Here is a 57,671-nt window from a genome sequence, read left to right as displayed (position 1 = left end):
TGGTCTACCTCAATGACGCCTGTATTGCCCTCCAGAAGTCTTCGGGTGACGTCCGTAATATCCGTGCGGTTGATCTCGGATTCAGCCCGAGAGGCCACAACCTTAAATTGATTATTGTAAAATAAGACCTCATGCTGATGGACTGGCTTGCCTCTAATAATTCCACTAAGCATGTCGGCATCAATCGTGCGCACCATGAAGCCACCCGTCTCGGCTCCAGGAATTCTGCAGACCATGTACTGAACAGGCTGATGATCCTCCGTTACAAAAGGACTTACTGCACAGCCGTTCTGCAGCCACTGAATCTGCCGCACCGCACCTGTCATCTCGGGATTGTTCTGTCCAACAATGACACGATACTGCTCGTCCAGCACGTAGAAGATCCCTGTCTCACGTTTCCATCCCTCGGAATATTGACGATCTCCCTGGTTCAGCACATCTACACCCAGACTTGCCGACAGCTCCTTCAATTCACTCTCCCAAGCGGCATATCGCTCGGTTATATTGGCGGACAGCTCTTGTACTTCATACTGAAGTCGCTCGCTTTGTATGTCCGTCAAGTGATTGCTGAATTGCCGCATGACCAGCCATTGGAGCACAACAGCCAGGATGACCGTTACACACAGTACGATCAGATACGTAATCGCCTTCTGCCAGCCCGGCTTTAATAAAATCCATTGCTTCATGCTCCCTTGTCCTCTCCATTTTGTTCGAGTCGGATCAGAACCGCTTGAATCAAGCATTCCAATTCGTAGCTGACGAGTGGCAGTCGCGCGCATAGCAGCCGGGGAGTTCTGCGCTGGAGCGCGGCAAAGCGTGCAGCCGTCTCTGTCTCCCCATCCGTCAGTAAGATCAGTTCACAGGTTTTCCCAATATAAGTTCGATCCAGCTCCTCTTCGCTGAACTCACGCAGATCAATGATGTAGATCTCATGGCGATCATCCATATGCTGAAGGGTGCTGGAGACGGTCAGTGTCATACTCGCATGTCGGGCAGCGTGGTATTGGTGCAGCAGGAGCATGCCCTTCTCCCACAGCTTCTGCTCCGCAGAATCGAATCGTTCACAGAACTGACGGAGCGCCCGTTCTGTATTGGCGTCTTTCAAAAATGCCAAAACGCTGATATTATACATGTAGTACCTCATTCCTTGCTTTGTGATTGGAGTTGCGTAATTCTTATGACACCCCAAAACATTCTGTTCGTGGACGACAGCCCCATGGTTCTGTCCCTTCTCGAACGGACGTTGATGCAAGAAGCATTCATCATGCATACCGCGAATACACCTAAGGAAGCACTACAGGTGCTGAAGGAACAACCGATAGACGTAGTAGTATCCGATCTGCTTATGCCAGGTCTGGACGGGCTTAAATTTCTTCGTATGATTAAGGAAGATTATCCACATATCGTACGGATTATTTTGTCAGGTCACTTACATACGCAGTCCATTTTGGCAGCGATTAATCAAGTTGGCGTGTTCCGTTTTTTGACCAAGCCGCTAGAGCTGGATGACGATACTCTCAAGAAGATACTGGATGAAGCGCTGAGTCAGGCTCGCCTTAATCGCAGCAACATGTATGCGGATCAGAACCTCGCTTCCAATTTATCGGTATTTCTGGACAGCATTCTTAATGCACCTTATCGGCCTTATGTGCTGCTGAATGATCGGCATACCGTAATGGCTGCGCACGCAGCACTCGCAGATCTGTATCCTGTAGGCAGCTCACTTCGTGATCCTGACCGTGAGGGGCTACAGCTAAGCTCTCATTCACTCTTCATACCACATGACGAACTGGAATCGTCCGATCCAGACCTTTACACCGTAGATACTCTGAATGTAGGACATCTTTCCCTACGCCTTATCCGCCTTAGCGAGATCGCTTGAGCTACGGCTGCCGCCTCTTAATACGGCGGCACCCCCTATTACAGTCAGGCAGACGTACATCCACAGCATGCCTGCTGTCAATAATGGATGACGAACATAACGCTTAACATTCCCCCACGTATACAGCACTGGACGGAAGAAGTACCAGCGTTCCAGTGCCTTTCGCCATCCGCCCTCCTCCGATGACATCGTCCGATCCATCACCGAGAAATAATAGGCCTTTTTGCGTAATACATCCTTCAGATATACCTGCTTCTCGTCATGATAGATTCGTGTAAATACTGCACGGCGGATGACTCCACCGGCCTCCAGATAACGCAGTGTCGGCTGGATCTCCTCGAAAGCAATCTGCTCCGCATTGAACCCTCCTGTCGATTCATAGGAGCTCATCCGCCAGAAGCGTGCCGCCTCTATGGAGCGTTTTCCCAAGGTCTCTCCTGCATTATTAATTACATTGCGCTCAAATACCTTTACCTTCGAGAAGAAGTTGTCTGCCTCGGTGTATGCCTCCTCAGGAATGACCAGTGCTCCGGTATCCTGGTGATCGTCAAAATACTCCACGCCCTGCTGGATCAAATTCTCCGCTAAAATCATATCCGAATCGAGTACAAGAATATAGTCAGCACCCAATTGCCGAGCCTCCTCGACCGCCCTCACTCGTGCGACTCCGCGCTCTCCATGAGGAAGCTCTAATACCGTAACAGGCACTGAGCTCCCCGCAGCCAGCGTGTGAATGACCTCCACCGTTCGATCTTCTGAGCCGTCATCGGCAATCACGATGTGCAGATCCTTGTAATTTTGCCCCATACAGCTTCGCAGGCATGGTTCTATGTTCCGTTCATTGTTGTACGTGGAGAAGAGAATGACCGCTTTGTCCACTCTGTTCCGCCTCCTCTATCCATTGTTCCAGCAGCTTGTCCAATGCGACTGCCGTATGATCAAAATGAAATTTCAAAGCATACTGGTACGCCCGCTCACGAATGGCCAAATATTCCTCTCCACCCTTCGCCGCTCGTTCCATTTGCTCAGATAGTCCGCGCACATCACCATGGAAGCATAGATATCCGCTCTTTCCGAAATCCGTAGCATCTACCAGCCCAGGCGAATTGCTCACAATGCTTGGAGTTCCGACAGCTGCCGCCTCGGTAATGGTCAGCCCCCAGCCCTCACGCAAGGATGGAAATACCAGCGCATGGGCACGACTCATCAGCTCCAGCTTAAGCTCGGCAGACACGAATCCGAAGAAGGTAACGTCGGCCTGCGGCTGCCCCTGCTCATCCGGCACTCCATAAGTCAATCCATATTGCTTCATAATCGGTACTAACTGTTCCTCTACATAGGCTTTGTTAGTTTTGCCGACAATCCAGAGTACAGCATTCGGATAGTTCTTCTTAAGTCTGCCAAAGGCTTCAACGGCCAGGTCAATTCCTTTATACTTCACAAATCGTCCAGCATACATAAAGGTGGGATTCGGCTCCTTGGTCAGAAATTGGTCACGTCTCCAGTGTTCAAATTCAATCCCCTCCGGCAACAGGTGTACCTGATCCGGGTGGAACCCCAGCTTCAGCAGGTCATACCGCGTAGAGGGAGAGACTGTAAGTGTGCGATCCTTCCGGGCCAGCTTAAGCATCAAGGGCTCCAAGAGATAACCAACCACATTTAACGGGAATTTGGCATTCTCGAACCAGATTTCTCTCGTTAGCTGATGGATAAAGAAGATACGCTTGGAGGACTCCACCCAGAATCGGGTAAAGAATTGGTGAGTATTCGCCTGATTCACGACATAATCAATCGCTGTGCGATGACGACGATAATAGCGCATGGCATGAACAATGACGCTCGCTATATTTCCTTTGCGAATATAGGTTACGCCGTCGATGGTTTCTTCCTCAGGCACCCCCTCGTATTGGGGCGAAAAATGGATAAAGCGAACACGAGCTTGCCGTGAACGTTTGAGCATTTCATGCGTGAATATTTCCGCTCCCCCGCTTTTAGGTGAACGAATATCACGCCAGGATAATAATAGAACGACGGTGGTGTCGTCCTGCTCACGTATTGTACTCATGAAGCGCCCCCCTGATCTTGATTTTGGATAAATAGAAATAGGCATCCACCACGAAGTAGAGGGCCATGGCGCCATAGACCACCAATTGCGACAGCAAGAAATCCAAAGGCTCTCTGTGAACCATATGAAAAGCACTCAGTAGCACGGCAACTCCTGCTACTAAGCCAATCATAAATTTGCGTCTACCCAGCAATACATGCATGTGGACGAAGAACAATACGATGGAGAACAGCCAATACACCCACCCACCCCATGGAATAAATACCTCCGCTGCTTGATACGAAGGTCCGAATAATAACGGTATGGACCACGGGAAGACATAGGTTGTGCCTACAAATACACAAATAGCTGCTGCAACCATTAAACCTGCATAAATGGCTAATAGCTTGGCAACAGCTTGACGGTCATGCCCCTGCGCGCCAAGCTTCGGAATAAATGCTGCGATCAGACTGTACGAGACGTAATACACCAATTGGCTATACTTGAGCGCTATCGCATAATTGCTGGCCTGCTCAGGAAAGAAATGCTGCACGTACAGCATGTCGATGGAAATACAAAACAAGATAAACAGATTGGTCATGAGGCTATCCGTGAAATCCTGACCTAGCGCTCTCCACAGCCCGGCAGAGATACGGCCCCCGTTGTTACCGCTGAAGGATACCCCTCTAGACGAGACGAACCATCCGTGAAGCAGTGACAATAGCATCCCCCCACAGCTCGCTAGCAGCAGCGCTTCCAGCTTCAGCCCCAATGCAACCAGCACAAAAAACAGGCTTAGCTTGCCGAATACCTCAATATAGTAATTCACATTAAGAGACAGCATACGTTCCCTGCCCTGCAGGCTTCCCCGACAGGAGCTGACCAGAATATGAAGCCCCACCAAGTTATACAGCATGAACATCGGAAGGGACTCGACGCCTAATACCGAACGCAGCACTGGATGAATCAGCACTAGCAGAGCCATGGACAGCACCGTGAGCAGCAAAGGAGCCTTTAGTAACAGTGTCCCTAGCGGCAGATGACGCGGCGACTCGTCCGGGCCTCCTTTGGATACCAGCTTGGCGATCATCAGTTGTAGCGATAATCCCAGAACAGACAGCAGCGCAAACAGCGCTAACAGTGCATTCGCCTGGCCATAAGCTTGTCCGGTAAGGTACCAGCTCGCAGCAATGTGGAAGAAGAAATTGAAGCCGTTCAGCAATACATTGAAAATAGGAAACATTAATGGACGCAATCGCTTGTGTAACGTGGTCATCTCACCCGCCGATCGAGACGCCAGATATCAATCATCGAGCGCAGGAAACGAAGCGAATCCTTCAGCACGTCGATGTGCGATCCGTCCCGGTCAATACACTTCACAGGTAATTGCAATACACGCAGCTGCAGGCGCTTGGCAATATACATCATTTGCAGATCCAGTGCGAGCCCTAGATGCTCTTTCAGATACGGGAACATCCGCTTTACAGCCACGGAGCTCATGACTTTGAGTCCTGTCTGGGAATCAATCACGCCTGCTGGCAGAAACGGTCGGGAGATCGTACGTTTGCCAAAGCTGACCACGGAGCGCAATAAGGAGCGATTCTCGGCTGTCATATCCTTGGTTCCAATCACAACATCGTAGTAGCCCTGTCTAACCACGTTGATGATTCTGGCGATGTCCTCAATAAAGAAGGAATCATCTGCATCCACGAAGACGTAGTAATCCGCACCGATCGAGCGCATTCCTTCCAGATAAGTACCTGCCTTGCGCGTATTGCGATCCAATTCCCGGGTCTGAAGCAGTGGACTGAAGTTCGGGTTGATCCGGTTGACGGACAAGTCCGTAGATGATTTTAGCGCTCGGATCAACGTATTGGTCTCATCGTGGCTGCCATCATCAATGAGATAAATAGAGCCTTCCACAATCTGACTGCGGATAAAAGCCTGCAATCGCTCGGCAAAGGTCTTAACATGCACAAAACGTTGCTCCTCGTTATACACCGACAGAATGAAGGCAATGTGCTGTCCCTTTCCTGAATACTCCGGGTAGAGCAGGCTTTGGATCTCGGACAGCATCTTCTCGTTGTCGTTAGGTTGCCAGAATAACAAGCGCAAACGACCGAATCCGGTAATCTGAACCATGTGCTGGTCACTGAACGTAACTGTTACATCCGTTACGATTAACAGTGGCATTTCTGGAAATCTACTGCGAATCTCATTCGAGACCCGCACAGCTTCCTCGGGCTCTCTGTAGTCGATCAGACAGCAGGATGCCTTCTCATACGCCGAAGCTTCATCTGGGCTCTCGCATTTAACATATTCATAGAAATAAACTACGTTGGGATAATCAATAGCCCTGTTGTTATCGCTAAAAATGGCTATAGGTCCCTGCACACATAACCTCTCCTTTTTCCTCCGAATTACTATATTGTTGATTGTTCGTCAAAGGTAGTGTTCATGCTCATATCGTTGGCAATTGAATTGCCATGATAAGACAGAATTCTACCACTCCTTCTAGTAGCTCATACCTACTCCATAGCTATGACTACCCTTCTCTTGAACTAGGCCCTTAGTGCAATATTAAGCAGGTGCCTAGCTTCATTTTACAATTCGACTTTTAAAAATGTTTGTGTGAAGTCATGAAGCTTCCTTGCCATAACTTCATATTTTCTTAACAAAGTAGCTGATATGGCTTGTACTATGTGGGGAGTAGAAAAATACAAAGTATTTCACATTTCAGAAAGGAAGAATGTTCGCAATCAGTTCAAAAAAACTATTATTTGGGAGGTTCTCGGTTATCATCATAGTTCTAAAGAACTAAAAAAGGAGGGATTAATGATTCCCACGGTTATGTACGCGTAATATTTTTTTGTTGGATGTTGTAGCATGGAGAGGAATTATGATGCGAAGGATTGTGAAAACAAGGGATGAATCAGCTTGAATAGCCTGAATGGACTTCTTGTATGTATCTGCTAATAAAAAAGAAACCACAAAACGGTGGTATGATATGCTCCCTGTCAAGTAGACAGTCTAAAAAACAAAAACATCTGTATGTAGTCCCCCTCGGTGAAGGGGGATTATTCTTCGTTAAGCTGCTCGTCGATATTCGTTTGGGGACAAGCCATTTAGTCGTTCTGTGTACCGATCATTATTGTAATAACGGATATAAGTTCTCACACTGCGCAGGAGATCATCATAGGTATCGTACTTCTCTAGGTAAAAGCGTTCTGCTTTAAAGGTACCCCAGAATCGTTCAATGGGTTGGTTATCCAGACACCGACTTACACGAGACATGCTTTGGGTAAACTTATATTTCTTTTGAATCTGCTTGTATGTAAGCGAGGTATACTGAAAGCCTCGGTCACTGTGCAACAGCGGCATGACTCCCGGGTTTCTTTCGTAAGCTTTCTTTACCGTATTCACGACAAGCTCATTGTTGTTGGAAGGGCTTAATACCCACGAAACAATAGAGTTGTCATATCCGTCGATCATGGCACTCAGGTAGGCCTTGCGACCATTCCCGTACCTCAGCTCAGTTACATCGGTGCACCACTTTTGATTTGGAGCATCCGCTTGGAAGTCCCGGTTCATGACATTCTCTGCGAGATGAAGTTCTGGAGCTTTCACGTAGTTTGGTCGCTTTTTGCGAATGACTGACCTTAATCCAAATGCACGCATGATGCGGTAATATCGTTTACGGTTGTAGCTTCTTTTCAGCTTACGGTTCAATTGCGTACGCATCTGGCGGTAGCCGAGAATTCTCTTTCGTTTGACATAATGCTGTTTGATTTCCTTAGCCAGTGCAAGATTTTCGAGTTCCCTGGTGGATGGCGTCCATGTTAGCCACTTGTAATAGGCAGATCGAGCGATTCCTGCCAGCTCACAGAGCTTGCTGATCGCATATCCTTTGTCGGCATGTAATTCCTTAATGGCTTGGTAGGCGTCTACATGCCGAATAAAGGTTAGTGCGTGTTTCTTCGCCGGATCTCTGCCAGCTTTTTTGAGAGTGCATTCTCCATTTCCAAGTACTCATTACGCGCTTCGAGTTCCTTAATCCGAAGCTTTAAGCGTTCCTGCTCATTTAGCTCCTCTGGCAGCTTCTTCCGGCCCCGGAGGTACTGTAAAGCCTCCTGGCCACTTGCCTTATATTTACGAACCCATGCGTATACCTGCTGGTAAGAGACACCGTATTTGTCGATGGCTTTCTGATAATCGAGATCGTGAGCGATGGTGTATTGTGCAATTTCAATCCGTTCTTCGTAAGTCGTTTTCCGTCCTTTGTTCATGTAGGGTTGTCCTTCTCCTCTACGAGTTGGTTTCCTTGGTATCTCTCCAGTATACTTGGAAACCCAACGCTGTAACACACTTCTACTCGAAATGTGATACTTTTTCACCACTGCTCGTACGGAGTATTCGCCAGAAAGTACATCCTGGATAGCTGATCGTTTTAGCTGTTTGGAGTAAACCTTCCATCCTTTGGATTTTCTTAATCCTTCTTCTCCATCTGCTTGATATTTTCTGACCCAATCGGTCACCGTATCTGGAGAGATTCCCAGTTGCTTCGCCTCATGGTTTGGGTTTGATTCATATCGTAAACAACGCCGCACAGCCTGAATCTTTAATTCGTACGAAATCGGACTTTTCTTGGACATTACAAAAACCCCCATCATAGTAGAAGTTTTGTTTTTTTCTACTGTCTACAATGATGGGAGCATATCAGTAGCTCGCATTGTGGATTAATTATACTTAATCAATATAAGTATCCTTCACTACGGTTTTCCAGTTAATCTTCTCCCCGCGTAGCACTTGATCCATAATACTATTGAACGCGCCTTATGCTCCAACCATGCCCTCCTTGCAATCAAATGCCGATCCGACGGCGGGCCCGGTTCAGGCTCTTCGCCAAGTTCCGGCTCATCGTCGAACGGCCGATAGGTTGTCCGATCGCTGCCGTCAGCCCACGCCTTCTCGCCTAGCAGGTGGAACTCGCTCTCCAGCACCCTATCACTAATCTACAGTATTTTGCATTTAATGAAAAAAGCTTATTCCTAACTCTTATTTGAGCTGAAATAAGCTTTTCATGTGTAGTTTCTCAAATCAATCTGACTTTAAGCCTAAAATGTATTCAACTCTCGCTTTTGTTGTATACGTCGTCTCTATAATCTTCAATTCACTACTCGTGAGTAATTTCTTACAATATTGAACATCTTCTAACAATTGTTTTACTTCGTTTTCATCAATAGTATCCTCAAATTTTGAATTTTCAAGATAACTATCTAAATTAGAACAAATAAAATCAGCGATTTCATTGTATTTTGCGCTCTCAATTGCGATTGAAACAAAATATAAAGTTTTAGTAAATAAACTATCATTTACTATCCTCCAATCTTCTTCCAAAGTTTTCGCTGAAACTTGCGCTACATTTAAGCCCTCCTCTCCAATGTATTCCTCAAAATCTAAAACAATAGAATTTTTTATTGAGTCGTAACTTATCAACTTCATACCATCATTCCTCATCTCATACTAAAAAAAATATTTAAATAATAACGTATGGATTTATTTAATTTTTTAATTGGAGAACATATTAATTATCTTCAGAGGATATTTTAGAACTCTTTTGCTCGGAGCGAACCTTCACACTATCGTCGATTAGCTAGTTGAACTAGTACAAAAAGTTTTTAAGTACCCGATATCTGCTACAATAGAGACAATCAATTCACACTTAAACGTAGTTGAAGACTAATGAGGTGAGTACGCTGGAACCAAAATTTATTCATCCATGGGATGTTAATGAAGCCCAATCCATTGAGATCCAACAGGAGCTCGCAAAGAAAGTCATTCAAACAGATCAATTGTCTGGAATTTATTACATAGCTGGCGTTGATGTTGCCTATCACAAATCAAGTGATCAATTAGTAGCTGCCGTTGTCATCCTAGAAAAGGATTCTCTAGAATGCATAGAGACATCTGTTATTGAAGATACCGCCCAATTCCCGTATATTCCAGGATTATTTTCTTTCCGAGAACTGCCTCCAATCATCAAGGCATTTGAAAAAATACAACACACGCCACAACTGATTGTGTGCGATGGACAGGGTGTTGCCCATCCCAGAAGGTGCGGACTTGCTTCTCACCTAGGTGTACTATTTGATGTGCCAACGATTGGCTGTGGAAAAACCAGGTTATGGGGTGAATATTCAGAACCGGACATATGGCGCGGAAGCACTGCTCCATTAATTGACGATGATGAGGTCATCGGGAATGTATTAAGGACGCAGGATAAGGTTAATCCTGTTTTTATATCCGTCGGCCATCGTATATCCTTGGATACTGCCTGCCAATGGATACTGGACCTTGCACCCAAATATCGCTTACCAGAAACGACGCGTCAGGCAGATCAACTGGTTAAGAAACATTGTAGCGCTATCTAGGTGAGATGCACAATTCACTTACAATATGATATTGTTATGCGAAAATGCTATTTAAAAAAACAAGGGCGGAATTCCGCCCTTGATATTGTATACTGTTCTTACTATATGATTACATAATCCATATAATCAGTGGGCAAGGCATTTTTGTGCTAGTAATGCTTCATTTAACGAATAATATGCAGACGAACAGAACCAATTCAGAACTACATATTTCAAGTTTTAATTTCATAGATTCTCTTGCTTAGAATAATACTCTCTGAATTTCAACAAAACATCATAATTTGAATCAGGGGATTTAGGGTCAAGTTCTCGTTTTTCAATTAACTTACCATTCTGGTCCCATTCAGTATAGTCCAGTTCAATCCCCCATTCGAAATGAGCAATAGATTTTATTGAGCCATTTGAATGCCAACAAGTTCTACAACCATGTATCCGTCCTCTCTTTAATTCATATTCTGATTGAATTTCCCCATCAGAATACCATTCTTTTCGAATACCATGTGGAAGCCCATTTTTATAATTAGTTTTCCTTTTTATAACTCCATTAGGGTGATTTGAATATCCAATACCTGTGAATAGTTCGTCATCATAAATTCTTAAATCATCATCATAATCCAGCATCTCTTCATCTACGATTTTTTCCATATTTCAAAACCTCCGGAATAAAATTGGTTCCTTGTGTCAAGTATTCACAATGCGGACACCTTGGAACAGGAGTCCCTCGTAGCTTTTGAGAACCGTTAGACTTCACCACATATATCATAAAATCTGAAAGTTTTGAACCTTCTCTAGATAATAAGGCCTCGTTTAGTGCGAGAATTTCGGCATGAGACCCAGCACCTTTAGATTTTTTATATCCATTTAGTATATTTTTAGGCATTTTTACTAGTCTCTTTTTAATCACTTTTGCAAGTTCATTAGGGATACTTCCATCCATAGTGTTTCTAGCAAAATAAATCTTCCCAGTCTTTTTATCAAGCACACCAGCTAAACATGGTCCCATTTCATCATTTGTTACTCCTATAGATTTTAGACGCTTATATTCATCACCAACAGCACCTCTTAAATTAATACGTTGATGTAGTTCTTTAGAGCTTAACTTACCATATTTAGCCCTCAACTCTTCTAAACGACTTTTTTTACGATTACTAGGTACTTTAAGATAACCTTTGAGCTTCTGGCCCATCTTACTACCAGCATCACTGAGCTTGTCCACTACCTTCTCAAAGCCCTCGTTTGCCTTCGTAACTCCCTTTTTCACCCAATCTGGAGTCACTTTATTACCGACTTTGCCCACAAAGCCAGTGAACTTTTGACCTACCTTGCTGTCCAGCACGCCCAAGGTCAGCATCCCGATGCCCGCATCCTTGGCTACAGTACTCCAATTAATCTTCTCCCCACGGAGCACCTGATCCATAATACTCGTGAAGGCACCTTCCGCCCCAGCAGCGCCCATCTTACGAGCAAATGCCGTTCCGACGGCGGCTCCCGGTCCGAAGATCGCACCACTTACCGCTCCGATGAAGCTGTCCTTTAGCCCGGTCAACGCATAGTCACTCATGTCGCTAACCTCGCCCCGGGCTATATCCGATACGGCCATCATCCCGACACCCATCGAGCCCCCAATCAACGCACCACTGGCTACCGCTCCGATCAGAATCGGGCCTGCTCCCAGTGTCGCAACAGTCAGAGCCGCTACAGCTGCGACAGCCACGACGACTGCTAGGCCGACCAATACATTCTTCACCAGCTTACCCCAGTTGAATGGCGGGTCCGGTTCAGGCTCTTCGCCAAGCTCCGGCTCGTCGTCGAACGGCGGATAGGTTGTCCGGTCGCTGCCGTCAGCCCACACCTTCTCGCCTAGCAGATGGTACTCGCTCTCCACCACCAGCCCTGCTTCGCTCTCGCCGCGGTAGGCCAAGATCTGGCTTTCACTGCCCAGAATGATCTGCTGCGGGGTATAGAGCTCCAGCTCCAGCTCCGCGGTCATCGTCAGCTTGCCGGGACTGGTAATCTCAATCCCCGTCTCGTCGTTCAGACTGACGAGCATCGCTCCCTCGGGGTCCTTTTGCAGGTTCACATGGCTCGGCGCCAGCTTCAGCTCACTACCATGCTCGGTCCCGAAGTATCTCGTATTGGTGTCGCTTGTCTTGGCAGATTCACCGCCATTCTTGCGTACCGTCCCCACAATCAGCGCACCGGAGCCCGTTGCATCCGGGTAGTACAGACTTGCCTTCGTTCCGACCTGTGGCAGACAGTACATCGCGCTCCCCGTCGGCGGAGCGAACGGATACCAATGCGGCTGCCCGCTTGCAGCGGTTCTTTCGCTCCCTACTAAAAATGTAGGTTCTCCGCTTTCGGTAAGAGTCAACATAATCGTAGACATTTGATTTCTGAGTACCAAAAAAGCTTAACCCTATTCTCTCTAGAACTGGGATAAGCTTTTTTGGATTATAATTCGTTGTTTATATCTCTATAAACACTATTTGTAATACTTAATACATCTTTCTTGGAAAGGGATTCTATCATCGAACAACAATTCTTCTTGCAGTAGTTTTTTAATATCTTCTAATTTTGCAACGAAAAGTACAAAATAGTCGCCTGAATTGGGATATGAAAATAGTCCATACCCCTTTGGTAATAATATTTTATTTACTTCCATAATCTTTTCAGGCAAATACTCATAATTAAACACTTCTAATTTCTCGAGTTCTTCTTGTGTTGCTAATTCAATTTGATGGGAAAATTCATAATCCAGAATAAAATTTACAATTTCCTGGTAATGCTCACCTTTATAATCAACGTACAAAAATTTTTTCGTCTTCAATCCATACTTTAATAAGTCCTCATGTAAATCGTAACTGCCTTGCTCCTTAAGAAATGATTCCAAATCCTTGTCATCAGAGAAAATGAGCTGCGCAATCCCTTGATCTGCCATACTGGCCCTCCCTTTTATTGAAACAACTCCCCATGCTTGTTAGGAATATATTCAGGGTAGTTTTTACGATAAAATTGGTCGATCAGTTGAAGCGCTGGGTCCCATTTAGGATAAGGCTCTCGATCTCCAAATACCATTTTAGCTTCTGGAGTATTCATTAGTAAATTGTCGAACTTATTAGGTACTGGTAATCCTTGTTTTCTCCTAACATACACTAGGAAGAAGATTTCAAAAGGATAAAATCCGTATCTAAAATCACCAAATTCGCCTAGCTGTCCAATTTCAGAAGCCAAAACAGAATGAAACTGGGACATTTCCAAAATTAATTTTTCTATTTCCTCTAGATTATCAGTCGACCAACGTTCCAATACTTCATCATAGATGTTCAGGTCTTCTGGGATTGAGCCGAATCGTAGATCCGCTTCTTTTAGCTTCTTTCTAACCGTTAAATACAATTTTTTATTTGTTCCCATGATTGTTTTATTTTTATACTGCAAGTACAGCTCTAACAAAAACCATATATGCCTGTTTTCTTCATTGGCATCTATTAAATATCCACCGAAATGATGAGACATAAAATCATATAATATATCTTCTTCTTTCTCCCAACCGTACATTGTAAAATGAACCAGTGTAATCACGACTTCTCTAAACGAGTATCCCAATATCATCTCAGGATACCTAATCGTATAGAGCTTCTGCACCATGCATTGATAAAATACGACCTTCTGCATCTGCTTTAATTCTTCTGTATTGCTTTTATTCATAATCAATACATCATTTTTCCATAGTGATAAATAATACGAGAAAATTTTATTTAGATTTATTAATAGTATGTGGTCTTTTTCTGTGTCATTTTGATCAACAATTTTCTCAATCTTGCTTCTACTTATATTATATTTTTCTTTAACATCTTCAAGTCTAATCCCTTCCACAAAGTTATTTCTGTATCTTTTAAATGCCATTTCAAATTTTTTGGGATTTATCATCATAACCTCCTTAGGAATTAATCTATTTCCTTACTCCAATCTTTTACCTTCAAATCATCAACGCCGAATCCTACATCTGTTATCTTAATATCTGTTTCAACTCTAATGAATTCTAATTTTAGACCTGGATTCTCCTCCATTAATTCCTCTAATTTGTCCCCAAAACCATCATACCTAGAATCCTGGCTGTTAATCATTCCTTCGAAATACTTATCTCCGCCTTTTTTCTGTTTATCCGAGTAACTAAAACTTGCAGAATCTGATGCTTTGGACTCAATAATCGTTAACTTTGGCGGCGGCCCTTTCGATAGGAATGCGGCATCTATACCGTTTCTCCCCGTTTGAAACAGATCAGAAACGTCTTTACCTAATCCACTATCTTTAGCTACAATTTTTGTCACTTCTTCCCCAAAATCGCCTTTATCATGAGAGAAATATTTAGAATTATCGATTTTTCTTTCATACTCCTTTGCAAGACTTGCCTTCGTTCCAACCTGCGGCAGACAGTACATCGCACTTCCCGTCGGCGGGGCGAATGGATACCAATGCGGCTCAGCCAAGCCGTCATCCTTATCAATCTCCAGGCGCAGCTGGACCTCTTCTCCGCGGACAGCCAGCACCTCACCCTCCAGCGAGATACCCCGCAAGAGCGGTTTGCGCAGCGTTTCCCGTCGAATCCCGTCTGGCCGGGCCAGCACGTAATGGAAATGCAGCTCACCCTGCTCCAGCTCAGCCCGCAGCTCACGAATGACGAACGGCTTTTCCAGCTTTGTCTTTTACTATCCATGGCTCACTAGGGTCTATGGAATGAAAAAAGTCGACATTATTAAAATGCCGACTTGACTTAAAGTACTTAAAATCCTACAGTACAGAATCTCTATTTAAAGGACTGTAATTAACGTAACCCGCTTCAAACAACTTATCTGCCACGATATAAATATCGTCTTCTTTTTTCGCAATCTCTAATTCTTTTAGAGTCACACCAATAAGTAAATTTAACATCCCATACCCGGACAATACAGGAATTATTTCCGGCAGATCTATTGGAGGTACAACAATGAATCCCCCCAGATCTGTCCCTGGAATCTTTCCCTCTTGATATTCTAAATATTGGCCCTGAAAAATATGAATTTTTGTTTCTTCAACAAACTTCGTCCAACTTATTAGTTCTCGAATAAGTGTTGTATCTGTACTTTCTGCCATCACCAATAGTTCATAACCATAACCAGATGTTGAACCATTTTCCAATTCAAGTTGGCTCCCAGAAAGCTCAGGATTCGTAAATCCTGACGTAATATACACGTCCAACCCTTCAAAAGCAGCTTCATACTTTAAGACCAACAAATCACTTTGCTCGCTTCTCCAAACCAATTTCGGTTCAATAAACCCAAACAAACTACCATAAATTAACTCAATTCGATCAGCCAAAGGAAAAGCAGCGTCTGTTGGCGGCATAAGTATTCTTTTAATTATATTCTCTACTTGCGGAGGCAGGACTTGTCCTTCAGAAGTAGAAATGCTCAGCTTAGACAGAGGTATTGCCTGTTCAGCAAGTTTAGTTATTTCTTCTTCATTGACCTTAACACATAATTCAGGGGTAACCTCTTCAAATGAATTTAATGACTCAATATCAACTATTCCAACATTAGATGAAGAAAGGCCTAATATATTCGCTAATGGAGCGTCATTTTTACCCGCTAGAATGACTAATTCGCAACCTTTTTGAAATATGAATCCAATCGTAGCGACATATTTACATAAGTACTCAAAATAAGGTGATCTCTCAAGAATAGTTTCTATAGCTTCTACTCTATTAAACATTGCACTCTGCACCTCCTGTTACCAAAGATCAAATCCCCTCGGCTTAAATATCCATTGACCTTCCTTATCCAGATAACCCCATTCCCCATTGTAATTCACATATGCCAGGCCATCGCGAAAGGACTTAGCCGTCAAAAACACATTTTTAATAACGTACTTCCCCTTTTGATTAATAAAACCTGTTCTGTCTTTATTCACTACATCTGCTAAACCACCATAAAATGGTTCAACACTTTGAAATTTGGGCTTGATCACTACCTCACCTAAAGAATTTAGGTACCCCCATTTTCCACCACTCTTTAATCTAAACCCTGCGAATCCCTCACTAAATTCTTTCAACTGATAGTATTTAGGTTCAATAACAAATGCACCAGTTGAATCGATAAATCCATAATGTTTCCCATCTAATGTAGCTATGGCAAAGCCTTCTGAAAAACCTTCCCCTGAAAAAAAGATGGGATCAATTGCTACGTTACCATTCTCACTGATGTAACCATCTTTTCCATCTTTACTGACAACAGCGAAACTTTCTGAGAATTCACCGATATAATCCCATTCAGGATGCAGAATGTATTCATTGCTATAATTAATCAATCCCATTTTCCGATCTACTTCAACAATGATCGTTTGGTTCTCATTAATCCCATGAATTTTTTTAAATAGCTTAGAAGTAATAACTTCTCCATTTTTATCAATACAATAATCAATCCCATTAATGGTGATTTGGGCCAAACCAAATTTAAAGTTACCATAATAATCAGCATTAACTTCTATAACCATTTTGTTATCTTTATTTATATATCCTTTTTTACCTTTGAAGGTGCTGACCCATGCTAGTTCATCACTAAATTCATTTGCATCTCTGTACATTGGTTCAATAACATAGTTACCTAGTCTATCTATAAAACCATATTTGTCGTCTTGTTTCATCAGATACACACGTACCACACCCTTTACACTAATTAAAAGGTCCGCTTTTTGTATACCAATCCTTCGGCCACTTTGTTGTATTTTGTGACAGAGGATTATAGACCACATCAATATTTTTACTAGGAATCGATACTCTTACATAACCAGGTGGGTCATCAAGCATATCTGTTATAACTTTTTCACCTTGGCAGTTTTCAACCCTATAATATTCAAAAGTCTTCACTTTAGGATCGTTAACTTGTGGTGTCTGTGGGATAATATTCAGCGGGCTATCTTCAACTGCATTATCAAGCGAACCTTCATTTATGGACTTTATATGACCTCTTTCATTACCTTTACCAACTTTTGCGCGCCTATATCCTGATCCACGCTTACCAGAACTGCCCACTGTCCAACTCATACTAACGGTTTTACCTGAATCATCCAGCAAAACTGTTGTTGAAGGCTTTCCATTTGAGTCCAAAACGTCAATTTTGTATTTCGCATTCCCTTTCGTAATTTTTTCTATAGAGTATAGTCCATTTTTCATACCTTCTTTTAGTTCTTTTACCATTACACGAGATAAATTTTGTCCTTTTAGTAAGATCGCCAAGTCTGCAAATTCCTCTTCAGTTATGATTCTACTGCCTGTCTTAGCTGGAACAGAGGAATTTTTAATAGTGGTATTTGGTACGTTCGGAATGTTATTGCTAATATTAGGTGAAGTAGTATTACCCGCAAAAGCATAGTTGTTCTTGGGGCCAAAAATATTCTCTGCTGCATTCTGCACCTGCTGTCTTAACTTTTCATTGGCAAGTTTATTCTGTTGCTCAATCGAATCCGCAAGTTTCTTCGCCTTCTGGTTCAAATCCTTCGCTTTATCAGCGACATTCTGACCAAGATCCTTCATCTTCTTCCCAAGCACACTGCCTGCCTCGCTGAGCTTCTCCAGCGCCTTTTGGTACCCTGCTGCCGCTTTATCCATACCTTTCGAGATCCCGGACTTAATGGAAGCTGGGCTGATCTTATTGCCAATCTTCCCAATAAAGCCACCTAGCTGCTTGGCATACTTATTGTCCAGCGCACCCAAAGTCAGCATGCCAATCCCGGCATCCATCGCTACAGTCTTCCAGTTAATCTTCTCCCCACTCAGCAGTTGGTCCATAATGCTCGTGAAGGCGCCTTCCGCCCCAGCAGCACCCATCTTGCGAGCAAATGCCGTTCCGACGGCGGCTCCGGGTCCGAAGATCGCACCACTCACGGCCCCGATGAAGCTGTCCTTTAGCCCGGTCAACGCATAGTCACTCATGTCGCTAACCTCGCCCCGGGCTATATCCGATACGGCCATCATCCCAACACCCATCGCGCCCCCAATCAACGCACCACTGGCTACGGCTCCGATCAGAATCGGGCCTGCTCCCAGTGTAGCAACAGTCAGAGCCGCTACAGCTGCGACAGCCACGACGACTGCTAGACCGACCAATACATTCTTCACCAGCTTACCCCAGTTGAATGGCGGGTCCGGTTCAGGCTCTTCGCCAAGCTCCGGCTCGTCGTCGAACGGCGGATAGGTTGTTCGGTCGCTGCCGTCAGCCCACACCTTCTCGCCTAGCAGGTGGTACTCGCTCTCCACCACCAGCCCTGCTTCGCTCTCGCCGCGGTAGGCCAAGATCTGGCTTTCACTGCCCAGAATGATCTGCTGCGGCGTATAGAGTTCCAGCTCCAGCTCTGCGGTCATCGTTAGCTTGCCGGGACTGGTAATCTCAATTCCCGTCTCGTCGTTCAGACTGACGAGCATTGCGCCCTCGGGGTCCTTTTGCAGGTTCACATGGCTCGGCGCCAGCTTCAGCTCACTACCATGCTCGGTCCCGAAGTATCTCGTATTGGTGTCGCTTGTCTTGGCAGATTCACCGCCATTCTTGCGTACCGTCCCCACAATCAGCGCACCGGAGCCCGTTGCATCCGGGTAGTACAGACTTGCCTTCGTTCCGACCTGTGGCAGACAGTACATCGCACTCCCCGTCGGCGGAGCGAACGGATACCAATGCGGCTCCGCCAAGCCATCATCCTTATCAATCTCCAGGCGCAGCTGGACCTCTTCACCGCGAACAGCCAGCACCTCGCCCTCCAGCGAGATGCCCCGCAAGAGCGGATTCCTCAGCGTCTCCCGGCGGATTCCATCTGGTCGGGCCAGCACGTAATGGAAATGCAGCTCGCCCTGCTCCAGCTCAGCCCGCAGCTCACGAATGACAAACGGCTGCTGCCGGAACTTAACCTGCTCTCCCAGCGCATACCGCTGCGAGGTGGTGATCTCGTATTCAAAGAAATCCGTATCATGCAGCCCGGAGGACAGGCCACCTGCCAGGTGATAGGCTTTGAGATTCTTGCGAGCCGTGTAGGACACGTCCTGCGGCAGCTCGCGAGACGTTCCCTCTGGCATACCGAAGTGCAGCTTGGGACTTGCTGCTTCCAATATATCACAGACGACGACCGCCTGTAAGCGGCTCGCCAGACGCTGCAGCAGCTCCCAATCCGTCTCCTCATATTGCAGAATCGGCTCCCCGACTGCCTCGCCGCCTCCAGTGTGATAGATCATATCACTACCCGGATAGGCCTGCAGCACTTTCCCAATCAGCGCGCTATACGTCTGCTGCTCCTCTGGAAAAGTCCGCTTGCGCTTCTCGACATCCAGCGCATACGAAGCACTCACGCCCTCGATGGTCAGCGTATAGATTCCCTGACTGTGCGTGACCTCAACCCGTTGCACTAGGCCTTTGAACAAGCTCAGCTCCTGTTCTCCCTGCTGTGCATAGACATACAACGTATCGTCGGCAGCCGCCTGCAGTACTGCGGATACTTGCTCGCTGTCCGGGCTTGTCCCTGTTAGGCGTATGCGCCCATGCTCCCCGGTCTTCCACTGGATATGTAATTGCTCTAGATGCTGTAAGGGATACGGCGACTGTACCCGGATGTGCTCATATCCTATCATGGTGCTCCACCTCCGTTCCCCTACTCATCTTCTTGTCCAGTCGTCATGAATCCGACGTAGCCCATATACATGCACTGCTGGTAGGATTCACTGGTCAGCGCCGGCTTCCCCTCTACTCGCGTTGTTTCCTTCGTCTTATTCCATTTCTCCGGAAAGATCGGCTTGCACGGCTTGCCGGATATTTGCTGTCCATCTTCCGACACGAGATAGATCGTCTCCGTGCTTGGATTGTCCGGGTTCTGACAGATCCCGAAGTAGGAGATATTGTCGGGACCATAGTCATCCTCATTCATCATGGGTCGATCCTTCACAAAGGCCCCGTGACTTACAGGCAGGTTCAGCTTACGCTTGTGACTTCCATACTCACACGCCATACAGGCTCCGCGAACAATGTAATATTGGCTTTCCCCCATCCGATTCATGCTCCTTTCTAAGACCTCTCGGCCAGCTTTAGCTAGAGCGTTCACATGCTGTCATCATGAATATCCCGATTAATAGTTCTTTGATCGAATTTGATTTGATGTCTAATGCTCTCAAGAGGGTAGTCGTAGCGGAGAGCGGGGAAGACCTAGAGAAACGAAGTGCCTGCCTTTAAGCTTGCTGTTCATCCCTTGTTATCTGTTCAAAGAACAGCAAGCTTAACAGCAGTCGACAGGGCTCCCCGCTTGCAGCGGCTCTATACTCACATTTGGTCTGGTCAAGTACTAGCGCCATCTACGTTCAGCAAAAGCAGTCCCCAATCCGTCTTTTGCTTCCTATGCACGCCTTAAGCCAGTATCCTCACCGCATACATCCTGCTATGCCTCAAGTGACTCCACTTGTAAGGGCGTAAGAGTAAGCCCGGTAAAATCCCGCCGCAGCATACTCTCCGCCACATCCAGACGCACGATAAGTCGCTGCTGGCGTCCTTCCTGGATGCGAAAGATAGGATAGTCTCGAACCGCTTCCTCTTGCAACACAATTTGCCGCAGTACCGTTTGGTCCATGTTCCACTCACTGGATGAGTGCAGAGCATCCACGTAGGGCAGGAAAGGCACGACGTAATTCTTCATCACTTGCTGCTCCATATCGATCAGCGCAACAGGCTTGAACACGGTGTCTCGACCATAGGCCTGCAGCATGCGCATCAGACGCTCAGACATCAGCGGCAAGGCACTTTCCAGCAGATCAAGAAAAGTACTGTTCTTGCCTGACTTCATCTTCAGCATGAGCGGTCTTGATCCCAAGTGAGCAGGCTCAAGCTGCGACAGATTCCACAGATCTACCTTGTCCGTGATGTTCTCCAGTACTGGAACATCGGTATAGCGTGGGTCCTGCTTCAGGAGGAAATAATCCATGTGCCTCGCTCCTCCTTGTCAGCATCTGCCCTCTCCGCTTGACTGATGCTCCTCTTGCCGTCCACTGTCTTCACTGATTGCTTCTCACCTTGCTCCGTTCCTTCTGGATCAAGCTCGTCTTCCAGCACCCAGCGGCATAGCGGCTCGCTTTCATCCCGGTATTCACCCGCAAAGATCGTGAAGCCTGGCTCCTTGTCCAACTTCTGCAAAGCCTCACTGTGAACCAGAAGCGGAGCCATGCTCTGCAGGAAGGACACGGCTAGATGGTGATATTTCACCGCCTCAATCTGACCGATCTGCTCCAGGTCCATGACAGTCATCCGGCGGGCATAGCCCTTGATCGTCTGCTCCCAGCGCTCCATTCGGTGCAGCAGTGGCTGGAACACAAAGTCTGCGGACCACGAGGTCGAACACTCTACTCGATCCAGCAGCCAGTGCCCATCATAGGCATCCAGACGATATACTCCTTCTCCGCCCATTAGACGGGTGCGCAGCCAAGAAATATAGAGATAGCGAATTCTCCCCTTACGCCCTTCCTGCTGCAAAGCAGTGGCTTGCTCACAGACCGCTGCCACAGCAGCCAGCAATGATGCCTCAATCTCCTCTTGCTGTGCAAAAAAGTTCTCTTCAATTTGGGGTATGTCATCCACCCAGCGCTCCAGCACATGCTCCTGCAGGAATGCCTCCAGTACTGTCTCCCGATCCATCGTCTTCATTCGATATACACCTTACCTCCGCTCAACTTCACGTCATCCATAATGTTCAGCTCTGCGCCGCCCTGCTTGAACTGGATGCCACTCATCCCTTCCATGTAGATCTTGGTGCCACTCGTCAGCTCGATGTCTTCCTCAGCCTTGAGAACGATCTTCTTATCACTAATAATCTCTATCCCGCCCTCGTCCGTCAGACGCATCAGCAGCTTGTCATTACTAATGACCTCCACGGCACCAGGCGTGAAAACGAGTTGTTTTCCGTATTTTGTACTGATACTCTTCACGGAAGGATCGCCCCGTTTGACCGGATCGGAGGAAGAGAGGTCCACCGAGCTGGCCACGAAGGCGTGCTGCTCTACCTCATCCGGGAAGTACAGCCGCACCTGGTCGCCAATCTCGGGCATGACGTACCAGCCACTTCCGTCCGGGGAGGAATAGACCGTTGAATAAGGGAACCACATCGCTCCTGCTGCCGAGGAACCCTGATCAATATCCAGGCTAATTTGCACCTGATCCTTGGCCACTTGCTTGACCTTACCGAACAGGGATACCCCGGACAGCCCAAAGGCATAGCTTGTGCGACACTTCAGCCCCTCTGCATCCCGCAGCACATAACGGCTGACCACCAGTTGGCCCTCCAAATGAGTGCGAACCTCGGCCACATAGAGCTGACGCTGACGAAATACGACCGCGCTCCCCAGCTCCAGTACAGCATGGCTCATCACTTCATAGCTCAGGGCATTGTTCTCCTGATACCCGTTCACACCGTTGCTCGACAGTATTTTATATTGCTCCAGATTTTTCTGAATCCGGTAATTGTGTTCGTCTAGCTGAACTGGCGCTCCGAGATCAGGAATCCCGATAACATATTTCAGGCCTGGCTGCATGGAGATGGGAAGCAGAGGCGCATGCAGACGAGAGGCTACTCGTTTGATAAATGCCCAGTCTGTCTCCAGATATTGCACGACCAGTTCACCGACCGCCGCTCCGCCCGAAGCCGTATCTACGACCTCGGCTCCGTCGTAGGCCGATGTGATATGCGTGAAGAGTTGGCTATACGACTGCCCCGTGTTCTGAAATGAACGACGACGCTTCTCGATGTCCATACGGAAGGTGGCGCTGACGGCTTCGATGCTCAGTTCCCGTACCCCGTTCACCACTCGCACGGAAATGTCCGTAACCATCCCCTGAAATAAAGGAACGTTGGTATCTTCATCCTTCAGGCGCACCTCGATCCGTTCATCTTCATCTGCTCGTTCCACATACTGATCCAGATTCTTCTCGGATATGACGCCACGAATGCGCAAGGTCGCATGCTCCCCTGGTTGCTTGTTCAGCTCCAGATCCAGCACATGCTCGAACGCATAGGGCTGTACCAGCAGATCGGCGCTCGTATAAATGGTCTGCGTTTTACTCATAATTCCCCTCCTTTGCCTGGCTATTGTTCCTGCTATCCATCCCATCCTTCGTTACGTTGTTGGCCTTATGTATGTCCTTGCTGTCGCGATTTCTCCCGTTCCCGGCTCCGTCCTCGGTCTCATCCCCGGCTTCTTCCGAATCCGATGTCCGTATGGAGCGTACGATCTGCACAGCAATCTCTCGCCAATCCTTATGCTGACGATATGAACAATTGAAGCTGCCCATCAGCGTCTCCCCGGATAGCTCCAGATAGAACATTAACTGATAAAGTGCCTCGTCCATACCGGGGCTTTTGAAATCGAAATAACCGATTTTTTTGCCACGCACATCCTCCACTTTCTGCTCGTAGAAGACATTGGCCGGACTCATTTTCCGCAGCATATTCTTCATTCCACTCGTCAGCTTCTCGACCCACTCATTTTGCAGCTGCTGATCCACACGATTGAAGGTAAGATTGACAGTGCCCGTCGGATTCGTCAGAACGATCTCGGGACGTTGCTCGTATGGATATTTCAGCTTTTGCATGGATAGCGGCATCGGCTGAAAGCTGTCGGGAACCAGCACCCACAAGGCCTCGTCGAAGAATGCCCGTTCCGCGAACTTGTATTCCTCATTTCCGATTCGTATGGTCCCTTGCTCAATGCTTCTCGGTTCTGTCTGCTTCTCCAGCTCCTGCATCATGGCCAAAATCTCTTCATCCTTGAATTTCACGGTCGTCTCCTCCTCTAACTTCATCTGCTTGAACTAGAGTGTGCTAGGTCCGCTCCGAGCAAAAGAGTCCTTACGATCGCTGTTAAGTCCGATTTCCGTATTGGAAGAGATGTAAAGGTTGGAAATCAGGCTTAAAGGCGAACGCTTCGCTTCTCTAGGACTTCTTTTGCTCTCCGCTTTCGCTATTTGTACAGGTTTGCTAGCCCATGTAGTCGACTGAGGCGTTTGCGTAAAGGCCCTAGACTAATCCACAATCATCCGATTGCCCCCACTTTGCCCGGACCAACGCACCTGACCTCGCCCGCCTCGGGATACCTCCTGTAAAATCAATACCAGCTGCCGATGCATCTCCCCGTTCGTATAATCCCGGTATTCCCCGCCACGACTGCCGAGATAGTGGAGCAATGCCTCTCGCTGTACCCGCTCACTATTCAGGCAGAGCAGCGCGAAGGAGGTATCCAGCGCTTCAGCCGATCGACAACGCAGCAGTTCCGTGGCGAAGCAACTCGTTATCTCCGGTCGTAAGGTGGGCTGCTCCCAGGCAGCATAAGGAGCGCGGATTGCACTCCAGGTGTTGAATTCAGTCGCCATGTCTGCGAAGTCCTGGTAATCCGAGCGTAGTGCGGCCCCTTCCTTTAGCTTGAACCGTCCTAGCTCTATCTCATTGGCAATTGATGTGGTACCAGGCTCTGACGTTAGATTACGCGGGAAATTCACATTTTCCAGCTCCCTGACCGGGTCCCGGCTCTGACTTCTGCCACTCTCTCCGTCTGCTTCCTCCGCACCTTTCGTCAGTATAATCTCGGCCTCACGAGTCACGAAATCATGCTGTGCTTGCTGCGCGTGAAAGCGTATCTTGAGGATTGACAAGCCATTCGCTGCAGCATATGGCAGCTCATAGGCCTGCTCCAGCAGATATAAATGTCCATCATGCTTAACAATCCCCCGACCGATTATCAAATGATCGTGCTCAACAGATACCTTCATACCTGCGATGATGCCATCCGAATATTCCTCATAGCGAATGTCGAGGAAGCGGCGCGGGTAATCCCGCAGATTCTCCAGCATCTCGGTCTTGAGAATTCGCCCCTTCTCAAAGCGTGGCGACTTATTCACCAGCATGCTGTTCCCTCCTTTCCAGTGGCCTAGCTTAACAATGTCGCTTTATGCAGCCAATACCTGCTCATAGATCTTCATTTTCTGATCCACGATGTCACCAAGCTTCTGCGTCTGCTCCTGAGGAAGCTTGCGACGGAGCATGTCCACTGCCTCCATAATGCCTGTCATTTCAATCGGGATTTTCAAGCTGCTAGTACCTTCACTCAATACTAGCTGTCCGCCGAACATCCGAGCATACGCCACTTCTGTTATGTCCTCGAACATTACCGTTCTACTCTGGAACAGGCGCTGCACGGTCACACTGGATTCATTGATAATCGTCTTGCTGGTCAAATTGAGCAGCAGCTGTACACATATCAACGCAAGGCCGTAATAGATCAAATAGTTGAGATATTTCATGATTTGTTGATCCTCAGTGCTGGTCATCTCTGCCGTCAACCAAGGTAATCCTGCAAACTCCAGGAACAAAAATGCGATCAAGCCGATCAACAAAAATGCGCGCCATAGCCAGTTCCTACGCAAAATCAGCTCCCCGTTCTGCCCTCGTGGGGCAGGCTGATGAAAGCTCTTATGCATATATCTCATAAAAGAGCGTAAAAAGATGCGTTGTAATGCCAACAACATAATCCCTCCTTCTTAGTTCACATGTTCTGTTCCGCTTACACCGATCCACTTAGTGCTGATCCACTTAATATTGATTCGTTAAATACAGACCCACATGATCTATCCGCTAGCTCCTTTTCCATCTTGGGCCTATATATGTTGATGGCAGCTGCTACTTCGTACCGTCAAAAAAGTCCAGCTCCGACAGATCATTCTCAAACGGACAGAACTGCTGCACTCCAAGATGCAGCTGATCCTGAATGCGAGCCACAGGTATCACGTAGAAGCCCCAACTGCTGCCGCCTGCGAATACAAAATACTTCGTCTCCCCGTTGCGGATCGTATCCGTCTCATCCTGTGGAATATCCTCTCCGTATTGACGGGCGATCTCCTCATAAGGAAGAGGACGATATTCCTGCTTACGTTCCCGGTACACGTGGCGCTGTCGCAGCGCTCCACCGCTGGAGGTCAGGAAGAACTCTACCTCTCCGACATGGGATGGTCTGGAAATGGAGCCCCGGACACGATGGCCCTCAAGACCCGTAATAAGCTGCTTCTCCTGACCAGTATGAGCCCAAGCGGACACCGTGTAAGGAATGACTGGTACATGATTCGTAATGCGAGGCTCGATCATCCCCATCTTCTTCGCATTCAGATATCGAATAGCTCCGCGAAGGCAGGCCATCTTCAGCTCAGGTACCTGACTGGAATCCTCGGCCCGCTGCCTGAATTCGATGCTGCGTCCAGGCACGAACTCCTTCAGCGCTTCACGAAAGACATCAATCCGGCAGGACTGACCTGTCAGCTTGATAATCGAGTAATGCTGCAACCGTCCCGTCATATAGAAGTCGTCCAGGAACTTGCGTACGACATTATAAATATCTGCCTTCACCAGCTGCTGGATCTCCCGAATGTTGAACACAACATCTGGGAGGCCATACTCATCCCGGAAGCGTCCATTCTCCAGCACCGAGATCAGCCAGCCCTCCATCACCGAGATGTTCAGATCAGTCTCTCGTGACGCAATGTGCTCTGATTCGAAGCGGCTACGCAGCACCCCGGTCCGCAGGAAGAACTCCCGTTTCATATTTTCGGCCGCACTCCATAGCAAGTGGAAATTCCCAAGCACACGTTGGTACTCTTCCCGCGTCGCATGCTCGTAATGCTTGAAGGCCGTAGGCACAATCGCTTCTGCCTCCTGGTAGCGTGCCTCCAGATTCGCATACACTGCCTCCACACCATACTCGTCCACATGGCGATACAGATCACCCGACGGTATTCCGATGAGCTGATCAATATCCGTATCCGGCAGCCTCGTCTCTGTCGCATAATAGCCTGCGATCACAATCTTGATGAACTGCATAATCCGATAGGTCAGATTGTTACCGCCAAAATTCGTATCCCCATTCTCATAGGTCGTGTGAATATCAAGCTTGTAGGCGATTCTGCCGTCTTCGATACGGAAGCGACAGGAGGACATATCCGTCGTTCCACCCCCGCAATCCAGCACAAGCGCCTGATATTCTGCACCATCGGCAAAGGTTCCCTTATCCATCTGCTCGGCAAGCGTGTTATATAGCACCGCCAGCCCTTCATCCAACGCATCCTCGGCTTCAATATGATAATCCGGCAGGATGTCTGTAAACATCGTGATGAATTGGGGCTTAAGCTTCACGGGTGTCGTGAAATGAAGATGCCTGAATCGGCATTTGAATTGCTGCTCAGCGGCGGCAACCACATAGCGGACGAATGATGCCAGAATCTCACTGCGGGGGGCCGTTGCCGTATTGCCTTCAGCATCCATCAGTTCCTCGATCTTCTCGTAATCATTCACCCAGCGCTTGATGCCCCGTATTACGGTTGCTTTGCTGCCTGACACTCCGCCGGAGCGCCACGCTTCTTCGCCGAATTCATATACAATGTGCTCTGGATTCGAGCAATCGGCGACCCTAACCACTGTTGGCAGCACCTCGATCCATGCACCATCCTTCCCACCACGTCCGGGAAAGACTACATAATTAATGGCATTTAGCTTGACACGGGCAGCAGAGGGATTGGATACATACGAATGATCCAGGTAAGCACCTGCCGTCGTATTACTGGTTCCGAAGTCAATAGCGAGAATCGCATCCGTCGCCTCAGTGCCGCGAATGGATAGCTCTGCAACAGGGACGCGCACACCATGCAGATTCAGAGGCAGTAGTGGCCTGTTATCGTAATAGGCCCTGTACATATACTCTGAATCCTGCCTGCGCAGGAACCAGAGGCTATAGTTCTGGTTCGCTGTACGCCGCAGCTCCGCGTCGCTATCCCGTTCCAGATAGTACACACCGTTGCGCTGCTGATCCTTTACCAAATTAAGAATACCGCAGAGCTCGCCTGTCGCATTGGTCAGCAGCACATTGGATTCACCAAGCCAAGGCAGCTCGGATTCGATCCGAACCTGATCCAGTCGTCCCAGTGTGACACCTTCATATAAAGTGATCTTCGCCGGTACTCTGATTCCCTCGCTAGGCTGTTGACTGGCGTTGCCGTATTTGCGCAGGACCGTCTCCAGTCGCTCGAACCCACCGGGTTGGTGACGAGTGATATAGAGACGCTCCTCCGCATTGCGGAATCTGAGAATCATTCGGATTAGCTCGTCTCTAGACAGACGTTTTGCAAGGCCCTCCACCAGACGCTCCTTCTCACAAATGCTCCGTAGCTGGAAGCTTGTCATTTGCTCCAATTCCGCACTTGTATATTTGACGGCAGGGCGGACCTGTTCAGGTTCCTTTGTATGGTGGAGGCGATATGTATATGGTCCGTTCATCATGTCACAAGTCCTTTCTCTCCTGCTTGCCTTACTCTCCAGCTAATCAGTACAAAGAAATCGCATCCTGCTTCATCGTGTCATCCTCACCGACAATGCCGAAATGATGGCTCCAATAGATGCGCAGGTCAAATCGCGCAGGCAGAAATAAATCCAGCAGCAGCTCCACCTTGGTACGATTTGAGGTATTATCCTCCTGACCGATATAGATCAGCAGCTCATCCCGGTCGTGGCAATGAGCATAGATGATGGAGCGTGGAAAGATCCGGCGCAGGGTCTGCTTCAGTAAGTGGACAGCCTCGCCTGTCTCGTACAGTCGCAGCAAGCCTTCGGCTATTGCATCCTGCTCATGGTCATCCAATTGCGCATAATGCTGCTGAATCCGCTCGCCGAAGATACCGTTCAACAGATCACGGCGCACGAACCGGATATGATACTCACGCCGATTCATACCCTGCATCAGATCTGCCTCAGCCAAAAAATGCACTACGACATCGAACAGCGTCTCCCGAAGCTCCGCATAGCCTGCATCGTCAGCAGGGAACAAATCACGAAATATCGCGTAGAATCGATAATACGGATTAATCTCTACAACCTGCTCCGGTACGGTCGCGTTCAGATCCTCCAGACTCAGCTCCATATAAGGAGAAAAGCTGACCGCTGGCACAAAACGCAGCCGACTGTCGTCCATCTGCTCCTTCCTTGCCTTGAGCAGCACATCCCAGATGTAATTCACGTCCATTCCCCTTCGCACTTGTATTCGGGAAAATGCATCTGAACCTCAGATACGAGGAAGCTCATCAGATCTGACAGTAGATAATAAGGCACACTGAGCGCTGCCTCGCTCCGCTGGAAGCTGAGCATCATCACCTGCTTGCCTTGCTCGGAACGCACATTATCACTCATGAATGGGTTCAATGCGTAGGTACGTGTCAAGCCGCGATGCCCTTCCTCATGTTGGGCGTTGCCCATGTCAACACTCCGAATGCCTTGGCTGACTTTACTATCGCCTATGGAGCCTCCATGGTCTGCTGAAGTATTCACAGACCTGTAGCCCCTGCTATTATTGCTGGACTCTGACACGAATCTTCCTGTAGCTATCCGCTCTGGTGGAATAATGCGCACCCCTGTCAGACTCAAGCCTTGGGCAGCCTCGAACGAGTTCACGATGCGTGCAATCTCGGCCTTCGCTCGCACCGATACGGTCTGCTTGCTGGCATAGCGTCCGATGAAGCTGTCCTGCCGCTTGTTCGAGACCATCGGGTAGGTGTACCTGCTGAGGCGCGCAGTCATTGGCTTAGTGACCTTCAATACCTTCCACAAGCCGGATTTTTCGAGAGGTGTGACAATCGTCAGCTCCTCTGTTGATCTTTTCACATAACGGATGTCCTCCGCCGCCGCATGAATCAGATAGCCATGCTCTGTACCCGTCTTACGCAAGGACAGCACGTGCTCAAAGTTCACCCGATCCATGGCTGGAACCGGAAAACCCGTATTCTTCAGCTCCAGGCGCTCAATATTCCACAATGGAATGAGGTCAAGCCGTTTATACGGTTCGTAGTCTCCCAGCGAGACGAGAATCTCCCGAATCTCCTCATGGGGAGAGGGCTCTCCTTCTCCGCCAATCAGTATGCAATCCACAAATTTGTAGGCATAAGGGTGATGAATGGTCTTCCAGGGGATCCCGTTTTGCAGGAAGATATGGTACAGGTTCTCGATCTCTGTCACATAATCCACATTGCGCTTCAGCTTGATGGCGAGGGGGTAACGCCCCTCATCCGTGATCAGCGTTCCTTCAAACGTCACATTACTGTCCAGCAGCTCCTGAATCCGTTCGGTCTCCAACTCCAGAAATACACTGAATAGACGTAGCTCGCCGCCTTCCCGCACGACGGAGGCCACACCGCTAATGTCTAGCTGCCGTGGCTCTGCATCTGCAGGAAGCACCGGATAGAGGAATTCGTGAATCGGATCGTAGTCTTCGCGGGAGCTAAGCGATACATGGACATCGAATTTCTCCTCCGTATTCTCCAATTCCTCGAAGACTCGCTCCTCCAGCTTGCGAATCATCTCCTCCTGATACTCCACGAGATGCAGGAACACGCCACTCATCATATCCTTGAGCAGACGACGCTGCTCCAAATCCTCCATCTTGCCAAGTCGCTCCTGTACCAGCTCCTTCACCCGATAGGCCTCCTTTCGTAATTAAAGATTGTACAGGCGCTTCGCCTCTGCAGATGACTAATTATCCACAGCAGCTTGATTGTCCGAAGCTGCCTGCTTGCCACCTGTTTCCCCGGTACCCGTGGTTCCAGAATCGCCCGACTCATTCTGGGCCCCGGACGTCTGACCCGTTCCCGTTTGAGCAGGTCCGTTACTGGCAGCAGATGCAGCCTGTGCTCCCAAGTCCTGTGACCCGGCTCCCGGACTTGCCGCTACATCGAGTCCAGCTCCTGCATCCATAGACATGGCCTGACTTGCAGCACTGGCCTTGTCCTCGGCCTTGGCAATACTGCGCTCCATCGCCAGCACACTTTCCAGCTTGCCAATCTCCTGATAGATTTCCTGCGCCTTCGCGTAGGCATCCACCGCTCCTGCATAGTCCTCGGACTTCAACAGCCGCTCGGCCCTGGCCTCCAGCTTGCCCGCCTGGATCTCCTTGACCTCCTGATTGATTGCCTTCAGCTTACCCTCCGTATCGGCGAGCTTCGTCTGCAGCTCCTTCTGCGCCGCCGTATACTCCGTCTCCGTAGCTGCAAGATTCGCTTGCTGGTATAGCTCAAGTGCCTCCTGATAGCTGCCGCCCTGGAATTTCAGGTCGGCTTCCTTCTGCAGCGCTGCTACCTTGGCGAAGCCATCCAACTGGTCAATCTTCTTTTGAATGTCCTCGCCTTGAAATGGTGGATACAGGGCCGAATCCTTCAAGGCTTTTTCATAGCTCGACTTGGCCTTCTCGAAATCCCCATCTGCTGCATATTCATCTCCGTCCACCAGCGTCTGCGAGACCTTCTGCTCTTTGCCATACAGATTTCTGTGTACCTTGTCATTAATCTTGATCGCCGCATTTCGGGCTTCACTATAGGATTTGACTGCCTTCAAATAATCGCCGTTGCGAGCGTATTCATCACCCTGAAGAGCAGACTCAACCATATCCTCCAGTGCCTGGGCTTTCTGCGCAGCCTGTCTGATCGCCATATATGTAGCACCACCACCCAGGAGCAAGAGGACGACGAGCGCAATGGCAATTCGTTTGATCAGCTTACGCACATCCCGTTTCTTTTCCTGAAATATTTTATTAACGTAGATCGCTGCCGCTGTATAGTTGTTGACCACCCGCTGCTGTTTGCTCAGCAGTACCTCCTCCAGCGTGTCGGTCATTTCTGTCGCATCCTTTGATTGCTCAAGCGCTCCCAGCATTTCTGCCAGTTCTACGCCCTCCCACATCCCTGGTGTAGCTAACAGAAGCACATCCCCGTCAGCTAGCTGTGACTTCTTGGAGAAGGTGCCGTGAATCCGCCCCGGCTTACCCACATATTCCAGCAGATTGCCACGCTCCTCATGCGTGCTGGTCGCTTCCTCCGGGATGCGTCCATCATCAGCCATCGACTGGGCCAGACTATGATCCTTACTGCGAAAATTCAAGCGTCCTGCACGAAAATGGTACAATCGCACATGACCGCAGGAGACGTAGACCATTTTGTTGTAATTGGTAACAATCATCAGCAGACTCGTCTTCAATCGAACTCTCCTGCTCTCGAATTGCAGCCATTCCTGAGCCTCCTGCAGAGCACGAGCCATACGCCGCCTTGACATGGAGGGCTTCTCCATGAAGTTCTCCAGCATCGTCTTGACTGCCATCTCGGCGCTTCGCAGCTCCTGATCCGAGTCAAGTCCATCAGCCAGCACGTAGCAGGCCATATCATCCAGCTCGATATAGGCAAAATAATCTCGGTTATCCAGATATGAGCCAGCCTCGGATACGAAGGCGGTCTGAAAATCACTGTTCTCCTTGCGCATGTATACCTCCGTCTTTCAGCTCAGCATTGCATCATCTGAAGCGAGCATCCATGAGAATGGATTGGAGCCCCCAGTCGAATCGATGCAAAATGCTCACCTAGCTGTCTCTTCACCCACCACTTAGCAGAATGACCGTAGCATTATCTTGATGCTTCAGCCCCTTGCGGTGTACAGCCTCAATGATCTGCTCCGCGCTGTCCTGCGGTGGCAGTCCCTTACGCATAATTGTCTCTAGCTCAATTTCCGTTAACGCTTCATGAATGCCATCGCTGCATACCAGCACATGATCACCTGGGAGGAGCTCCAGCGGTGTATCCGCAATCTCCATACTGCTGAATCCCTCATACCCCAAATAGTTGATGAGATGGTAACGGACCGGGCTGTCCTTTGCTTCCTCAGCCGTCATCTGTCCAGCCAGCACCTTCTCTTCCAGCAGCACCTCAGCTGTATGCTTGGAATTGACAGGTACGAACTCCCCGTTCCGGTAAATGGTAATCATGCTGTCACCCACTGCACCGTAATACAGCTTGTTCTCGACCAGTACCACGACGGCAAGCGTTGTGCCCCCCCCTTGACCATTCAGCTGCTGCAAGATATTGCGATTCACGACCCCTGCAGTCCGATCAAGATAGGTTATGATCTCCTCCGGTCTTGTCACCTTGGCGTATTCTTTCATGAATGTGGTCACCGCGAGCGTGCTCGACATTCGGCCATTCGCCATGCCGCTGATTCCATCAGCGACAAGCGCCAGCGTGCCTACCGGGGTGGTCATGCTGGCAAAGTAATCGTCCTGCTCACTCCGACTGCCGATTGTCTGACCATTCCCGATCTGTACGCCACTCTCCTCGACTGGAGGCGTCTGCTTCGGCCTGCTTCGCGCTATGCTCCAGCGCAGCAGCAGCAGTACCAGAATCAGCACGCCTGCAATCAGAACCACGGTATATGGACTTAATCCCTGCAATTCCTGCACGATCTCACTTCCGTCCTAATTGTTGTTCTCCCATTCAAAATGAGGGCCGCAGAGCGGAATGAATATGAATTTGCTTCGCCCAAGCTGAATGACATCATAGGCGGCTAGCTCGGCCGGAGAGTAGACCGCTTCGTTGTTGTGATAAGCCAGCCCCGAGGAATCTCCCGGCAGCAGGTAGAAATTGCGTTTCTTGGGATCGTAGACGATCACGGCATGATTTTTGCGGGAAATGGTATTGTCACCAATGACGCGGATGTGCATTTCCTCAGCCCGGCCAATGAAATTCTTCTCAGCCATAATCCGGTAATCCTGACCGATCTGAGCACCTTCTATGCATACCAGCCAGCCTGTGACCGGGTGAATGCCCACCGTCTCGCCAAGATACGGCATCGTCTTGTCTTCTCCACCAGGGGCACCCTGATTTTGGCGCAATGGCTCGGCTGGGGGTGCCTGATTCACCACCGAATTACAGTAAGGGCACGTGGTTCCATGCTTTCGTGTGCTGAACATGTGTCCATTGGGGCATCTTGTCAAACTCATCTTCGTATCCTGCTCCTGTCTATCTCAGATATGTGTTTACTTGATCAACAAGCGGGTATTCGCGATGAACAGCAGATCTCCAGGGTGGATTGGCCGTGGCTCTCCACTCTCCAGCTTATCTGTCAGACTGCTGTTTGCCTCGCGTAGTCCTGTACCGTTTGCCGAATCGGTATCCTCAACGAACCATTTCTCACCCACCCGGTTTAATACGGCATGCTCACTGCTGATCAGCGAGGCATACTCACTGTCTGACAGATCAATATCCACTTCGCTGCCGGCGTGTATCTTTCCGATCAATAATGCGGTCTCGCCCTGGATATACCACTCCTTGACGGGCTCCCCCTCATCGTCCAACTGTACGAGCTTGGAGACTACCCGCTTCTCGGGCTTGGGGGCAGGTACTACTGTAACCATACTACCTACGAGATAGACCAGCGTGCAGAGTATGGCACCGGTAGCCACCCCGATCTTGAGACCAACATAGCCTGATCTGAAAAAGGTATAAAACGTTACAGCTGCCAGCAGTACGAACACAGCGATATCCAGTCCTATAATCCATCTGCTCCTGCTTGCTTGCACTGATTGCTTCCTCCATCTCTACTGTGCTCGTCGGCAGCTTCCCGTAAGTCCCTCTGCTGCTTCAACGTCGCTTCAGTTGCTACACTATTGCTATACCATCTGCCCGTTGCCATGGGTATTAACCTTGCATCGGGATCAGACACCGCCTGCTATCGTTTGCCAAAATAGCGGTTGAACAGGTCGGACACATCCATCGGGTTCGCTTCCTTCTTGGGAGCCTTCTTACCTGGAGTACCCTCGCCCGTCTTCGGATTAAAGCCGAAGAAGCGTTCAAAATCCACCTGCGTATTTCCAGGGTTGAAATCCGGCGCCTTCGCACGACTATCCGACTTCACGCCCGCCTTCTCCTCACGCTCCTGGTGTGGGCTACCCTTGAGCTTGGCATCGTATGCCTGCCGCGATGCTTCGTCACGCAGGGCCTCATAGGCTTCGTGTATCTGCTTGAACCTGCGTGCCGCTTCCGGGCTTCCCTGATTGGTATCCGGATGATAGCGCTTGGCCAACTGACGGTAGGCCTTCTTGATCTCCGCCGCCGAAGCACCCCGGCTGACACCGAGCAGCTCATAGTAATTGTCCATATGAATTGTCTACTCCCTCTCTGTCATTGGTCATCATGCTGTTTACTCGGCAATATAACATGAGAGGCCTTGCGGCCTCTCATGTTATCGCCTTCCGGCTGGTCCTGCTTATACCGGATAACCGCCGTCAATGGTTGCCAGCTCGGTCTTGTCCTTCTTCTGTTTGATGTACAGTGAGAAGGTACCTACACCCTCTTCATCTCCGAAGCTTTCGTTGTAATCTACAACGAATGCATTCGGGAAGTAGATTTTACGAACCACTTGGTCCGCAGCAATGACTTCCAGCGTAGCTTTACGGTAGCAATCCGCCTTCTCGGCAGGGACGAGCGACCACAAAGCCAGCTTCATCGTATCGTCTGCACTGTCACCGTCTGTAGCCGTGATGATCTTGCCGCTGATGCGCAGCGTAGAGCCTACATCAGTGGAGCGGGCATTGGAATCATCCGGTGTATCTGTGTCATAGATAACAGTCTTGATGTTGTCCAAGCCCAGCTCAATTGTTTCTTGACCTTCAACCTTCAATCTAAATCCCATGTGTTTGTCCTCCTTGATTCTCTTCGTAAGATTAGTTTGAGCGGAAGAACCGCTCGATTTATGTATAAAGGCAAGCCGTGATAGCATTGCCTTTAACACCTTGGTTAAGGTACGGATCATGCTTTAACAGCGCTGGTCCCCTTCGTAATCATGACCTCCAGGTTCTTCACGTTACCGTTGAAGACCAGGTCGATGTGGCATAGATTGCTCTTCTCATCAATCACGAAGCTCATATCGTCTCCGTCCTGAATGATCGAGTTCACCGAACCACGGTTCGACAGCCACTTGCTCTTCTGACTACTCGGATTGTTGCTGAAGAAGCGGACGATATTCTCATGCTTGAAGTCACCGGTCTGGTAGCGCAGAATCCGCTCTATATACGTGCTGACCAGTGTTTTGTACAGAGAATCGAAGCCGTCCTCGGACAGCGCCATGCTTCTGGCCTTATAGACCGTAATACGGCGGATATCCTTATCCTGCAACTGAGCATTCTCCGAGGAGAATACGAAGCCAAAGTTCTTGCGGTTGATCGCATCCTTAATGCTGTTCGTGAAGCCTGTGATCTCCTTCGCCATGGTCGTTACGGTACGCAGACTGTTGTCTCCTGCTTCAATATCGAAGCGAACGCCAGGGAAGTTCTTGTTCACGGTTCTGAAGGATTCTCGCAGATACTCCGGACACTGATAAGCAGCGACAAGACCTGCAGCCACATAGGCAGCACCGACATAGACGCCTTCAATCCACAGCTTCAGAATGTCCTCTTTCTCCTTGGACAAGGTAACGCCTGTCTCCGTCTGCATCATTTTGCTATCAATGATGACCCCCGATTTATCCTTCGGAATAATCGTGAAGTTCGGTACACACGGAATGGCGAACTCACTGTATTCCCGGCGCACCAGTGGGGCGCACTTGTCAATGTATCGTTCGATGCCCGAGGTGGCCATGCTGTTGAACGTGGTGTCCTCACCCGACTCGAAGTTGAAGAACATCTGAATTTTGTATTCCTGAACGACCTGCATCAGCATCGACAGCGTCTCCATCGAGTAGCCTCCGGTCTTGACGACCTTCTCATTACCCTTGAAGCGCTCACGAGATACCTTCACCTTGCCGATCGATTCCATCTCGATCGAAGGTACAATACCGAACCAGATCGTGTCGGAGAAATCATTCTTGGAGTTAACGGTATTCAGATAGGTCTCCAGACGCGGAATATTGCTGCTCTTGACCAGCATATCTGGCTTGTTATTCGCGATAAGCATGGTAGGGAGCATCCCTTTGTTCTTGGTTGCATATTGGTCGAAGAACATTTTCACACCGAGAATCTTCTCTACCAATGGCTTAACGGCTTTGACAAAATCATCCTTGGCGTTCTTGTAGAACTCCAGGTACGTATTGTAATTCTGTACCTCGATAGCCGTATCGACCTTGTTCTGCACCGCTGGTAACGGTACAAAAGTGCGCACGACCAGATCCTTCACATAGTCGGATGGCGTCTCGGTAATCGAGCTGTAGTCATCTGCGAATACCTCAGTCAATCCGTTAGTTCCGTTCTCATCCAGCAGCATCAGCTCCGTGCTGTCTGCCTTCGGCGCTTCCACGATCTTCAGCTCGCCGCCCTCACCAATGGTCAGGACACCAATCTGAATGGCTTCACCGCTATTGTCCTCCTGCGCTCCCCCAAGGAGCAGCCGGGTCTTGATATCCTCAATGGCCAGCGGAAGCATAGCCATGACATTGTTGTAATTCTGACTGGCTTCCTCGAACATGCCGTTCAGCTTATCGCCCATATCCAGCTTCTTCGGGTCGCCATCGTCCAACTGCTCATATTGTCCGTACAGATAATGGATCTCCTTGCGTACCTGACGGATATCATCCATGACCTTTTTCGGGGAGATCATATCGAGCAGATTCTCGAACTTGAAATCTACGTTCGTAATGCCCTGACTACGTTTCGTATCAATCAGCGTGAACAGCATTTTCAGGAAATCATTACTCTGATTGACCCGAATCTCCGAGATGCTATCCTCGTCAATACCCTCCGGCTTTTTAAGCGTATACACAACCTTCTGATTGGCAGCATTAAAAAATGAGTATACCGTCGGCGAGAACTTGTCCAAAAATTCATCAAAGCTACGGACCAGGAGGTGCTCGTTAATTTCTTTAATCTTGTCATCACTTAAGCTGTCAATGCCCTTTACATCCCCGACGATCGTAATCAAATCCAGCTTCTCTGGATTAATCTCCTCGAATAGCATCGTTCGGTTCGTTTGATAGATAATCTCCATAAGCAGTCGGCAATCTGGCTGGACCTACCCACAGGTCCTAATAGGCAGGACCTGACTTGCGGCCTGTCTTGCGCCTTCATGCCTCCTCCCCTCTCTGTGATTTCATAGAAAAGCTGGCCGAAGGTCCTTAAAACTAGTAAGTAAAACCTACTATTCCTTCTATTCCAGTTTCTTCCTCGTGTGAAATGTAATATAACGGAAGACCTATTTTTTTGTCAATTTCAGCGTTTTCTTCTTGAAACAGGGTAGAAATACTCATTTCACTACCTAATTACGAACATCCACTAGTTAATTAGAACTGAATCTATTGATGCACCTACATTTTATGGAACAATTTGCCGATAGTTATCTATTGTTCTTACTAAAGGATTATTTTGGAATAGAATATAGTAATTCTCACAGCAATTAATTACTTACTATTTTTAGATTCCTTTGTCCATAAGGGTTTTTGAGTAATTTAGGAGTACATGGGGTTTTATTCTACAGGAAGGAGAGTTTACAAATATGAAAAAGAGGTTTGTGACTATTTTACTGTTTTTTTATTTTTTCTCAGGCAGCATGATTTTATGGCCACAAGAGACTCACGCAGATACTGTCTCCTCCGGTTATGATGCTGTATTCGTACTGGATACCAGCTATTCCATGCGTGAAACGGATCATGACGAGATCGCCTCTGAGGTGATCAATATGTTCATGGACATGAGTGATGCGGATCGCACCCGAGTGGGCTTTGTTGCCTACAATCACCGGATTGTAGCTTCTAGACCCCTTACCTCCATTGCCGTGACCTCACGTAAAAATCAATTGCAGCAGGAGATCGCAACTCTCAATCGCTCAGGTTACACCGATATTGGACTTGGCTTGAAAAAGGGGGCCGAGCTACTTGTGTCTGGCACGCAAAACGGACGACAGCCGTTTCTGATTCTCCTCTCTGACGGAGAGACAGACTTCGGGCCGAGCTCAGGACCACGAACCAAGGCGGCCTCGGCCAAGGATGTCAGCTCCGTTATTGATTCAGCGCAGCGTAACCAATATCCCATCTACACGATTGGACTTAACCATACGGGAACCGTTAACCGTGAGGAGTTGGAACGCATCGCTACTGAGACAGGCGGCAAGTCATTTATTACAAGCAGCGCGGATGATCTGCCTGAGATATTTAATCACATCTTCGCCGACCAAATTCGCTCCAAGCTTGTTCCTATAGCCGGGATTACAGCAACAGGAGCTTTGCAGGAAATTACGGTCAATATCCCGGATTCCAGCATGGAGGAGGCTAATCTCATTCTGCTCTCTGAGCATCCGGTGGGGGAGGCCCAGCTGTATGCAAGTTCTGATAACATCCGGCGTTACTTGTCTGACCGTTATACGATCCTGAAGATTGAACGACCCAAGCCAGGCCAGCTCAGCCTCAAGGTTCGCGGTCAGCGTGGTGATCTGATCAAGATCAACCTGCTGGGGAACTATCTCCTCGAGGCCAATGCCTATGTGAAGAGTACGGGCACTAATGTTACTGGGACTAGCGGCAATAGCGATAAGGAGCTGTTGAAAGGAGCTCCCACGACCTTTTCTCTGGATATATTGAATCAGGAGGGGCAAAGGCTGGAGGATGAAGCGCTCTACAAAGCAGCCCAAGCAGAGTTAATCATTACAAATACGACTGCATCGGATGCTGCCCCAACAAGCGAGCGAATTCCTATGACACTTACGAACGAGGGCTTCTCAGTGGATTATACATTTCCTCGTTCAGGCGAATATACGTGGCAGATTCAACTGGATAGCCCGCAATTGTACAGACATAGCACGATTCATCAAGTCACTGCCGTTAATACAGCTCCAGTCGCGGCAGATCAACTGAATGCTTCTGTGACGACGCAGGACGGCTTGGCGCGTGTTGAGCTATCGGAGTATTTTCAGGATGCGAATCAGGATAGCTTAACGTATACGCTGGCAGCTTCCGGCGAGAGCTCGTCGCTAAAGCCGTCTATCTCGGGCACAGCACTGCTGCTCGCAGCTACGGGTCGGGACCGCATTGAGATTACGGCAACAGACACTGAGGGAGCTGCTACGACAGCGGTTCTTCAATTGCACGTTAAGTCCGAGTATGCAACGATACAGCTGATTAGCATCATTGCAGCCCTTGCAGCAGCTGCTGCTGTAGCTCTGTATATATTTTTGCGGCCCAAGCCGCAGTTTGCCGGTAGGCTCGAAGGTTACTTTTTGACAACGGCCAGTGGCATTGAAATTCCGGTCAAATCTTGGCCGCTTACCTCCTTCCCTGGACGTACCGTGACGCTGCAGGAGCTGTTCCGATTGCTGGATGTACATGAGCCGCTGCCTGAAGCGGCCCGTATTACCTTTACAGCAGGTAAGGACGGCTCGCTGATCTTTAAGCACGATACTCGCTGTGCTGTCCAGCATGGCAAGGCCTTAATCGCGCGCAACAAGAAGCTCGTCCTGCTATACAATGACAAGCTTTATATTACCTTCGAGGATGGCGCCACTGAGATTGAGCTGCGTTATAAGGCTATCAAGCCCAATACCAATGTGTATACTGATGGAATCCTGATTCAGACAGGATAACCCGCTCTAGCAGGGCGAATTGCAAGGGGCCAAATGATGTAGCGGGAGGACTGCGTATCATGATGCAGCTCTATTGATTGACACACACGTAATAGAGCTGTCCCTTAAGTAAATATCATGCTGGCGGAGACAGGTTCTTTCTCTTCTCCAAAGCGTAAAACGCCAACAGAGCAGCGATTCCCCGTTATTGGAGAATCGCTGCTCTGCGTTTTTAGTCATTTGCAGCTTGCTTCAATAGATTATGGGCGAGCGAAAGCCAACCGACCTCCAGCGTCACTTTTTCGATGCCGCGAAGCAGAAATCGCCGGAAGCCCCGGTTGCTCATCAGTTGTCCAAGAGATGTTTCTTTTTTTGTGTTTTTAAAAGATGGAGGATGGGTCCCCAGCTTAAACAGTGGAGAGGACGGACTGATTGTGGTAAAGCGGCAGCGGTTGCCTTTGTCCCCGGATTTTCACCGCTTGGGAGAATAAATAAAATCTGGGGACAACAGCGATTGTAACAACGGTCCGTTCACGGAGCGTCACCCAGAAAGCCTACGTATATCCTACGTAAAAACAAGGCTGACCCAAGCAGCCATTTCATAGCTTTTGGCAATCCAAGCCATGATCAGGTTCGGTGAATCAGGCGTCGCGGACTACCTCTATGCAGCAGATATTCAGCACGCAGCGCCGCCTTGAACCATCGAAGGGAACGAAAGCGCTTATCTGCTTGCAGACGTAGGCCACGCCGGATGACGAAGGGCAGTGGGGACACGCCCATTCGCATAGGCTCCAGCTTGTCCTTGAACAGCCGACCAGGGACATCTGGCGGCGGCGAGCCATTGCAGCAGTAATACATCGTGGCAGCCAGACTGTATATGTCCGATACTGGCCCTTGACGGGAACGATTCGAATAGAACTCCAATGGCGAGAAGCCTGCTGAGGTGAAGATCGGATGCTCCTTGCGCTCATAGCGAGCAGCCGAGCCGAAGTCCAGTAGCTTCACCTGACCATCTTCACGAACCATAATATTCCCTGGCTTGATATCACGGTGAATGATGCCTTGGGAGTGAACGTAGTCCAACGCATCAATTAACGGCAGCAAGGTGTTGTATAGGAAGGCTCCATCAGCTTGCTTGCCTTGCAGACGAATCAATTCATCCAGTGTATGACCCGGGCAGTATTCCATGACACAATAGGCCGTACCGTTCTCCTCAAAATGGTCGATGTATTGGACAACTCCCGGATGCTCCAGGCTATGCAGAATTTCAGGCTCCTGCAGGAAGTGCTGCAGAAACTCAGCATATTTCGGTTTCAGCAGCAGTGAGGGACAGCTGACCGTACGCTTGTCCTGACTTCGAACAGCCAGAGCGTTCGGATAGAATTCTTTGACAATGACCTTCTCCCGATCCTTCAGCCTTCTAGCTGTATAAATAATCGACAATTCACTGACTGACAGCACCGAGCGAATTTGATATGTATGACGAAGCTTTGTATTTCGGGGAAGTGCATTCCCTTCCAACTCCAGATTCATTCCACGTCCTCCCGCTTGGCGATTTGATGTTGACCTCCGTTGATGTTATCTCAAATTCTTTCATCCAGCTTCCGGGAAGTCAAGAGGAAAAATAACAGCGCTAGCAATATTATCTGACAATCGCGCAGCTATCCATGATCAGAGCTACATCAACTGCAAGATGTTGTAAACGGTCTACAACCCGAGCCGTACAGATAACTCCGCTTCATAAATAAACGCAATGCCATATCAATAATTTACAGTTGGTACAATTGGGTGCAAAATGGAACCTGTATCCTTATTCTTTTTCGGCAGTTTAAGCTAAATTTTTTAGTGGGGTGAAGTGTGTAGCATGATGACAACTTGTACCTCAACCTCCACTAGTATACAAAAAAGCTACACCCTCGGGCTTAAAGCCTCCGGGAGCAGCTTCTGATTTTCCACTCTTCCGCTCATTCGACATACTTGCTATGCTCTCTATCTATATATCTACATATCACTCTTGTCGCTTATTCTCTCTCTCTAGTTGTCTTATCCCAGCTTCGTATCGGGTCTCATCCGGCGCAGGGCTCCAGATTTTCCCCGGCTCTCCTTAGGCTGTATTCGCTGACCTGGGGGATGTAAAAATAGGGAAATGACGAAGGATATCACGCATAGTACTGCAATTACTGTGAAGGTAGGCACGAAGCCACCCAGCCAGGCTGCCAGAAAAGATCCCGTTAGTGCGCCAAGTCCGAAGCCCTGATACACGATGCCATAATTCTTGCTCTGGTGCTTCAGACCGAAGAAATCTGCCACGATAGCTGGAAAGACGGTAATATTACCACCAAAGCAGAAGGCGATAGCCGCCACGCAGCCGAAGAACAGTCCGAAATTCAGTTGTACGGTACTCAGAATCCCTACACTAATGGCGGTAACGAGTAACGTACCTGCGATTACCTTCATACGACCAACCTTATCAGATAATGCACCCAGAATGATGCGACCTGAGGTATTGAAAATAGCTACCATAGCTACAGCATTTGCAGCTGTCGCCACATCCAGACCCGCCAGACTGACCCCAATGTCCTTCACGACACCAATGAGATACAGGCCGCTCATGCAGGCTGTGAAGAAGATGATGAACAGTAGATAAGCCTGCTTCGTCTGCAGCATTTCCTTAACCGTATAATTCCGCCCCACCGCGGCTTGACCCGGAGCAGCTGCAGGAGCCACAGCAGCTTCGCGAATAAGGAATGAACCGCCTGCAATCATCACCGTCACGATCAGCCCCCAGAACAAGAAGGCCTGCGAAGGTCCCACCTGCTGTAGCAGGGCTCCGTTAATATATTTGAATAACAGACTTCCTGTACCATAGGCCCCCACCGATACTCCTGAGATGAGTCCCTTGCGATCCGGGAACCATTTGATGAGATTCGATAAGATCGTGATATACGCGGTTCCATCGGCATAGCCTACGACTACTCCTGCCAGCAGGTACAAGCCGATCAGTGAGGACACCTGCGAGCTAAGCATAAGTCCAGCACCAAGCACCAGTCCTGCCGTGAGAATCAGACGTGACAGTCCCCAACGCTCCTGAAGCTTGCCAGCGAACAGCGTTGCGAACGCCAGGGCAAAGCTCGTAATGGAAAATGTAATGGCCACAGAGCTAAGCTCCCAGCCGAATTGGTCAGCGAGCGGTTGATTGAACAGGCTCCACGTATAAATAGTGCCCAGACCCATCTGCACAATAATCGTCCCTAGTATTATCAACCAGCGTTTGTCTTGCTTGGATGTCATAGCCATCTCCTCTTTCCGACAAAATTCGGTTCGTAAGAGGAATGCTTCCATCCCTGATTGCATGACTGCTGAATGCGGTATCATTTCCCGTGAAAATCTCGTCAATCATCGCTTATCCTGATGATGCATCATCACGTATCCGAATTCCTCTTACCTCCGCAGTATAACGCTGAAGCAAGAGTTACGACTGTCTGATGCATGAAATGCCACAAATCAGGAATGAAATGCACTCAGAGCTGCATCAACTGCCGGAACTCCTTCGCCTTGCTACGACTCACCGGAATTTCTGCCTTCAGATCTGTCAGTCGTAGCAGATAGGTATGATTGAACCAGGGTACGATCTCGTGGATTTTGGACAGATTCACGGAATAGGAGCGATGGCAGCGAAAAAAGACTCCCTGTGACAATCGTCCATGAAACTCGGAAATGCTCATCGGCATCGTAAATTCCTCGTTCCGGGTGTAGACCAGTGTGACCTTCTCGCTAGCGACTGCATAATAGATATCATCAATGTCCGTCACAATGATGTTCTCATTCTTCCACAGATTCATGCGGGCAGATGCCATTCCGCCCTTCTCAGGTTGAGCAGTTCCTTTCGGAGCCGCCTCGGCTGTTGATTCAGGCAAGAGGGCATGGTCACGTGCATAGGTACTCTCCAGTCGTGCCAGCATGGCTGCAATTCGCTTCTCATCATAAGGCTTCAGAATATAATCGAAGGCCTCCAGCTCGAAGGCTTGGGCCGCATGCTCTTTATATGCAGTAGTAAAAATGATATAGGGCTTCTTCGCGAATTTGCTGATATGGCTTGCCAGCAGCATTCCATCGAGGAAGGGGATGTTGATGTCAAGAAATATGGCGTCGACCTCATGATCCTGCAGGTACTTCAGCACATCAAGCCCATCCTCCAGACAGGCAGTTATCTCCAGACTGCTGTGCGTCTTGATCAGGTATTCCAGCTCCTGGCGGGCTGGTCTCTCGTCCTCTACAATAATCGCTCTCATGAATTCTCCTTTGGAATGTCAAAATAAATCTCGGTACCAGGCGACAGACGCCGAATGGCAAGTCCTTCCCCATACATGAGCTTCACCCGCTGATGCACATTGTACAGTCCAATCTGCTGTGCAGGCACCTGCTCCTGATAGAGGTTGGTAATGACCTCCTCTGGGATACCGATTCCTGTATCTTGAACACTGATGCGCACATGATTCTCATGCTCCTTGACGGATATTTTCACAGATCCTGGTCCTCTACTCTTCAGAATTCCGTGATTAATGGCATTCTCCACGAGCGGCTGAATAAGCAGACTCGGGATCTGGACATGCACCTCATCCAGGTCGTACTCAACCTCCAGCCTGCTGAAGCGAGCCTTCTCAATCTCTACATAATCCTTGACCTGCTGCAGCGCAACCTGAATGTCAATGCGCTCATCCGTCAGCTCCAGATTATAGCGCAGGAACCCCGACAAATTAATAATGAGCTCACGGGCCTTGTCTGGCCTCGTACGAGTTGTCGCAGCGATGGCATTGAGCGCATTGAACAGGAAATGAGGATTGATCTTTGTCTGCAGTGCCTTCAGCTCCGCTCTGTTCGCCTCCGCCTTGATCTGCTCCACACGAGATACCTCCATTAAGGTCGAGATGATCTGGGATAGACCCACAGCCATCGTCTGCAGCGGATAAGTGATACGGTAAGCCTTCTTGTAGTAAATTTTGAGTGTGCCCGTCACTTCTCCTCGTTCCTGCAGCGGAATGACCAGCAACGATTGGATTTGCGGGGTCTGATCGTCGGCAATATGATTATGGATAGCGATCTGACCACTGCGAATGACTGCTTTGGTCACGTCGCTGCCGATCTGATGACCATTCTGGTAGCGCTCCTCTCCGAAACCTACATAAGCCAATACATTATGGGCATCGGTGATGGCCACTGCATCAGCCATGATGTCCTGCTTAATGATACTGCAGATGGTCCGCAGTGACTCACTGTCGATGGACCGGAAATACGGAAGTGTCTTATTCGCGATATCCAGAGCAAGCTTGGCTTGTCTCGCCGCGATCATCTCCTTCTCCCCCTCCACACTCTGCACGAGGAGCACGATGAAGCCCACACTGACCTGACCGATAATCATCGGCAGACTAATTCTGGACACAATGTCCAGACCTAACGAATAAGGCTCTGCCATCATCAGGATCAGCAGCATAGTGAGCCCCTCACAGACCATCCCTACTGCGATCCCTGCAATCCAGCGTCGTTCTTTGGGGACACGTCGATTAATGACACCAGATACCAGCCCGGCCATAATACTCGTAATCAGACAGGGGATCGAGGTTACTCCTCCAATATCAATCAAGTAACGATGCACTCCAGAGACAAGTCCAGTCATGATTCCCACCCAAGGACCGAACAAAATACCACCCGACATGATTGCAATAATTCTGACATTCACGAGCGAGCCTTCCACTTCAATGCCTGAATAGGTACCGAACAGGGCGAACGCGCAGAAGATAGCCGTCAGAATCGCAAGCTCCCCAGGCGAATGCTTGTCCCGTTGCAGGGTCTCCTTGAATCGCGGAATACGGGTCATGAAGAACAAGCAAATGAGCAGCAGTGCGGCCCGCTCGAACAATTTCAGCAGCATTTCCAATGTATCATTCACTTCAAGGATGCCTCCCGGATCAACAATTAATAACCCGTCCCTGACCAGTAGTGTCGGGAACGGGCTTCTTCTTCTGTACTCAAGCATAGCATGAACAGAACGATAGGGACCAGCCTATTTTAGTTATGCTTTATAGCTATGCTAATATGATGACTTTTGTTTAAAAGTAAGAACCTTCAACATTTCTAGTAGCATCCTTAGAGTATATTCCGTATTTGCTTACTGTGAAGAGCTTCTGACGATATGTTATTAAGTACTGATCCTCTTAGGTGCTCCTACCTTCATGCTTAGATCGTACCTCTGCTGATACAATCAGACCGCATTCAATCTGAATGCGAACCAGCTTTTGAATCGGAATGACTGTGTAATCCATAGCTTGCTCCAGCTGCTCGCACAGCTCACATAGCTTCTCTAGCCCCTTCTGCCTTGCTGTCGTTAGTGTCTGAAGAGCTACCTTATCCACGCAAGGTTCTAAAGAGCCACGAGACAGGTGCTCTAGCTCAAAGTCACAGGCACGAATAACCAGACCGAGAGCAAGCCCGTAATAAAAGGAGGCCACCTCAAGGTTAGTGAACAGCTGTGATACCGTCGCGGGACGATAGGCATCCGGGAGATTCTCAGCCCATTTCAGCTTGGCCGCACCGTCTTGTCCACCCTGCAGCAATATTTGCTCCACCAGCTTCGCAAATGGATTGTGTCCCTGAAGCAATCGACGTACATTCCTTAGAATATCCTCCAGGTTCTGCTGCTCCCTCTGACTCTGTTCAACATGCTGTCGGATGGCCTCAACCCTTGTAACCTCGCTATCTTTCACATTTTCTACCCGTGGATCAAAAAAATAAGGCAGCTCTGTTAGGAGCGTCACACAATCTCCTGTTCGCGTCAGGACGTAATCTGCGCTGCTCGTACCACAATCAAACGCCGCAGGATTGCCACCATATTGCTCCAGATAATCGTAGGCCTGTCCGGCACTTAAATGATGATAGATCGCAGGGGCATACTCGATAACCGAGGGCGATTCGGGCTCCCCCATACTAATGGGTACCTGCTGTCTGCGAGTAGCCCTGTACAAAGCTTCGTATATAGACGGCATAGGCTCAGACAAATACCAATAAGCGCCCCCAAAGCCTGTATTGTGCAAGGAATACATGAATTTGGGCTGTGTTTCCTCTATCAGTCTCATGAGCACCTCTGTCTCAGGCAACGGACTGTCGAAATCCAAGGTCTTATGCTTCACCGGAAAGGTCCATTCCACCTGCTCGGTGCCGACTGGGCGGAAATAATGGCGCATGTAATGGTAAAGATTGAAGGGACCCTTGAACCAGCCTTCATTCAATTTTGTCCCATCAGGATCAATGCATTTGATCATGTACCACGTATACCCCAGTTCCTCCCGCAGCTCTTGATCCTCTGCCAGCAGACGTGAAAAATATTCTATGCTCATGGCCCCAATGGGTTCATTAGGATGAGGGCATGCGAAGCATAGTGCATTCAGTCTCCCGTTCCCAATGCGCAAACAGAGAATGGGATGACCTTGTCTTGACACGCCCGCCTTGAAAACTTTGACCACATCTGGGTACTCCTCAGCTAACCTACGGGTACTCGCATCCAGCTCATCCACCGTCATAAAGGCCTGATAATCAGGTACACCTTCCAGAATCCGCTTCATATCAACCATACGGTCCGTCTCCTTTAATCTTGTATCATGCGCACATAGTTGTATTCACTGAACCCTGTATATCCTACTGCCTCTGCAGAAGCTGGATCTCCCTTGACGTATTCATGCACCGGATTCATGCTTATCCACTCCGAGACTGGATAGATCGGCATATCCTCAGACAATATCCTCTGTACCTCTTCGTAATGAACTTTGCGTGTCGTTGGAGCAATGAGCAATGCCGCCTGTTGGAGTGCCTCATCCAATTTTGCATTGCTATATCCCATAATATTGTTCGAGCCACTGGTGCTGACACGATTGGCAATGGCCCCTACATCCGGACCTTGATAGCCTCCCAGCATACTCATATCATAATTGCGACCTTGAACCACTTCCTCCTGCCAGGCAGCATACTCCTTCACCTCGATCTGGACATGAATGCCTGCCTGCTGAAGCTGATCCTTAATAACCGTCGCTATATCCGAAAATGTCCCATCCTGAAACAGCTTGAAGGTAATAGTTAAGTAATTACCTTTCGCATCCGGCTTCAGTCCTGCCTGCTCCAGCATTCGACCTGCTTCTGCCGGATCGTACTCCGGGAGCTTATACTTCTCGCTCAGCGCCCATGAATACACAGGTGACAGGAAGGAACTCGATGCCTGCCCTTGTCCTTTCATTGCTTTGTTAACAATCTCCTCGTTATTCAGGGCGTAAGCTATAGCTCGACGGACCTCTGGCTGATCAAAGGGAGGCTTTGCCGTATTGAAGACGAGATAATACCTGGAAGGGAAGACTTTCTTGGTAATGTTAATATCCCCGCGTTCCTCCATGCGTGTGACTTCCGTGATGGGTGGGTCTGTACCGAATATATCGAGTTCGCCATTGTAGAACGCCTGTACCATAGTATTAGGATCAGGCATGATGGAGAATACCAGACGGTCAACGGACGGAATCTGGCCAAAATATTGCTCATTGCGCTCCAGAATCAGCTTGACTCCTGGCGTATATTCCTTGAATTTGAACGGCCCTGTACCGATAGGAGAAATACGGGTGCCTGAGTCCCATTGCTCGCCCTGATAGATATGCTCAGGCATAACGAATGTAGCATACCATGCCAGATAGCCGAGGAAGGTTGCATCTGGATGCTTCAGGGTGAGTATAACTGTGTGTTGGTCTGGTGTACGGACCGATTGAAGGCTACTCAGATTGTCAACCGCTGCACCTTTTTGCTCCATAATCGAATCCAGTGTAAATTTCACATCCTGCGAGGTGAACGGCTGTCCATCATGCCAGACGACTCCCTCCTGCAGCTCGAAGGTGATTTCTTTGCCATCCTCAGATACCGTCCATGACCTGGCCAGATCAGGAATGATTTCTTGATTATTATTCAATTTAATAAGACGGCTGTAAATATTTTGAGCAGGAGCATAGAAATAGTCATCTGGACGCGCATCTGGGTTGAACGTCTGTGGCTCTCCCGGCATCCCAATAACCACGGTGTTACTACGGTCTGGTTGTCCCGCTAACTTTTCATCTTGTCTAACTTCACCAGCTTCATCCATGGGGCTCCCACTACTGCAGCCTGTCACAAGCATAAGCATGCCAATTACCAGCCAGCTGCGAATCATCAATACTCCCATCCTTCAGATCTCACTCCTTTATTAGCATTACATAGAGCCATTCAAGGACACCATCCTGAAAAAAGTTGCAAACAGCGGTCGCTTCGTCACATGATCGTATGTTTCTGCTCCATCTGTCGGCTTAAGCTCATCCAAGTCTAGCGGCAGACAGCAGCGCTTGCGTATAGGGATGCTTAGGCGTCTCAAGCACCTCTTTGGCAGCACCGATCTCCACGATCCGGCCTTGGCTCATGACGCCCACGCGATCAGCCAGCCAGCGGGCAGCTCGGATATCATGACTAATGAAGATCATGCTCATCTGCTGACTGCGGACAAGGTTCACAAGCATTCGCATCATATCCGCCCGGATAGATACATCGAGCATGGACAATGGCTCATCTGCAAGCAGCACCTGCGGTTGAAGCAGCATAGAGCGTAAAATGGAGATACGCTGTAGCTGACCGCCAGATAACTCATGGGGATAACGGTATATATACTCATGAGCAGGGTTAATTCCATATCGTTTCATATGGTCAATACATTGGTGAAGCCTTTCGTCATCACTGGCACCGATTTGGTGAAGCCTTAGAGTATCTAGCAGAATAGCAGCTATGTTAAGCCGCGGATCGAAGGTATCAAATGGATTTTGGAAAATCAGCTGCACCCGGCGTCGGAACGCCAGTCGATCTCTGCGATAGACGACCGGTACGGGTTCACCTCCCAGCTCAGTCCAGCCCGCGCTGGGATGATCAAGTCTAGCCAATAGCTTGGCAAGTGTAGACTTGCCACTTCCACTCTCCCCGATCAAGGCAAGAATCTCTCCCTCGTACAGCGAGAAGCTAACCCCTTCCAAAGCCTTCTTCCATAGCAGCTTCTTCATGCTCTCCCTGCTTCCTCCACCCACCCACGACAGCAGACTATTCTTATTGCGTAATCGGAAAACCTTCGTGAGGTGAAATGCCTGTAAAATGACTCGTCGATCTGATTCTTGTAATGTCGCCTCGTTATACTCCATGACAAGCCACACGCCTTGTGCTGGAATACCACTGTTCCTTCGGCTGATATTCTAGACATGTGGAAGTTACATACGAACAGCGTCCAGCATATACGCAGCCACGAGGTGATGAATCCATGTCAGTCAGTATTTCAGGCATAGCCCCATGCATTGGACGTGGAGTACACTCTTCGTCTGTGCCGTGAGCGAAAGCCAATGAATTTATCAAATCCTGTGTATACGGGTGAAGGGGTCTCTGAAGCACCTCGGTCACAGATCCGTATTCCACAAGCCGTCCATCATACATCACAGCCACGTTGTTGCAGGATGTCGCCACGACCGACATGTCATGAGTTATCATCATTCGGGATATTCCGTGCGCGCGCTCCATTTGCAATAGCATCTGCAAAATATACTCCTGCGTGATTGCATCCAGCGCCGTAGTGGCTTCATCCATAATGAGTAGCTTCGGTCTGTGCATAAGACCAAGTGCAATGGAGACACGCTGTAGCATCCCTCCAGATAGCTCGTGAGGATATTGGTAATAGACTGGGCTGGACAGACGTACCAGACTCAGTAATTCCATGATATTGGCCTTGAGCTGTTTTTTGCTCAACTCTGGTTCATGCTGCCGTAGAATATCTGACAATTGCCATCCAATGCGATGCACCGGACTAAGCACATTCATGGATTGCTGGGGCACAACAGCGATCTCCTTCCAACGGATACGAGCTAGTTGCTCCTCAGACATCCTAAGAAGATCCATTCCTTTGAATCGTATATCTCCTTCTACTTGCGTGAATTTATGTGGCAGTAACGCAGCACGGCCATGGCTAATGTTGTTTTGCCTGAACCTGATTCCCACGATTCCGATGGAATCCTGTTCGTCCAGCTTGAGCGAGACCTGCTCCACAGCAGTACTTGCCCTGGTACCCATGTGATAGGACACATACACTTCCTTTAGCTGCAGCAATGTCACCTCATCTCCTCCCCCATCTTGCACCTCACAGTCTGCTCTCCTGTCTCGGATTTAGCAGCCGCTGAAGACCATCTCCGATCAGATAAAAGGATAAGACCGTCAGCATAATCATCAGACCTGGAGCTATTGAAATCCACCAGCCTGTGGTCAAATAGGCCTGTCCGCTATACACCATCCGCCCCCAGCTTATGGCACCAGCATCCCCTAGCCCCAGAAAGCTCAGGCTCGATTCCATAACGATGGCTGCAGAAATATTTGTGGTGGTATTGACCAGGACAGGAGCTATAGCGTTAGGGAGAATATGTCTGAAGAGAATGGCAGCACGGCTCTTCCCAATGGCTATCAGGCTTAACACGAAGGTTCGCTCTCTTAGCGACAGGGTCTGCGCCCTCATGATCCGTGCATTGCTGGCCCAGCTAGTGAGACCGATAACGAGCATCAAATGGACCATACTTCCACCGAACATCGCAACCACGATTAACACCAGGAAGAAGGTTGGAAGCATCAGAACCAGATTGTTCAGCTCCGACAGCACGATATCGATCCTTCCGCCATAATAGCCTGCTAGCCCTCCAACAACGGTTCCGATTACAGCAGAGACGGATGCCGCCACTAGCCCAACCAGTAATGAGGTTCGCGCGCCATACAAAAGCATACTGAAGATATCCCGTCCTAGTCCGTCTGTACCCATCCAATGCTCACGCCCCGGGGGAGCGATCAGCTCATCAGCTAGAGCAAATGGATCATGTGTGGCCAGCCATGGCGCACCGGCTGCCATGCACAGAATGATGCTCAGACCCGTCAGCCCTAGTCGAAGCTGCAGTATACGACGAAATTGCAACAGCACTCTGCGATGCAAACCCTGTGGAGGTCCAGCTTGTCCACTTCGCTGAGAGGCAGCAATGCATTTCACACAGCCCGCATGTCATGCTTCCCTCCTTCATTCTTCATATAAATTGACCATAACGTATTCTGGGATCAATCCACGCGCTTACGATATCCATCAGCAGCATGGAGACGGCAACCGATATGGACAATATCAAATATAAGCCCATCAGCAACGGATAATCCCTGCGTGAAATGGCGTTCATCATGAAGCTACCCATACCTGGCCAAGAAAACACGATTTCCACCATAGCTACTCCTGTAACAATGAAAGCCAGACTCATCCCAAAGAGATGAATAGTAGGCAGAAGAGCATTCCGCAGTACATATTTGCGAAAAATCCGACTCTCCTTCATCCCTGTTGCACGCAGCATGAGGACATAATCTTCGGTCATGACCTGAAGCGCGGAAGCGCGGGCAATCCTAAAGAAATACGGCACATTACCCAAAATCAGGGTCAAGGCAGGTAAGCATAAATGACGTAATATATCCAAGACATATGTGAAGCCCTCATGCTCGGTCCGCATATCCACCATTCCAGCCGTTGGTAGCCATTGCAATGTAGATGCGAACAATAGAATACTCATCATGCCTAGCCAAAATGTGGGGATCGCATCGAATACATACGTTAAGGCACAAAGGATAGAATCCTGTCTTGAGCCTGCCCTACGCGCACAATACATGCCAAGAGCAGTACCGATCACGAGCGAGCATATCACTGTAGTAAGTGTCAGCAGCAGCGTTGGTCCCACACGTTCACGAATCATCTCAGCTACAGGCCTTCCGCTAAGTATTGATTCCCCAAGGTCACCTTGTAGCAGATTGGCGGCATAATATGTCAGTTGTGTCGTCATGGGCTGATCCAATCCATATTTGTCGCGAAGAGCTGCTTCGGCTTGCGGTGATGGGTTATCCTTTCCGGACAAGATGCGGATGGGGTCCCCAGGAGCCAAATAGGTCAGTGCAAAATTCAATACGATGGCAACGACTACAACCAGCGCTCCAGTCGCCAGCCTTCTTGATACATAGGTAACCAAGTGCTCTCCCCCTTACGACCCGAAAATGATGTGACACAAGATTCAGTGAGCAGCCCCTTGCGAGGGTCGTCTGCAGCGCCTTTTCTGTGCATAGCGAAATCCCCGACATTCTCGGCTGCCGGAGATTTCATTGTATGGAGATATTCACTTACAACAAGGTAATCATCCATTCTCAGAGCTCTGCACACTCGAATAGACGCAATAGCTTTTACATCCCTATAATAGTTCGGATACCAGCTTAAGCTGGGTGAACTGCAGCAAATAATCTGGTCCACCCGCTTTGGAATCTGTACCTGACATGTTGAAGCCGCCGAAAGGGTGTACGCCGACCAGCGCCCCTGTACATTTGCGATTAAAGTATAGATTTCCCACATGGAATTGCCTGCGTGCCAGCTCCAGATGGTCGCGATCACGGGAGAATACGGCCCCGGTCAGTCCATAATCTGTCCCATTAGCAACCTCAAGGGCTTGCATGAAGCTATCTACCTTGCTAAAGGCTAATACCGGTCCGAAGATTTCCTCCTGCATCAGCGCAGCAGTCGGAGATACGTCGGCAAAGATCGTAGGCTCTACAAAATAGCCACCCTCCCCGGCCTTGCCCCCACCTGCAACGAGCCTTCCCTCCATATGTCCCTGCTCAATATACTTCAGTATGCTGTTGTAGGCCGCAGCATCAATAACAGGCCCCAGCGAGCTGCTAGCATCCAGAGCATCTCCTACCTGAAGGGCCAGTGTAAGCTCCGTACAGCGTGCTAAAACCACATCATACACGTCAGCATGTACGATGGCCCGTGAGCAAGCGGAGCACTTCTGACCCGAGAATCCAAAAGCCGAGGCCACAATTGCACGTGCAGCAGCCTCCAGTTCAGCTGAGTCATCCACGATAATCGCATCCTTGCCACCCAGCTCGCCCACGAATCGCTTCAACCATTTTTGCCCCGGCCCTGTCCGGGCGGATTGCTCGAATATCCGTAGCCCCACCTCTCTGGAGCCTGTAAAAGAGACGAAGCGAGTCAAAGGATGGGATACCAGCAGATCACCAATCTCCGCGCCACTTCCGGGGAGATACTGCACGACCCCTGACGGCATCCCCACCTCCTCAAGCAGCTCCACGAACTTATAGGCGATTACTGGCGTTGCGCTGGCAGGCTTCAACACGACCGTATTACCCGTCACGACAGCAGCCATCGTCATGCCAGCCATAATTGCAAGCGGGAAATTCCACGGTGAGATCACTACGCCAACACCAAGCGGAATATACTGAAGCTGGTTATCCTCACCAGAATACGGGATCAATCTCGCCGTAGCACACGCATCCATGTCCAATGCCTGCCGTGCGTAGTACTCCATGAAATCAATGGCTTCTGCAGTATCCGCATCGGCTTCGGCACGGGTCTTACCAGCCTCCAGCATTAACCAGGCTGTGAATTCATGCTTGCGACGGCGCAGAGCTGCCGCGGCCTTCAGTAGCAGTCGAGCCCGTTGCTCCACAGACACACGGGACCAGGATTCGAATACTACAGCTGCATGCTGAAGCGCCTCCTCCGCAAGTCCTGCATCGGCCTTGGAGACACGGCCTACGACTTCTGCCGGGCGGGAAGGATTAAGCGAATCGAAGGTCTCTGTCTCAATGCGCCTGCCCCCCACGATCAGCGGATAAATCTGACCTATGTCTGTTCGTGCCAGCCTGACGGCTTCTTCGAGGGCCATGTGTTGTGCGGATAGCGTGAAATCCGTGAAGGGTTCTGGGCGATAGGGGATCATTGCTCATAACCACCTTTCCATGAATATGGATTACAAAATGATAGCAGGTCCCCGTTACCTACGAGCATACCTGCATACCTGCTCGAACAATCGGCTTTTTGCCAGCAGGATTTCTGCTTATACAGCCCTTGACTTCCGGGCTTCTTACTATCTAAATAATTCCTCCACGCAATTGGCTGCGAAGTCCAGCTCCCCCTCCGTAATCACAAGCGGAGGAGCCAGACGAATGACCCGTTCATGCGTTTCCTTACATAGCAGACCTGTCTGCTGAAGTCGCTCACAGTAAGGTCTTGCAGGCCCCTTGGTCTCCACTGCGATGAATAGCCCACGACCACGTACCTCAACCAGCTCAGGATGCTGGATCTGTCTTAACCGCTTCAGCAGCAGCTCTCCCAATCGCAACGAGCGATCAGCGAGCTGTTCGTCTTCGATGACCTGCAGCGCAGCCACAGCTACGGCACTCGCCAGGGGATTTCCACCGAACGTAGAACCATGGGAGCCTGGCTCAAATACCTGCAGAATGTCCCGATTGGCTGCTACCGCCGAGACAGGGAGTACGCCGCCGCCCAGCGCTTTTCCTAACATGTACACATCAGGCTCGACCTGCTCCCAATCACAGGCAAAACGCTTGCCAGTACGTCCGAAGCCCGTCTGAATCTCATCTGCCATCCACAGAACCCCGTGCTCGGTGCAGAGATTGCGGACTTGCTGCAAGTAACCCTGCGGTGGAATGATGATCCCTGCCTCTCCCTGAATGGGCTCCATCAAAAAAGCAGCTGTATTAGGCGTGATCGCCTGCTCCAGAGCCCGTGCATCTCCGTAAGGGATGGGTTTGAAGCCCGGTATGAACGGGCCGAAATCCTGACGATAAGCTGCCTCGGAGGATAAAGAGGTTGCCGTCAATGTCCTGCCATGAAAATTCCCATGACATACAATAATCTCTGCTTGTTGATCCGATATGCCCTTCGTCCGATACCCCCAACGTCTAGCTGCCTTGATCGCTGTCTCAACAGCCTCCACACCCGTGTTCATGGGTAAAATCATTTCCTTGCCCGTGTAGGCTGTCAGCTTAGCAAGCAGCTCTGCAAGCGGCTCGTTGTAGAAGGCCCGTGAGGTGAGTGTCACACGCTCCGCCTGCTGCTTCAGTGCCTCAATGATCCGTGGATGTCGATGACCCTGGTTCAGTGCCGAATAGCCGCTTAGCATATCCATGTAGCGCCGACCATCCGGGTCCTCGACCCATACACCTTCGGCCTTCGCTATGACGATGGGCAGAGGGTGATAATTATGTGCTCCAAGCTGCTCTGTCTGCTCCATAATCTGTCTTGCCCGCCCCATGCCACCCACTCCTTTCAACGCCTGAATATCGACTTGAGCACAAATGTCAGATTTTCCGGCCGCTCGGCCATTCGACGCATAAAATACCCATACCATTCCGTTCCATAGGGCACATATACTCGAACCGTGTATCCTTCTGCAGCCAACTGCTGTTGTAATTGCGGACGAATGCCATATAACATTTGAAATTCAAAAGCTTGGTTAGAGATCCCTTGCTCGTGCACATAGGTGCGAACATACTCCAGAATTCCTTCATCATGAGTAGCCACTGCGGCATGATGCCCTTGATCCAGTTGCATCCGAATAATCCGCTTGAATTGATCATCCACCTCCTGCTTATCAGAGTAAGCGACTTCTGCAGCCTCCTTATAGGCTCCCTTCACCAGCCTGTAATTCGGAGCAAGCCGGGACAATCGCTCCATATCTTCAGCCGTTTTGCGAAGATATGCCTGTAGCACCAGTCCGACATGAGCTCCTCCGTACGCTTCGTATAGCTGCTCAAATATGGCGAGAGTAGCTTCGTTATGTGCATAGTCCTCCATATCCATGCGTACAAAGCCCCCGCAGCGCTTTGCCTCACCAACAATCCTTCTCATGTGCGCGATGCAGACCTCTCCCGGCAGATCAAGCCCCAGCTGTGTTAATTTGACGGACAGATTGGCCTGCACT

General features: G+C 49.0%; 49 protein-coding genes and 2 pseudogenes (2 of these 51 only partly in view). 3 read left to right on the top strand and 48 right to left on the bottom strand.

Annotated features, from left to right (window positions below; translation table 11 throughout):
- Positions 1-686, bottom strand: partial view of a hypothetical protein gene (locus K331_RS0109255; RefSeq protein ID WP_028590079.1) — the 5' end (the start) only. It extends 1,048 nt beyond the left edge of the window; the window shows 686 of its 1,734 coding nt (coding positions 1-686); the start codon lies at positions 684-686; the stop codon falls past the left edge of the window.
- Positions 683-1,132, bottom strand: a complete 450-nt coding sequence (locus K331_RS0109250; RefSeq protein WP_028590078.1) for a hypothetical protein — start codon at positions 1,130-1,132, stop codon at positions 683-685. The genes K331_RS0109255 and K331_RS0109250 overlap by 4 nt, the downstream gene beginning before the upstream one ends.
- A 45-nt stretch (positions 1,133-1,177) precedes the next feature.
- Between K331_RS0109250 and K331_RS0109245 the strand changes: the two genes are divergently transcribed.
- Positions 1,178-1,882, top strand: a complete 705-nt coding sequence (locus K331_RS0109245; protein ID WP_028590077.1) for a response regulator — start codon at positions 1,178-1,180, stop codon at positions 1,880-1,882.
- Here the strand turns inward: K331_RS0109245 and K331_RS0109240 are convergent.
- From K331_RS0109240 to K331_RS0109210, 7 genes are all read right to left on the bottom strand, one after another.
- Positions 1,850-2,761, bottom strand: coding sequence for a glycosyltransferase family A protein (locus K331_RS0109240; RefSeq protein ID WP_028590076.1), 912 nt, complete (start codon positions 2,759-2,761; stop codon positions 1,850-1,852). The genes K331_RS0109245 and K331_RS0109240 overlap by 33 nt on opposite strands.
- Positions 2,721-3,947 (bottom strand): glycosyltransferase family 4 protein, encoded by a 1,227-nt coding sequence (locus K331_RS0109235; RefSeq protein ID WP_028590075.1) that lies wholly within the window; start codon positions 3,945-3,947, stop codon positions 2,721-2,723. The genes K331_RS0109240 and K331_RS0109235 overlap by 41 nt, the downstream gene beginning before the upstream one ends.
- The gene (locus K331_RS0109230) at positions 3,931-5,202 is read right to left on the bottom strand and encodes an MATE family efflux transporter (RefSeq protein ID WP_036634497.1); all 1,272 of its coding nucleotides are present in this window, start codon (positions 5,200-5,202) and stop codon (positions 3,931-3,933) included. The genes K331_RS0109235 and K331_RS0109230 overlap by 17 nt, the downstream gene beginning before the upstream one ends.
- A complete protein-coding gene (locus K331_RS0109225; RefSeq protein WP_028590073.1) occupies positions 5,199-6,320 on the bottom strand; it encodes a glycosyltransferase in 1,122 nt (373 codons plus the stop codon). The genes K331_RS0109230 and K331_RS0109225 overlap by 4 nt, the downstream gene beginning before the upstream one ends.
- Before the next feature lie 693 nt (positions 6,321-7,013).
- Positions 7,014-7,856 carry an IS3 family transposase gene (locus tag K331_RS0109220; protein WP_264177748.1) on the bottom strand — a complete coding sequence of 281 codons (843 nt, stop codon included), beginning with the start codon at positions 7,854-7,856 and terminating at the stop codon, positions 7,014-7,016.
- Positions 7,857-7,888: 32 nt separating this feature from the next.
- Entirely contained in the window at positions 7,889-8,578 is a 690-nt protein-coding gene (locus K331_RS0109215) for a helix-turn-helix domain-containing protein (protein ID WP_028590071.1), read from the bottom strand.
- Positions 8,579-9,023: 445 nt separating this feature from the next.
- The gene (locus K331_RS0109210; RefSeq protein WP_028590070.1) at positions 9,024-9,428 is read right to left on the bottom strand and encodes a hypothetical protein; all 405 of its coding nucleotides are present in this window, start codon (positions 9,426-9,428) and stop codon (positions 9,024-9,026) included.
- A 254-nt stretch (positions 9,429-9,682) separates the two neighbouring features.
- On the opposite strand from K331_RS0109210, the gene nfi reads away from it, so the two are divergent.
- Positions 9,683-10,357: a deoxyribonuclease V gene (gene nfi, locus K331_RS0109205; RefSeq protein ID WP_028590069.1), complete on the top strand. Its 675-nt coding sequence runs from the start codon at positions 9,683-9,685 to the stop codon at positions 10,355-10,357.
- Positions 10,358-10,582: 225 nt separating this feature from the next.
- Here nfi and K331_RS0109200 read toward each other — a convergent pair whose 3' ends face one another.
- The 25 genes and pseudogenes from K331_RS0109200 to K331_RS0109075 all read right to left on the bottom strand — a co-directional run bounded on the left by K331_RS0109200 (position 10,583) and on the right by K331_RS0109075 (position 38,220).
- The gene (locus K331_RS0109200; RefSeq protein WP_028590068.1) at positions 10,583-11,002 is read right to left on the bottom strand and encodes a toxin-antitoxin system YwqK family antitoxin; all 420 of its coding nucleotides are present in this window, start codon (positions 11,000-11,002) and stop codon (positions 10,583-10,585) included.
- Complete coding sequence (locus K331_RS32190) at positions 10,983-12,761, bottom strand: YwqJ-related putative deaminase (protein WP_211237332.1); 1,779 nt, start codon at positions 12,759-12,761, stop codon at positions 10,983-10,985. Before K331_RS32190 ends, K331_RS0109200 begins: the two co-directional genes overlap by 20 nt.
- Positions 12,762-12,839: 78 nt before the next feature.
- Positions 12,840-13,295, bottom strand: a complete 456-nt coding sequence (locus K331_RS0109185; RefSeq protein ID WP_028590067.1) for a DUF6630 family protein — start codon at positions 13,293-13,295, stop codon at positions 12,840-12,842.
- Positions 13,296-13,309: 14 nt separating this feature from the next.
- A complete protein-coding gene (locus K331_RS0109180; RefSeq protein ID WP_028590066.1) occupies positions 13,310-14,284 on the bottom strand; it encodes a hypothetical protein in 975 nt (324 codons plus the stop codon).
- 17 nt (positions 14,285-14,301) lie between these two features.
- A pseudogene (locus K331_RS32440) lies at positions 14,302-14,760 on the bottom strand (ADP-ribosyltransferase); the annotation flags it as partial.
- Positions 14,761-15,145: 385 nt separating this feature from the next.
- A complete protein-coding gene (locus K331_RS0109170; protein ID WP_028590065.1) occupies positions 15,146-16,105 on the bottom strand; it encodes a suppressor of fused domain protein in 960 nt (319 codons plus the stop codon).
- Positions 16,106-16,123: 18 nt separating this feature from the next.
- Complete coding sequence (locus K331_RS0109165) at positions 16,124-17,035, bottom strand: WG repeat-containing protein (protein ID WP_169718320.1); 912 nt, start codon at positions 17,033-17,035, stop codon at positions 16,124-16,126.
- A 28-nt stretch (positions 17,036-17,063) separates the two neighbouring features.
- Entirely contained in the window at positions 17,064-20,003 is a 2,940-nt protein-coding gene (locus K331_RS29170) for a contractile injection system protein, VgrG/Pvc8 family (protein ID WP_226383562.1), read from the bottom strand.
- A 20-nt stretch (positions 20,004-20,023) separates the two neighbouring features.
- A complete protein-coding gene (locus K331_RS0109155; RefSeq protein ID WP_028590063.1) occupies positions 20,024-20,416 on the bottom strand; it encodes a DUF4280 domain-containing protein in 393 nt (130 codons plus the stop codon).
- Positions 20,417-20,800: 384 nt separating this feature from the next.
- Positions 20,801-21,340, bottom strand: a complete 540-nt coding sequence (locus K331_RS0109150) for a hypothetical protein (protein WP_028590062.1) — start codon at positions 21,338-21,340, stop codon at positions 20,801-20,803.
- Positions 21,322-22,056 carry a hypothetical protein gene (locus K331_RS29165; RefSeq protein ID WP_211237331.1) on the bottom strand — a complete coding sequence of 245 codons (735 nt, stop codon included), beginning with the start codon at positions 22,054-22,056 and terminating at the stop codon, positions 21,322-21,324. Before K331_RS29165 ends, K331_RS0109150 begins: the two co-directional genes overlap by 19 nt.
- On the bottom strand, positions 22,053-23,471 hold the full coding sequence (locus K331_RS0109140) for a type VI secretion system Vgr family protein (protein ID WP_028590061.1): 1,419 nt from the start codon (positions 23,469-23,471) through the stop codon (positions 22,053-22,055). The genes K331_RS29165 and K331_RS0109140 overlap by 4 nt, the downstream gene beginning before the upstream one ends.
- Positions 23,464-24,183, bottom strand: coding sequence for a hypothetical protein (locus K331_RS0109135; RefSeq protein WP_028590060.1), 720 nt, complete (start codon positions 24,181-24,183; stop codon positions 23,464-23,466). Before K331_RS0109135 ends, K331_RS0109140 begins: the two co-directional genes overlap by 8 nt.
- A gap of 243 nt (positions 24,184-24,426) precedes the next feature.
- The gene (locus K331_RS0109130) at positions 24,427-25,305 is read right to left on the bottom strand and encodes a hypothetical protein (protein ID WP_028590059.1); all 879 of its coding nucleotides are present in this window, start codon (positions 25,303-25,305) and stop codon (positions 24,427-24,429) included.
- 42 nt (positions 25,306-25,347) lie between these two features.
- On the bottom strand, positions 25,348-25,920 hold the full coding sequence (locus K331_RS0109125) for a hypothetical protein (RefSeq protein ID WP_133569413.1): 573 nt from the start codon (positions 25,918-25,920) through the stop codon (positions 25,348-25,350).
- Between the two features lie 157 nt (positions 25,921-26,077).
- Positions 26,078-28,717 (bottom strand): Hsp70 family protein, encoded by a 2,640-nt coding sequence (locus tag K331_RS0109120; RefSeq protein ID WP_028590057.1) that lies wholly within the window; start codon positions 28,715-28,717, stop codon positions 26,078-26,080.
- 46 nt (positions 28,718-28,763) lie between these two features.
- The gene (locus K331_RS0109115; protein ID WP_028590056.1) at positions 28,764-29,453 is read right to left on the bottom strand and encodes a hypothetical protein; all 690 of its coding nucleotides are present in this window, start codon (positions 29,451-29,453) and stop codon (positions 28,764-28,766) included.
- A complete protein-coding gene (locus tag K331_RS0109110) occupies positions 29,450-30,901 on the bottom strand; it encodes a hypothetical protein (RefSeq protein WP_028590055.1) in 1,452 nt (483 codons plus the stop codon). Before K331_RS0109110 ends, K331_RS0109115 begins: the two co-directional genes overlap by 4 nt.
- A gap of 57 nt (positions 30,902-30,958) precedes the next feature.
- Entirely contained in the window at positions 30,959-32,734 is a 1,776-nt protein-coding gene (locus tag K331_RS29160) for a PP2C family protein-serine/threonine phosphatase (protein ID WP_036634486.1), read from the bottom strand.
- A 109-nt stretch (positions 32,735-32,843) separates the two neighbouring features.
- Positions 32,844-33,707 carry a PP2C family protein-serine/threonine phosphatase gene (locus K331_RS0109100; RefSeq protein WP_051289737.1) on the bottom strand — a complete coding sequence of 288 codons (864 nt, stop codon included), beginning with the start codon at positions 33,705-33,707 and terminating at the stop codon, positions 32,844-32,846.
- Between the two features lie 12 nt (positions 33,708-33,719).
- Positions 33,720-34,244, bottom strand: coding sequence for an FHA domain-containing protein (locus K331_RS0109095; protein WP_025680709.1), 525 nt, complete (start codon positions 34,242-34,244; stop codon positions 33,720-33,722).
- Positions 34,245-34,280: 36 nt separating this feature from the next.
- Positions 34,281-34,823, bottom strand: coding sequence for an FHA domain-containing protein (locus K331_RS0109090; protein WP_028590053.1), 543 nt, complete (start codon positions 34,821-34,823; stop codon positions 34,281-34,283).
- A 149-nt stretch (positions 34,824-34,972) separates the two neighbouring features.
- Positions 34,973-35,401, bottom strand: coding sequence for a J domain-containing protein (locus K331_RS0109085; RefSeq protein WP_028590052.1), 429 nt, complete (start codon positions 35,399-35,401; stop codon positions 34,973-34,975).
- 108 nt (positions 35,402-35,509) lie between these two features.
- Positions 35,510-35,935 carry a hypothetical protein gene (locus tag K331_RS0109080; protein WP_028590051.1) on the bottom strand — a complete coding sequence of 142 codons (426 nt, stop codon included), beginning with the start codon at positions 35,933-35,935 and terminating at the stop codon, positions 35,510-35,512.
- Between the two features lie 116 nt (positions 35,936-36,051).
- Positions 36,052-38,220 carry a hypothetical protein gene (locus K331_RS0109075; protein WP_028590050.1) on the bottom strand — a complete coding sequence of 723 codons (2,169 nt, stop codon included), beginning with the start codon at positions 38,218-38,220 and terminating at the stop codon, positions 36,052-36,054.
- Positions 38,221-38,724: 504 nt separating this feature from the next.
- Here K331_RS0109075 and K331_RS0109070 point away from each other — a divergent pair.
- Positions 38,725-40,803: a vWA domain-containing protein gene (locus tag K331_RS0109070; protein ID WP_028590049.1), complete on the top strand. Its 2,079-nt coding sequence runs from the start codon at positions 38,725-38,727 to the stop codon at positions 40,801-40,803.
- Between the two features lie 211 nt (positions 40,804-41,014).
- On the opposite strand, the pseudogene K331_RS31415 reads toward K331_RS0109070, so the two are convergent.
- The 14 genes and pseudogenes from K331_RS31415 to K331_RS0109005 all read right to left on the bottom strand — a co-directional run.
- A pseudogene (locus K331_RS31415) lies at positions 41,015-41,143 on the bottom strand (transposase); the annotation flags it as partial.
- A gap of 266 nt (positions 41,144-41,409) precedes the next feature.
- Positions 41,410-42,315: a serine/threonine protein kinase gene (locus K331_RS0109065; RefSeq protein ID WP_028590048.1), complete on the bottom strand. Its 906-nt coding sequence runs from the start codon at positions 42,313-42,315 to the stop codon at positions 41,410-41,412.
- A 510-nt stretch (positions 42,316-42,825) separates the two neighbouring features.
- The gene (locus tag K331_RS0109060; protein WP_028590047.1) at positions 42,826-44,073 is read right to left on the bottom strand and encodes an L-lactate MFS transporter; all 1,248 of its coding nucleotides are present in this window, start codon (positions 44,071-44,073) and stop codon (positions 42,826-42,828) included.
- A 230-nt stretch (positions 44,074-44,303) separates the two neighbouring features.
- A complete protein-coding gene (locus K331_RS0109055) occupies positions 44,304-45,074 on the bottom strand; it encodes a LytR/AlgR family response regulator transcription factor (protein WP_028590046.1) in 771 nt (256 codons plus the stop codon).
- Positions 45,071-46,729, bottom strand: coding sequence for a sensor histidine kinase (locus K331_RS0109050; RefSeq protein ID WP_028590045.1), 1,659 nt, complete (start codon positions 46,727-46,729; stop codon positions 45,071-45,073). The genes K331_RS0109055 and K331_RS0109050 overlap by 4 nt, the downstream gene beginning before the upstream one ends.
- A 265-nt stretch (positions 46,730-46,994) precedes the next feature.
- Positions 46,995-48,407 carry a M14 family zinc carboxypeptidase gene (locus K331_RS0109045; RefSeq protein ID WP_051289735.1) on the bottom strand — a complete coding sequence of 471 codons (1,413 nt, stop codon included), beginning with the start codon at positions 48,405-48,407 and terminating at the stop codon, positions 46,995-46,997.
- A gap of 14 nt (positions 48,408-48,421) precedes the next feature.
- Positions 48,422-50,026 (bottom strand): ABC transporter substrate-binding protein, encoded by a 1,605-nt coding sequence (locus K331_RS0109040; protein ID WP_028590043.1) that lies wholly within the window; start codon positions 50,024-50,026, stop codon positions 48,422-48,424.
- 127 nt (positions 50,027-50,153) lie between these two features.
- A complete protein-coding gene (locus K331_RS0109035; protein WP_028590042.1) occupies positions 50,154-51,020 on the bottom strand; it encodes an ABC transporter ATP-binding protein in 867 nt (288 codons plus the stop codon).
- On the bottom strand, positions 51,010-51,978 hold the full coding sequence (locus K331_RS29155; protein WP_156897631.1) for an ABC transporter ATP-binding protein: 969 nt from the start codon (positions 51,976-51,978) through the stop codon (positions 51,010-51,012). Before K331_RS29155 ends, K331_RS0109035 begins: the two co-directional genes overlap by 11 nt.
- A 25-nt stretch (positions 51,979-52,003) precedes the next feature.
- Entirely contained in the window at positions 52,004-52,825 is an 822-nt protein-coding gene (locus K331_RS0109025) for an ABC transporter permease (RefSeq protein ID WP_028590041.1), read from the bottom strand.
- A 100-nt stretch (positions 52,826-52,925) separates the two neighbouring features.
- A complete protein-coding gene (locus K331_RS0109020) occupies positions 52,926-53,900 on the bottom strand; it encodes an ABC transporter permease (protein ID WP_028590040.1) in 975 nt (324 codons plus the stop codon).
- A gap of 216 nt (positions 53,901-54,116) precedes the next feature.
- Entirely contained in the window at positions 54,117-55,664 is a 1,548-nt protein-coding gene (pruA, locus tag K331_RS0109015) for an L-glutamate gamma-semialdehyde dehydrogenase (RefSeq protein ID WP_028590039.1), read from the bottom strand.
- Between the two features lie 147 nt (positions 55,665-55,811).
- Positions 55,812-57,002: an ornithine--oxo-acid transaminase gene (locus K331_RS0109010; RefSeq protein WP_028590038.1), complete on the bottom strand. Its 1,191-nt coding sequence runs from the start codon at positions 57,000-57,002 to the stop codon at positions 55,812-55,814.
- Positions 57,003-57,016: 14 nt separating this feature from the next.
- Positions 57,017-57,671: the 3' portion of a proline dehydrogenase family protein gene (locus K331_RS0109005; RefSeq protein ID WP_028590037.1), read on the bottom strand. 269 nt of this gene lie beyond the right edge of the window; 655 of the gene's 924 nt are visible here — the last part of the coding sequence; the start codon falls outside the window, past its right edge; it ends in the stop codon at positions 57,017-57,019.

It is taken from the genome of Paenibacillus massiliensis subsp. panacisoli DSM 21345, assembly GCF_000426545.1.
GTDB classification, from domain to species: domain Bacteria; phylum Bacillota; class Bacilli; order Paenibacillales; family Paenibacillaceae; genus Paenibacillus; species Paenibacillus panacisoli.
The sequence above is the reverse complement of the archived record's forward strand: the minus strand, read 5'-3'. Positions and strand labels throughout refer to the sequence as shown.

Coding starts and splice junctions, on each gene's coding strand:
- K331_RS29170 (WP_226383562.1), bottom strand. CDS start 20,003: ATGATAGGATATGAGCACATCCGGGTACAGTCGCCGTATCCCTTACAG.
- K331_RS0109035 (WP_028590042.1), bottom strand. CDS start 51,020: ATGGAGTATAACGAGGCGACATTACAAGAATCAGATCGACGAGTCATT.
- K331_RS0109080 (WP_028590051.1), bottom strand. CDS start 35,935: ATGGGATTTAGATTGAAGGTTGAAGGTCAAGAAACAATTGAGCTGGGC.
- K331_RS0109070 (WP_028590049.1), top strand. CDS start 38,725: ATGAAAAAGAGGTTTGTGACTATTTTACTGTTTTTTTATTTTTTCTCA.
- pruA (WP_028590039.1), bottom strand. CDS start 55,664: ATGATCCCCTATCGCCCAGAACCCTTCACGGATTTCACGCTATCCGCA.
- K331_RS0109230 (WP_036634497.1), bottom strand. CDS start 5,202: ATGACCACGTTACACAAGCGATTGCGTCCATTAATGTTTCCTATTTTC.
- K331_RS0109065 (WP_028590048.1), bottom strand. CDS start 42,315: ATGAATCTGGAGTTGGAAGGGAATGCACTTCCCCGAAATACAAAGCTT.
- K331_RS0109245 (WP_028590077.1), top strand. CDS start 1,178: ATGACACCCCAAAACATTCTGTTCGTGGACGACAGCCCCATGGTTCTG.
- K331_RS0109045 (WP_051289735.1), bottom strand. CDS start 48,407: ATGGTTGATATGAAGCGGATTCTGGAAGGTGTACCTGATTATCAGGCC.
- K331_RS29160 (WP_036634486.1), bottom strand. CDS start 32,734: ATGCGCAAGGAGAACAGTGATTTTCAGACCGCCTTCGTATCCGAGGCT.
- K331_RS0109170 (WP_028590065.1), bottom strand. CDS start 16,105: ATGTTTAATAGAGTAGAAGCTATAGAAACTATTCTTGAGAGATCACCT.
- K331_RS0109165 (WP_169718320.1), bottom strand. CDS start 17,035: ATGAAACAAGACGACAAATATGGTTTTATAGATAGACTAGGTAACTAT.
- K331_RS0109120 (WP_028590057.1), bottom strand. CDS start 28,717: ATGAACGGACCATATACATATCGCCTCCACCATACAAAGGAACCTGAA.
- K331_RS0109075 (WP_028590050.1), bottom strand. CDS start 38,220: ATGGAGATTATCTATCAAACGAACCGAACGATGCTATTCGAGGAGATT.
- K331_RS0109055 (WP_028590046.1), bottom strand. CDS start 45,074: ATGAGAGCGATTATTGTAGAGGACGAGAGACCAGCCCGCCAGGAGCTG.
- K331_RS0109185 (WP_028590067.1), bottom strand. CDS start 13,295: ATGGCAGATCAAGGGATTGCGCAGCTCATTTTCTCTGATGACAAGGAT.
- K331_RS0109130 (WP_028590059.1), bottom strand. CDS start 25,305: ATGCTGGTGAATAAGTCGCCACGCTTTGAGAAGGGGCGAATTCTCAAG.
- K331_RS29165 (WP_211237331.1), bottom strand. CDS start 22,056: ATGAAGACGATGGATCGGGAGACAGTACTGGAGGCATTCCTGCAGGAG.
- K331_RS0109200 (WP_028590068.1), bottom strand. CDS start 11,002: ATGGAAAAAATCGTAGATGAAGAGATGCTGGATTATGATGATGATTTA.
- K331_RS0109180 (WP_028590066.1), bottom strand. CDS start 14,284: ATGATAAATCCCAAAAAATTTGAAATGGCATTTAAAAGATACAGAAAT.
- K331_RS0109095 (WP_025680709.1), bottom strand. CDS start 34,244: ATGAGTTTGACAAGATGCCCCAATGGACACATGTTCAGCACACGAAAG.
- K331_RS0109040 (WP_028590043.1), bottom strand. CDS start 50,026: ATGGGAGTATTGATGATTCGCAGCTGGCTGGTAATTGGCATGCTTATG.
- K331_RS0109010 (WP_028590038.1), bottom strand. CDS start 57,002: ATGGGGCGGGCAAGACAGATTATGGAGCAGACAGAGCAGCTTGGAGCA.
- K331_RS0109210 (WP_028590070.1), bottom strand. CDS start 9,428: ATGAAGTTGATAAGTTACGACTCAATAAAAAATTCTATTGTTTTAGAT.
- K331_RS0109155 (WP_028590063.1), bottom strand. CDS start 20,416: ATGGGGGAAAGCCAATATTACATTGTTCGCGGAGCCTGTATGGCGTGT.
- K331_RS0109235 (WP_028590075.1), bottom strand. CDS start 3,947: ATGAGTACAATACGTGAGCAGGACGACACCACCGTCGTTCTATTATTA.
- K331_RS0109085 (WP_028590052.1), bottom strand. CDS start 35,401: ATGGACAATTACTATGAGCTGCTCGGTGTCAGCCGGGGTGCTTCGGCG.
- K331_RS0109150 (WP_028590062.1), bottom strand. CDS start 21,340: ATGGATTATTTCCTCCTGAAGCAGGACCCACGCTATACCGATGTTCCA.
- K331_RS0109215 (WP_028590071.1), bottom strand. CDS start 8,578: ATGTCCAAGAAAAGTCCGATTTCGTACGAATTAAAGATTCAGGCTGTG.
- K331_RS0109060 (WP_028590047.1), bottom strand. CDS start 44,073: ATGACATCCAAGCAAGACAAACGCTGGTTGATAATACTAGGGACGATT.
- K331_RS0109140 (WP_028590061.1), bottom strand. CDS start 23,471: ATGAGTAAAACGCAGACCATTTATACGAGCGCCGATCTGCTGGTACAG.
- K331_RS0109250 (WP_028590078.1), bottom strand. CDS start 1,132: ATGTATAATATCAGCGTTTTGGCATTTTTGAAAGACGCCAATACAGAA.